At 38.8% G+C, this 57,671-nt stretch carries 49 protein-coding genes and 3 pseudogenes (1 of these 52 running past the window's edge); 28 read left to right on the forward strand and 24 right to left on the reverse strand.

What is annotated here, in order from left to right:
• The first annotated feature begins 100 nt into the window (after nucleotides 1-100).
• The 4 genes from VB733_RS17995 to VB733_RS18010 all read left to right on the forward strand — a co-directional run bounded on the left by VB733_RS17995 (nucleotide 101) and on the right by VB733_RS18010 (nucleotide 5,383).
• Entirely contained in the window at nucleotides 101-355 is a 255-nt protein-coding gene (locus VB733_RS17995; RefSeq protein ID WP_035152110.1) for a UPF0175 family protein, read from the forward strand.
• The gene (locus VB733_RS18000) at nucleotides 348-668 is read left to right on the forward strand and encodes a hypothetical protein (RefSeq protein WP_323341439.1); all 321 of its coding nucleotides are present in this window, start codon (nucleotides 348-350) and stop codon (nucleotides 666-668) included. Before VB733_RS17995 ends, VB733_RS18000 begins: the two co-directional genes overlap by 8 nt.
• A gap of 27 nt (nucleotides 669-695) precedes the next feature.
• Nucleotides 696-848: a DUF3368 domain-containing protein gene (locus tag VB733_RS18005; RefSeq protein WP_323341440.1), complete on the forward strand. Its 153-nt coding sequence runs from the start codon at nucleotides 696-698 to the stop codon at nucleotides 846-848.
• A gap of 446 nt (nucleotides 849-1,294) precedes the next feature.
• Nucleotides 1,295-5,383 carry an Eco57I restriction-modification methylase domain-containing protein gene (locus tag VB733_RS18010; RefSeq protein ID WP_323341441.1) on the forward strand — a complete coding sequence of 1,363 codons (4,089 nt, stop codon included), beginning with the start codon at nucleotides 1,295-1,297 and terminating at the stop codon, nucleotides 5,381-5,383.
• 107 nt (nucleotides 5,384-5,490) lie between these two features.
• Here the strand turns inward: VB733_RS18010 and VB733_RS18015 are convergent, their stop codons facing one another.
• Together VB733_RS18015 and nifH are read right to left on the reverse strand one after the other, a co-directional pair.
• Nucleotides 5,491-5,637: a hypothetical protein gene (locus tag VB733_RS18015; RefSeq protein WP_323341442.1), complete on the reverse strand. Its 147-nt coding sequence runs from the start codon at nucleotides 5,635-5,637 to the stop codon at nucleotides 5,491-5,493.
• A gap of 166 nt (nucleotides 5,638-5,803) precedes the next feature.
• A pseudogene (gene nifH / locus VB733_RS18020) lies at nucleotides 5,804-6,190 on the reverse strand (nitrogenase reductase); the annotation flags it as partial.
• Between the two features lie 360 nt (nucleotides 6,191-6,550).
• Between nifH and VB733_RS18025 the strand changes: the two are divergent.
• The gene (locus VB733_RS18025) at nucleotides 6,551-10,129 is read left to right on the forward strand and encodes a WD40 repeat domain-containing protein (protein ID WP_323341443.1); all 3,579 of its coding nucleotides are present in this window, start codon (nucleotides 6,551-6,553) and stop codon (nucleotides 10,127-10,129) included.
• Between the two features lie 82 nt (nucleotides 10,130-10,211).
• On the opposite strand, the gene VB733_RS18030 is transcribed toward VB733_RS18025, so the two are convergent.
• A complete protein-coding gene (locus VB733_RS18030; protein WP_323341444.1) occupies nucleotides 10,212-11,597 on the reverse strand; it encodes a pentapeptide repeat-containing protein in 1,386 nt (461 codons plus the stop codon).
• Between the two features lie 15 nt (nucleotides 11,598-11,612).
• A complete protein-coding gene (locus VB733_RS18035; RefSeq protein ID WP_323341445.1) occupies nucleotides 11,613-11,822 on the reverse strand; it encodes a hypothetical protein in 210 nt (69 codons plus the stop codon).
• 96 nt (nucleotides 11,823-11,918) lie between these two features.
• Between VB733_RS18035 and VB733_RS18040 the strand changes: the two genes are divergently transcribed.
• Nucleotides 11,919-12,065, forward strand: a complete 147-nt coding sequence (locus VB733_RS18040; RefSeq protein ID WP_323341446.1) for a hypothetical protein — start codon at nucleotides 11,919-11,921, stop codon at nucleotides 12,063-12,065.
• Here VB733_RS18040 and VB733_RS18045 read toward each other — a convergent pair.
• Nucleotides 12,058-12,438: a hypothetical protein gene (locus tag VB733_RS18045; RefSeq protein ID WP_323341447.1), complete on the reverse strand. Its 381-nt coding sequence runs from the start codon at nucleotides 12,436-12,438 to the stop codon at nucleotides 12,058-12,060. The two genes, VB733_RS18040 and VB733_RS18045, sit on opposite strands and share 8 nt — an antisense overlap.
• An 871-nt stretch (nucleotides 12,439-13,309) precedes the next feature.
• Between VB733_RS18045 and VB733_RS18050 the strand changes: the two genes are divergently transcribed.
• The gene (locus VB733_RS18050; RefSeq protein WP_323341448.1) at nucleotides 13,310-14,665 is read left to right on the forward strand and encodes an efflux RND transporter periplasmic adaptor subunit; all 1,356 of its coding nucleotides are present in this window, start codon (nucleotides 13,310-13,312) and stop codon (nucleotides 14,663-14,665) included.
• A gap of 229 nt (nucleotides 14,666-14,894) precedes the next feature.
• On the opposite strand, the gene VB733_RS18055 is transcribed toward VB733_RS18050, so the two are convergent.
• Both VB733_RS18055 and VB733_RS18060 read right to left on the reverse strand, forming a co-directional pair.
• Nucleotides 14,895-15,701 carry a pentapeptide repeat-containing protein gene (locus tag VB733_RS18055; protein ID WP_323341449.1) on the reverse strand — a complete coding sequence of 269 codons (807 nt, stop codon included), beginning with the start codon at nucleotides 15,699-15,701 and terminating at the stop codon, nucleotides 14,895-14,897.
• A gap of 185 nt (nucleotides 15,702-15,886) precedes the next feature.
• Nucleotides 15,887-16,375 (reverse strand): hypothetical protein, encoded by a 489-nt coding sequence (locus VB733_RS18060; RefSeq protein WP_096612982.1) that lies wholly within the window; start codon nucleotides 16,373-16,375, stop codon nucleotides 15,887-15,889.
• 683 nt (nucleotides 16,376-17,058) lie between these two features.
• On the opposite strand from VB733_RS18060, the gene aroF reads away from it, so the two are divergent.
• From aroF to VB733_RS18080, 4 genes are all read left to right on the forward strand, one after another.
• Nucleotides 17,059-17,946, forward strand: a complete 888-nt coding sequence (gene aroF / locus VB733_RS18065; RefSeq protein ID WP_323341450.1) for a 3-deoxy-7-phosphoheptulonate synthase — start codon at nucleotides 17,059-17,061, stop codon at nucleotides 17,944-17,946.
• A 493-nt stretch (nucleotides 17,947-18,439) separates the two neighbouring features.
• Nucleotides 18,440-20,674, forward strand: a complete 2,235-nt coding sequence (locus VB733_RS18070) for a hypothetical protein (RefSeq protein WP_323341451.1) — start codon at nucleotides 18,440-18,442, stop codon at nucleotides 20,672-20,674.
• Between the two features lie 321 nt (nucleotides 20,675-20,995).
• Nucleotides 20,996-22,258 carry a murein transglycosylase A gene (locus VB733_RS18075; protein WP_323341452.1) on the forward strand — a complete coding sequence of 421 codons (1,263 nt, stop codon included), beginning with the start codon at nucleotides 20,996-20,998 and terminating at the stop codon, nucleotides 22,256-22,258.
• Nucleotides 22,259-22,368: 110 nt separating this feature from the next.
• Nucleotides 22,369-22,935 carry an FKBP-type peptidyl-prolyl cis-trans isomerase gene (locus tag VB733_RS18080; protein ID WP_323341453.1) on the forward strand — a complete coding sequence of 189 codons (567 nt, stop codon included), beginning with the start codon at nucleotides 22,369-22,371 and terminating at the stop codon, nucleotides 22,933-22,935.
• A 1,512-nt stretch (nucleotides 22,936-24,447) separates the two neighbouring features.
• Here VB733_RS18080 and VB733_RS18085 read toward each other — a convergent pair.
• The 10 genes from VB733_RS18085 to VB733_RS18130 form a co-directional block, all read right to left on the reverse strand.
• Nucleotides 24,448-24,627: a hypothetical protein gene (locus tag VB733_RS18085; protein ID WP_323341454.1), complete on the reverse strand. Its 180-nt coding sequence runs from the start codon at nucleotides 24,625-24,627 to the stop codon at nucleotides 24,448-24,450.
• Between the two features lie 39 nt (nucleotides 24,628-24,666).
• Nucleotides 24,667-25,932, reverse strand: coding sequence for a nif11-class peptide radical SAM maturase 3 (locus VB733_RS18090; protein ID WP_323341455.1), 1,266 nt, complete (start codon nucleotides 25,930-25,932; stop codon nucleotides 24,667-24,669).
• A gap of 96 nt (nucleotides 25,933-26,028) precedes the next feature.
• Complete coding sequence (locus tag VB733_RS18095) at nucleotides 26,029-26,367, reverse strand: hypothetical protein (protein ID WP_323341456.1); 339 nt, start codon at nucleotides 26,365-26,367, stop codon at nucleotides 26,029-26,031.
• A 69-nt stretch (nucleotides 26,368-26,436) separates the two neighbouring features.
• Nucleotides 26,437-26,862, reverse strand: a complete 426-nt coding sequence (locus tag VB733_RS18100) for a Nif11-like leader peptide family RiPP precursor (RefSeq protein WP_323341457.1) — start codon at nucleotides 26,860-26,862, stop codon at nucleotides 26,437-26,439.
• Between the two features lie 455 nt (nucleotides 26,863-27,317).
• Nucleotides 27,318-27,638: a TonB-dependent receptor gene (locus VB733_RS18105; RefSeq protein ID WP_323341458.1), complete on the reverse strand. Its 321-nt coding sequence runs from the start codon at nucleotides 27,636-27,638 to the stop codon at nucleotides 27,318-27,320.
• A 148-nt stretch (nucleotides 27,639-27,786) separates the two neighbouring features.
• Nucleotides 27,787-28,005: a hypothetical protein gene (locus VB733_RS18110; protein WP_323341459.1), complete on the reverse strand. Its 219-nt coding sequence runs from the start codon at nucleotides 28,003-28,005 to the stop codon at nucleotides 27,787-27,789.
• A gap of 32 nt (nucleotides 28,006-28,037) precedes the next feature.
• On the reverse strand, nucleotides 28,038-28,346 hold the full coding sequence (locus VB733_RS18115) for a hypothetical protein (protein WP_323341460.1): 309 nt from the start codon (nucleotides 28,344-28,346) through the stop codon (nucleotides 28,038-28,040).
• A 149-nt stretch (nucleotides 28,347-28,495) separates the two neighbouring features.
• Nucleotides 28,496-28,810 (reverse strand): hypothetical protein, encoded by a 315-nt coding sequence (locus VB733_RS18120; protein ID WP_323341461.1) that lies wholly within the window; start codon nucleotides 28,808-28,810, stop codon nucleotides 28,496-28,498.
• Between the two features lie 324 nt (nucleotides 28,811-29,134).
• Nucleotides 29,135-29,917 carry a peptidylprolyl isomerase gene (locus tag VB733_RS18125; protein ID WP_323341462.1) on the reverse strand — a complete coding sequence of 261 codons (783 nt, stop codon included), beginning with the start codon at nucleotides 29,915-29,917 and terminating at the stop codon, nucleotides 29,135-29,137.
• Nucleotides 29,918-30,148: 231 nt separating this feature from the next.
• Nucleotides 30,149-30,412, reverse strand: a complete 264-nt coding sequence (locus tag VB733_RS18130; protein ID WP_323341463.1) for a hypothetical protein — start codon at nucleotides 30,410-30,412, stop codon at nucleotides 30,149-30,151.
• A 251-nt stretch (nucleotides 30,413-30,663) separates the two neighbouring features.
• Between VB733_RS18130 and VB733_RS18135 the strand changes: the two genes are divergently transcribed.
• Nucleotides 30,664-31,242, forward strand: coding sequence for a Uma2 family endonuclease (locus VB733_RS18135; protein WP_323341464.1), 579 nt, complete (start codon nucleotides 30,664-30,666; stop codon nucleotides 31,240-31,242).
• Between the two features lie 74 nt (nucleotides 31,243-31,316).
• On the opposite strand, the gene VB733_RS18140 is transcribed toward VB733_RS18135, so the two are convergent.
• From VB733_RS18140 to xisF, 5 genes are all read right to left on the reverse strand, one after another.
• The gene (locus VB733_RS18140; RefSeq protein ID WP_323341465.1) at nucleotides 31,317-31,514 is read right to left on the reverse strand and encodes a hypothetical protein; all 198 of its coding nucleotides are present in this window, start codon (nucleotides 31,512-31,514) and stop codon (nucleotides 31,317-31,319) included.
• Between the two features lie 66 nt (nucleotides 31,515-31,580).
• A complete protein-coding gene (locus tag VB733_RS18145; protein ID WP_323341466.1) occupies nucleotides 31,581-33,128 on the reverse strand; it encodes an HlyD family efflux transporter periplasmic adaptor subunit in 1,548 nt (515 codons plus the stop codon).
• Between the two features lie 71 nt (nucleotides 33,129-33,199).
• Complete coding sequence (locus VB733_RS18150; RefSeq protein ID WP_323341467.1) at nucleotides 33,200-36,277, reverse strand: peptidase domain-containing ABC transporter; 3,078 nt, start codon at nucleotides 36,275-36,277, stop codon at nucleotides 33,200-33,202.
• Between the two features lie 82 nt (nucleotides 36,278-36,359).
• Nucleotides 36,360-36,551, reverse strand: a complete 192-nt coding sequence (locus VB733_RS18155) for a hypothetical protein (RefSeq protein ID WP_323341468.1) — start codon at nucleotides 36,549-36,551, stop codon at nucleotides 36,360-36,362.
• Nucleotides 36,552-38,052: 1,501 nt separating this feature from the next.
• Nucleotides 38,053-39,462 carry a fdxN element excision recombinase XisF gene (gene xisF / locus VB733_RS18160; protein ID WP_323341469.1) on the reverse strand — a complete coding sequence of 470 codons (1,410 nt, stop codon included), beginning with the start codon at nucleotides 39,460-39,462 and terminating at the stop codon, nucleotides 38,053-38,055.
• Between the two features lie 43 nt (nucleotides 39,463-39,505).
• Between xisF and nifB the strand changes: the two are divergent.
• From nifB to VB733_RS18205, 9 genes and pseudogenes are all read left to right on the forward strand, one after another.
• Nucleotides 39,506-40,891, forward strand: a pseudogene (nifB, locus tag VB733_RS18165) (nitrogenase cofactor biosynthesis protein NifB); the annotation flags it as partial.
• Between the two features lie 298 nt (nucleotides 40,892-41,189).
• Entirely contained in the window at nucleotides 41,190-41,534 is a 345-nt protein-coding gene (locus VB733_RS18170; protein ID WP_323341470.1) for a DUF362 domain-containing protein, read from the forward strand.
• A 131-nt stretch (nucleotides 41,535-41,665) separates the two neighbouring features.
• The gene (gene nifS, locus VB733_RS18175; protein WP_323341471.1) at nucleotides 41,666-42,874 is read left to right on the forward strand and encodes a cysteine desulfurase NifS; all 1,209 of its coding nucleotides are present in this window, start codon (nucleotides 41,666-41,668) and stop codon (nucleotides 42,872-42,874) included.
• Nucleotides 42,875-43,003: 129 nt separating this feature from the next.
• On the forward strand, nucleotides 43,004-43,924 hold the full coding sequence (gene nifU / locus VB733_RS18180) for a Fe-S cluster assembly protein NifU (protein WP_323341472.1): 921 nt from the start codon (nucleotides 43,004-43,006) through the stop codon (nucleotides 43,922-43,924).
• Between the two features lie 262 nt (nucleotides 43,925-44,186).
• Nucleotides 44,187-44,336: pseudogene (locus tag VB733_RS18185) on the forward strand (ArsA-related P-loop ATPase); the annotation flags it as partial.
• Nucleotides 44,337-44,583: 247 nt separating this feature from the next.
• Entirely contained in the window at nucleotides 44,584-46,164 is a 1,581-nt protein-coding gene (locus VB733_RS18190; protein ID WP_323341473.1) for a sigma-70 family RNA polymerase sigma factor, read from the forward strand.
• Nucleotides 46,165-46,449: 285 nt separating this feature from the next.
• Entirely contained in the window at nucleotides 46,450-47,730 is a 1,281-nt protein-coding gene (locus VB733_RS18195) for a DUF1822 family protein (RefSeq protein WP_323341474.1), read from the forward strand.
• 11 nt (nucleotides 47,731-47,741) lie between these two features.
• Entirely contained in the window at nucleotides 47,742-50,132 is a 2,391-nt protein-coding gene (locus VB733_RS18200; protein WP_323341475.1) for a CHASE2 domain-containing protein, read from the forward strand.
• Nucleotides 50,133-50,156: 24 nt separating this feature from the next.
• Entirely contained in the window at nucleotides 50,157-50,876 is a 720-nt protein-coding gene (locus tag VB733_RS18205) for a DUF928 domain-containing protein (protein ID WP_323341476.1), read from the forward strand.
• A 5-nt stretch (nucleotides 50,877-50,881) separates the two neighbouring features.
• Here the strand turns inward: VB733_RS18205 and VB733_RS18210 are convergent, their stop codons facing one another.
• Together VB733_RS18210 and VB733_RS18215 are read right to left on the reverse strand one after the other, a co-directional pair.
• Nucleotides 50,882-51,271, reverse strand: coding sequence for a type II toxin-antitoxin system VapC family toxin (locus VB733_RS18210; RefSeq protein ID WP_323341477.1), 390 nt, complete (start codon nucleotides 51,269-51,271; stop codon nucleotides 50,882-50,884).
• 1 nt (nucleotide 51,272) lies between these two features.
• The gene (locus tag VB733_RS18215) at nucleotides 51,273-51,494 is read right to left on the reverse strand and encodes a DUF2281 domain-containing protein (RefSeq protein ID WP_323341478.1); all 222 of its coding nucleotides are present in this window, start codon (nucleotides 51,492-51,494) and stop codon (nucleotides 51,273-51,275) included.
• A gap of 108 nt (nucleotides 51,495-51,602) precedes the next feature.
• Between VB733_RS18215 and VB733_RS18220 the strand changes: the two genes are divergently transcribed.
• The 7 genes from VB733_RS18220 to VB733_RS18250 all read left to right on the forward strand — a co-directional run.
• Nucleotides 51,603-51,830, forward strand: coding sequence for a hypothetical protein (locus VB733_RS18220; protein WP_323341479.1), 228 nt, complete (start codon nucleotides 51,603-51,605; stop codon nucleotides 51,828-51,830).
• Nucleotides 51,831-52,079: 249 nt separating this feature from the next.
• Entirely contained in the window at nucleotides 52,080-52,784 is a 705-nt protein-coding gene (locus VB733_RS18225; RefSeq protein ID WP_323341480.1) for a hypothetical protein, read from the forward strand.
• A gap of 439 nt (nucleotides 52,785-53,223) precedes the next feature.
• Nucleotides 53,224-53,532 (forward strand): hypothetical protein, encoded by a 309-nt coding sequence (locus VB733_RS18230; protein ID WP_323341481.1) that lies wholly within the window; start codon nucleotides 53,224-53,226, stop codon nucleotides 53,530-53,532.
• A 26-nt stretch (nucleotides 53,533-53,558) separates the two neighbouring features.
• Nucleotides 53,559-54,584, forward strand: a complete 1,026-nt coding sequence (locus VB733_RS18235) for a ricin-type beta-trefoil lectin domain protein (protein WP_323341482.1) — start codon at nucleotides 53,559-53,561, stop codon at nucleotides 54,582-54,584.
• A gap of 136 nt (nucleotides 54,585-54,720) precedes the next feature.
• Nucleotides 54,721-56,406: a GspE/PulE family protein gene (locus VB733_RS18240; RefSeq protein WP_323341483.1), complete on the forward strand. Its 1,686-nt coding sequence runs from the start codon at nucleotides 54,721-54,723 to the stop codon at nucleotides 56,404-56,406.
• 252 nt (nucleotides 56,407-56,658) lie between these two features.
• The gene (locus VB733_RS18245; protein WP_323341484.1) at nucleotides 56,659-57,237 is read left to right on the forward strand and encodes a CAP domain-containing protein; all 579 of its coding nucleotides are present in this window, start codon (nucleotides 56,659-56,661) and stop codon (nucleotides 57,235-57,237) included.
• Between the two features lie 201 nt (nucleotides 57,238-57,438).
• Nucleotides 57,439-57,671: the beginning of a CAP domain-containing protein gene (locus tag VB733_RS18250; protein ID WP_323341485.1), read on the forward strand. It continues 538 nt past the right edge of the window; 233 of the gene's 771 nt are visible here — the first part of the coding sequence; its start codon is at nucleotides 57,439-57,441; its stop codon lies off the right edge, out of view.

Consider the following 57,671-nt stretch of genomic DNA (forward strand, 5'->3'; position numbering starts at 1 on the left):
ATAAGTGCAAAGCACAGACTATGCCAACAACACTGAAACATGATTCCTATATATCACATATTATTTAATTAAAGTGTTCCAAATAGGAGAAAGAAGAACGATGTCCTTACAACTAACAATTAACTACCCCGAAACATTACCTGATGCTGTTGGCAAAACCAGAGAAGAATTTGAGCAAGAATCAAAATGGGCAATGGCTGTTAAACTTTATGAAATGAAGCGTCTTTCCTCTGGTATGTGTGCCGCATTATTAGGAGTAGATCGAGTCACCTTTATCCTCAAACTAAGTGAGTATGGGGTTCCCTTAATTGACCTTAGTGAAGAGGAATTATTATCAGACCTAGAAAATGCCTAGTACCAATCAAATTATTATTAACACTTCTCCCTTAATTGCCCTTGTCGCTGCTATGGGTGATTTAAAAATTTTAGAGTCTCTTTATACAGATGTTCTTGTTCCTTTTGAAGTGTACCAAGAGATACTAATTGGTGGCACTACAGGCTTTGGCATCACTGAATTTCAATCAGCATCATGGCTACAAAAACAAAGTTCTCCTTTAACTATTTCTCCTCTTCTATTTAACTCTTTAGATTTGGGAGAAGCATCAGTTATTCAACTAGCGCTAGATAAGAAGATTTCAACTGTTTGTATTGATGAAGCCGTGGGATGAAGAATCGCTAGATTAAGTGGTCTTGCGGTGACAGGTTCAATTGGAATTTTATTACGTGCTAAACGTGAAGGTTATCCTCTGTCTATTAAAACAGCTATCGAAAAAATGCTCAATCACAATATTCGTTTAAGTCAAAGTGTGATTGATTTTGCCATTAAAGAAGCTGGAGAATGTTCATAATCTTAAATACTTCAACTATAAAGAATTATTTGTATTAATTTTATTTTTATTTTAAAAATACGTGAGATGTTTTTTTACAAAGCGTAGATTTACTTAAGTAATTACACCAAGTCCTTTAAACCTTTGCTGGATAGGACTTTGAGGGCTTTTGAGTATTCTATGCTGAAATCAAATTAGAAAAATATTTTTATCTAGTCAAATTTTAACCTGATACATACTACCACTGACAGTATATAGCTTTAGACATAACTACTGTATCTACGTATTTATTCTGCACTCTTTTTGTGATTTGGAAGCTATCAAAGTAACAGTATCATTGCGTATTTACTATTAAAACCCCGAATTTAACAGGGCTATTGCTCCATGACTGCGGTCTATGGGCAGATTTTTTATGTTCGTCAATTCTAGACAAAATTCTATTTATTATATCAACAGGGTAGTATATTATGGCACTCAATTTCCAACGCACGCGGGATTTATTACGTGACTTTAAATTCGAGGATTTGTTTATCGAGGAGCTAGGTTGGTCACAATCGACACGTAGAACATCTATCCCGTTGGAAATTGAGGAGGTTACTGAGCTATGTCGAAGTAAGAAAACTTACGAGTATAAATGCATCGCTGAGGTGTCGGGTGTAGCTGTATTTGAGGTTACAGGAACCGATGGGATGATTCCCCAAGCGAAAATTCGTGCTGCAATTCATCAAGAAATTGCGAAATTAAAAGCGGAAAATCTGCTGATTTTTATCGATGAAACCCGGACTCGTAGTTTATGGTATTGGGTAAAACGAGAAGGTAGAGATGCGAAATTGCGCGTCTTTACTCGCGATCATGTATATGTAAAAGGTCAACCGGGAGATTTATTTTTAAGTAAGTTAGCGTCTTTAGTAATTGATATTACTGAATATGAGGATGATAGTTTATCGGTAGTCCAAATTGCTCAAAGGTTGCAAAAATCTTTTGATGTTGAACGAGTTACCAAGCAATTTTATAAGGATTTTCAGGAAGAGCATAAGCGGTTTTTGGGTTATGTGAAAGGGATTAATCATGAAAGTGATAGACGTTGGTATACTTCGATTATTCTCAATCGCTTGATGTTTGTTTATTTTCTTCAGCGTAAGGGTTTTATTGATAAATCGAGCCATAAACCAAATGGAGATTTGGAGTATTTACAAAATAAATTAGAGGAAAGTCAGCAACGGGGAGAAAATTTATTTTATCGTCAGTTTCTCCAGGTGTTGTTTTTTGAGACTTTTGCAAAACCGGAAAATGATAGAGATGAATCTGTTAAACCATTGGTAGGAAATGTTAAATATCTGAATGGTGGTTTGTTTTTAAGACATCGAATTGAGCAGGAATATAATATTACTATTGCTGACGAAGCTTTTGAGCAGGTTTTAGAATTATTTGCGCGTTACACTTGGAATTTAGACGATACACCGGAAGGAAAAGACGACGAGATAAACCCGGATGTTTTAGGCTATATTTTCGAGAAATATATTAACCAAAAAGCCTTTGGTGCTTACTATACTCGTCCGCAAATTACCGAATATTTATGCGATCGCACAATTCATAAGTTAATTGTAGACCGGGTAAATGAGACTATCTCGGATAAGTTCAATCAATTTGAAGATATTAACCAACTGCTTTTAAGTAAAGAACAAAGTATTTATCGTTTATTATTCACAGAGATTTTACCAAAACTATCAATTCTTGACCCTGCTTGTGGTTCGGGAGCATTTTTGATTGCAGCGATGAAAACTTTGATTCAAGTTTATGGTGCTGCGATTGGTTCAATTAAGTTAATTGGGGATGCAAGAACCAGAGATGAGTTGCAAGAGTTGGAAAATGTTCACAAATCCATCGCTTACTATATTAAAAAGCGGATTGTGACCGACAATCTCTATGGTGTGGATATTATGGAGGAAGCGACGGAAATTGCTAAATTACGTCTTTTCCTCGCTTTAGTTGCTTCTACTCATGATGTGGATGAATTGGAACCACTACCTAATATTGATTTTAATATTATGGCTGGTAATTCCTTGATTGGATTGATTGGAGTTAATGCAGAAAATTTTGATAAAGTTAAATTAACCAAGAAAGCGAAAGCACGAGGATATCAACAAGAAAATCCCGATTTACAATTAAGTCTATTTCAATCGAGTTCCTATCATACATATCAAGGGATTTTAGAAGAAAAGAATAAGTCAATTGCCATGTATAAGGAACATGCTTTTATTCATGGGAAACAAAAATTTGCGAGTTTAGATGAAGGAACCCATCAAGACCAAAGATTATTAAATTTGCGTGCTTCGATTGATAATCTTAATAAAAAATCGCAAGAGAAATTAAATGTTTTGTTGTTGGAAGAATTTAGTCAGAAGCTGAAAATTAAGTATGAGCAAGTTCAGTTAACTGGTAAAGCAGTCAAACGTGATTTAACGATTGATGACATTGCTGCTTTAAAGCCTTTTCACTGGGGTTATCATTTCGATAAAATTCTGGGAAGGGGTGGTTTTGATATTATTATTACTAATCCACCTTGGGAGATATTTAAACCACAAGCAAGAGAGTTTTTTGCTGAATATAATGATTTGGTAAAAAAAAGCAAAATGGATATTAAAGCTTTTGAAAAAGAGCAGAAAAAACTTTTGCTAGAACCTAAAATTGCAGAAGCTTGGTTAGAGTATCAAAGTCAATTTCCTTATATCAGTGCTTATTATCGTTCCGCAGAACAATACAAAAACCAAATTTCTATCGTGAATGGGAAGAAAGCAGGGACAGATATTAATCTTTATAAAATATTTTTAGAACAGTGCTTTAATCTGTTACGAAATAGTGGACTTTGTGGAATTATCGTACCTTCTGGTATTTACACAGACCTTGGTTCAAAGCAGTTAAGGGAAATGCTTTTTTCTAAAACAAAAGTTGATGCTATTTTTGGATTATCAAATGAAAGATTTATTTTTGATAACGTAGACCACCGATTTAAATTTTCCTTACTGACTTTTGAGAAAGGTAGTGACACTAAATCTTTTAGAACAGTTTTTCGTATTGACCCACGAGAGGCAGTAAAAGTAGAAAATTTAAATACATTTTTTAGTAACAAAAATGAACAAGTAAATATTTCCGTCCCATTAATTCGTCGTTTATCACCCGATTCTCTCTCGGTGATGGAATTTAAAAATGAGGTAGATATTCGCATTGCTGAGAAAATGCTGAAGTTTCCATTATTGGGAGACAATATAGATGATAAATGGAATTTGCGTTTGACTCGTGAATTTGACATGACTAATGATAGTCATTTATTTAAACAACAATCAGGAAAAAATAGAATCCCCCTTTATGAAGGTAAGATGATTCATCAGTTTACCCATCAATTCGCTGAACCGAGATATTGGGTTGATGAGCAAGAAGGAAGAAAAGCTGTATTAGGAAGAAATGGGAAAGACGAAGGTCAAAAATTAGATTATCAATGTTATCGTTTTGCTTATCGCGCAATTGCTAGAAGTAGTGACACACGAACAATGATTGGAGCAGTATTACCTCCAATGTCTGTTTGTGGTCACTCTCTAAATATTACTTTACCAATTCAAGATAATAAGCATCTTCTATATATATGTACTGCGTTAAATAGCTTCTGTTTCGATTTTGCTTTACGTCAAAAGGTATCTGCTAATTTGACGATGTTCTTTATTTATCAAACACCAATCCCACGACTAACAGAAGGAGACAAATACTTCAACGAAATATGCGATCGCGCTGCTAAACTCATCTGTACCACCCCAGAATTCGACGAACTCGCTGCATCCGTCGGACTAGAATCCCACACTAACGGAGTCACCGACGAAACCGAACGTGCAAAACTCCGTGCAGAACTCGACGGAATCATCGCTCATCTCTACGGTTTAACCGAAGACGAATTTGCATATATCCTCACCACCTTCCCCATCGTCCCCGAACAAGTCAAACAAGATGCACTAGAAGCATACCGAGAATTTGCACCAATGACGGGAGACGCAGACATCATAAACATCCTCACCACCCAAGACGAAAGTTCCACATTAGAATTCAAATCAACCGCTTTCTGGGATGTGGATAAAAACCAAAAAAACCCGGAAATGCAGCAAGTCATCCTCAAAACCGTCGCATCCTTCCTGAATACTGAACAAGGTGGAACATTACTCATCGGAGTCACCGACGACAAACAAATCATCGGACTCGACTTAGACTATCAAACCTTCAGCAAACCCAACAAACGCGACGCATATCAACTATTCCTCATCAACGATTTATTACTACCGAAACTAGGAAAAGATTTAGCAACATTAATTGATGTCACCTTCCACCAAGTCGAACGCAAAGATGTATGTCGAATCATCGTGAAACCATCACCTCGTCCAGTATTCATCGAAGTAAAAGCGAAAGGTGAGAAAGCGATGCAGCGCTGTTTATTTGTACGGAGTGGAAACTTAACCAGCAGATTAAAAACAGAGGAAGAAATTGACAACTACTGCAAATCTCGCTGGAAATAAGAGCGATCGCGTAACGATTCCCTGGGAGTGTAATCGACTTGGCTCAAAGCTTTGTCAGTAAATGCTTGCAAATTTAAGAACAAGTCTATTAATAATCTCGCTTAAATTTATACCTTAACTAAAAATTCTCGCAATCGTTGTGGAACAGCATCGATATATTTATTTCGAGTGGTTTCATCCATATTTGCAAGCACGGGTAGCCATCTTAATATATCTGGAATTGGCGATATTTTTTGTGCTAATTCAAAAGCCATTTCTAATCTTTACTTTAGATTGATATTCTACCCATGAAGATAAATAGCAATCCTTGAGTTGCTGAAACCAAAATAAATCATTTAAAGAGACGGTTGATGCTGAAAGGCTTCCAGGACAGAAATTATATTCATAGTCATGATAGTTTTATGTACATCCCCTTGTAAAGTCTACTGGGGTGGGAATGGTAAGCTTTTCGTTGTTGATGATTTTCTTCGCCAATGCACGATATTCTTGAGATTGGTTACTGTCAGGAGCGTACTCGTTAACAGTCATACGGCGCAACTCAGCGTGTTGAACGATGTTGTCGCGAGGTACGAAGTGAATCATTTGAGTGTTGAGACGTTCAGCCAAGTTTTCGATCAATTCAGCTTCACGGTCAACTTTACGGCTGTTACAAATCAAACCACCTAGACGTACACCACCGGAGTGAGCATATTTCAAAATACCGCGAGCGATGTTGTTTGCTGCATACATCGCCATCATCTCACCAGAGGTAACGATGTAGATTTCTTGTGCTTTACCTTCACGAATAGGCATAGCGAAACCACCGCATTCTGCTAGTCACCACCAAAAAAAACTCAAAGCCTTTGTGGGGGAATGTTTGCAAGTGATAATAATGTTAAATTACCTTTGCCTGTGCTTCAAAATTCAATGCGATCGCCATACAAATAACAGGCAAATAGACTGGTAGTTACCTGAGACTACCAGCGATCGCTTTTGTGGGATTATGTGAGATGAATAGATGTATTTGACGTAGATGACTTATGCGATCGCAATTATTGTCAAGTTTATAACTGGTCAAAACATACTATTATTTTGAAATGAGGTTAATTTTTTTAAGGCTGTCTGTTTCTGTTTGTCCCAAAGCATTCCCTTCCTGAAGGAGCATCTACATAGTTTTAGGTAAAGCAAATGAAACAGCAAAAAACTCGACGCAATCGGGGTGTAATCCTCACCCTCAAAGGCTGGGATAAGCTCCAATCTGCAAAAGTTAGAGCCGAGTTGGCAGAGAATGCTGGTAATAATTTTACATTGGAAGATTTGAGCGATCGCACTCAACTAGCACTGCATACTATATCTAAAATACAGGGACGTACCGAACCTGTAGATAGGAGTTCGTTGCAAGCTGCCTTTGCTGCCTTTGGCTTAGAATTGTGTAAAAGCGATTACACCCAACCCAGCCCCCCTGACGACTCGGAAATCCGACGCACAAATCCTCAGTATGACTGGCAAGAAGCACCGGATGTATCTGTATTTTATGGTCGCAGTGAAGAACTATTACAACTACGGCAGTGGATATTAGAACAAAGGTGTCGTTTAGTTGGATTACTGGGAATTGGTGGCATTGGCAAAAGCTCTTTAGCAGTTAAGTTGGGGCTGCAAATTCAAAGCGAATTTGAGGTAGTGGTGTGGCGCAGCTTGCAAAATGCACCATCAGTAGAGGAGCAATTAACCAACATCCTGCAATTTTTGCTGTGGTCGTTGCGAAAAGACATGGTGATCCCCGAAAGTTTTGATAGGAAAATATCGCAACTGATAGCATGTTTGCAATCAAACCGATGTCTGCTGATTTTAGACAATGTTGAAACAATTTTAACTAGTGATGGTCAAGCAGGACAATGTCGTCCTGGTTACGAGGGATATGGGCAATTATTCAAGTGTGTAGGTGAAGTACCTCATCAAAGTTGTGTTTTGATTACTTCCAGGGAAAAACCCAGAGACATGATCCCGTTAGAGGGAGATAGAGCAGGGGTGAAGTCTCTACCATTAAAGGGATTAAATCCTAGTGAGGGACAAGAGTTATTTTTGCAAAGAGGAAAGTTTACAGGTACGGAACGAGAATGGCAATTACTGATTGAGCATTATGGAGGTAATCCCTTAGCCCTCAAGATGGTAGCCGCCGGAACCCAAGAACTTTTCGATGGTAGGATTAGTTCTGTTTTAGAGTATGCAGCACAGGGATCGCTAATTTTTGAAGACATCGGCGACTTGTTGGAATGTCAATTCCAGCGTTTGTCGGCAGTAGAAGAGGAAGTAATGTATTGGCTGGCAATTAATCGAGAGCCAGTATCCCTCGCCGATTTAGCTGTTGATATAGTGACATCTTCATCCCAGCGTTTCATACCACAAGTAATTAAATCTTTATTGCAACGGTCGTTAATTGAAAAAAATGGCGATCGCTTCTTCCTGCAACCTGTAGTGATGGAGTATACTACGCAGCGATTGGTTCAACAAGTTTGTCAAGAATTAGTAGGCGAAAAGTCTCTCCATTTAAGCTTATTTCAAACCCATGCTTTAATCAAAGCAACAGCTAAAGACTACATTCGGGAGACACAAAAGCAATTAATTATACAACCCTTGCTTGAACAATTGTTACTAGAGATAGGCAGTCAACAACAGTTGGTAATTTTGTTGCAGGATGTACTGGAGCAGCAAAGACATCAAACCGCAATATTAACTGGGTATGTGGCGGGCAATATCCTCAACTTGTTAGCGCATTTGCAAGTAAATTTACAAGGGTATGATTTCTCAAATTTGAACATTTGGCAAGCTGACTTACAGTGTATCAATTTAGCTGGAGTTAATTTCCAAAATACTGCTTTCAATCAGTCTATATTTGCTAAAAGCTTGAAGAATATTTATTCACTCGCCTTGAGTCCAGATGGAAAATTCTTAGCTACAGGTGATATGGATGGGCAGATTCATTTGTGGCAAATGGTAGATGGAAAAAACTTGTTGACATTTAAAGGACATGAAGGTGTGGTTTGGACGGTCGCCTTTAGTCCAGATGGGCAGACTCTGGCAAGTGGTGGTTATGATGGATTGATCAAATTGTGGGATACACAAACAGGAAATTGTCTAACAACTTTAGATAAACATAAGGGTATTGTTTGGTCTGTCAGCTTTAGTCCCGATGGTCGAACTTTAGCCAGTGGTAGCCTAGACACTTCAATTCGGTTGTGGGATATCTATTTAGGTAAATGTCTCAAAATATTGTATGGTCATACTAGTGCGGTATGTTCAGTCAGGTTTAATCCAGATGGTTCTATCCTGGCAAGTGGTAGTCAAGATTGCGACATCCGTTTGTGGAATGTCAGTACAGGTATTTGTATAAAAACTTTGTCAGGTCATGATGGTAGGGTTTGCTCGGTTCGTTTCAGTCCAGATGGTAAAACTCTTGCCAGTGGCAGTAGTGACCACTCTGTTCGGTTATGGGATGTGAGTAAAGGTGTGTGCGTAAGAACATTTCACGGTCATACAAATTGGGTATGGTCAGTTTGCTTTAGTTCAGATGGTCAAACCATAGCTACAGGTGGTCATGACTCCAGTGTGAGGTTGTGGAACGTTCAGAAAGGTTCGTGTGTGAAAATTTTCCACGGACATACCAGTGAAGTGTACTCAGCTATTTTTAGTCCTGATGATCAAATCTTAGCTAGTGCTAGTAGGGATTCCAGTGTCCGTTTATGGGATGTAAGCAAAGGTGTGTGTGTGAGAACTTTACAGGGTCATTCCAGTGGGGTACTTTTGGTCAGTTGTAACCCTGATGATTATATGTTGGCGACAGGTAGTTGTGATGGTTTAGTTCAGCTATGGGATGTTGCGTCTGGGTACTCTACTAGAATTTTACAAGGTCACACAAATTGGGTATGGTCAGTTAGCTTTAGTCCTAATGGTTCTATATTAGCGAGTGGCAGTGATGACACCAGCATTAAACTGTGGGATGTTATTTCTGGTGATTGTATTACAACCTTATATGGTCATAGCGGTGGAGTAACATCAGTTAGCTTTAGTCCAGATGGTCAAACCTTGGTTAGTGCTAGTAGGGACGCGAGCGTGAAGTTGTGGAATAATCACGAGCATAAATGTGTAAAAACATTAGAAGGTCACACAAATGCAATCTGGTCAGTTAACTTTAGTCCTGATGGTAATACTTTAGCTACAGCTAGTCAGGACTGCTTGGTTAAGTTGTGGGATGTGGGTGAAGGTAAATGTATAACAACTTTGTCAGGTAACACTGATGCAGTCTGGTCATTGAGTTTTAGTCCAGATGGTAAAATGCTCGCTAGTGGTAGTGTTGATGGCTCAATTCGATTATGGGATACCACTAACTTTACTTGCGTAAAAGTGTTGCCAGGACAAACTTCTACTGTATGGTCAGTTAGTTTTAGCCCTGATGGTTCCACTTTGGCATCCGCGAGTTCTGATCAAACAATTCGTCTATGGGATATCAATAACTTCACCTGTTTAAAAGTGTTGCATACTTATAGTAGTGGAGTATGTTCTGTTTGCTTTAATTCTGTTGGTAATATCTTGGTTCATGCTAGTCAAGATGAGGGAATTAAGCTTTGGGATGTGGGAACAGGTGAGTGCATGAAAACCCTGAAGGTTGATCGCCTTTATGAAGGGATGAATATCAGGGGGGTAACTGGGTTAACAGCAGCACAGCGATCTGCTCTTTTGGCTTTGGGGGCGGTGGAAGGTGTAAGGTAGGTTTGATGGTTTACAGTAATTTACCAGTGTGAATATCACTGCCTATCTACAAGTAAATGTTACTTGCTATGTTTTTCCCTACTTAGGGTTTGCACCCAAAATCTGATACTTCTCCATCTGGCATTTTTGCATTGCACAGACTTTTGGCAGCCTTTAATTGTTCTTCGCTCACCTTAGCATTCTCCAAGTTGGTATTTTCCAAGTTGGCTTCTTTTAATTGAGCTTTGGTTAAATCGGCATCAGTCAGTATAGCATTTGCTAAATTGGCTTTTGTTAGATTGACACCAACTAAGCTGGCGTTATTTAAGTTGACCCCACTTAAGTCTTTATTAATCAACTTAATACCATGCTTAATTAGATATGCGTTTTTTGGAGAATAACCGTCTGGAAACTTAGTTGTTTCCGTGTAAACACTGCGAGAGAGATTGGCATTTTGAAGATTTACTTCTCTCAAGTCAGCACCACTTAAATTAACACCTATTAATTCAGCATTGCTCAAGTCAGCACCACTTAAATTAACATCAGTTAAGTCTTTACTAATAAGTTTAATCCCAGGTTTTATCATATAGCCCTTATTTTCTAATTCTTGTTGAAAATTTGGAGTTCCTATTTTTAACGTGTCTAACGTTCGTTGATTGTAGACAGTGCCAGTTAAATCAGCATTTTTCAGATTAGCTCCTGTCAAATCAACACCTATAAGATTGGCACCAATCAATTTAGCTCCTGTCAAATCAGCATTTATCAGTTCAGTACATTGTGTTTTAATATCCTGTTTGTCTTGTTGTTGGTTATCTTTGTGAAAACAACTTAAATTAGCACCGCTTAAGTTGGCACCTTGCAGTTGAGCATATTTCAAATTAGCACCAGCCAGGATTGCTCTTTGAAAATTTACATTTTTTAAAATAGAATTTTCAAAATTAGCATTCCAAAATTGAGATTCTTGGAAATTTGCATAGTTGAGAATTGCTCTGTCCAATTTAATTCCACTAAGATTAGCATTACTAGCTTTTAGAGCTTCTAGCTTGATTTCACTACCAAAGATTAAGTCAGAAACAAAAGGAATATTCCATTTTTGTCGCTGCTTTTGCCAATTATTTAAGTCTTCTAAGGAAGAGGTTCTTCCACCATCACCTGACTGATCTGAAGCCGAGTTAATGATATCCCAAGCTCCAGAGCGAGATGTCTGGTGATGATTAGGAATTTCCATAGTAACTAACCAACTTAATCCAATAACAAAGGTTACTAATGTACTATTGACATTTACACCGATTTTCTGTAAAAAACCTAAAAAAGGGTTTAAAACCGATTTAATGAATTTTTCACCAGGCACATTTTCTAAAAAGTCTGGTTTTTCTTTTTCATCCTGCTGAGATTGAGGTTGATTTGATATTTGATTGCCATTATTCTGATCATTGTTTAATTGTTGATTAATTTCGTTGGGAGAATTTTTTGATGAATTGGTAGTCATTGATTTCTCCTAACTTTACTTAATTATGTTTTTTGTTTCTAAAATAAATTGGTTTTTGTCTTGAGATACTTCTTGAGATAATAAAAATAATGTCGTGACAAATACAACCACCCACACCAGAAATGAAAAAGAAATGATTACTAAAAATAATTGTGCTGCTTTTAAATTACTTTGAGCCAATGAACATGAACTTATTGAGGGAATGATTTGTTGTTTTATCTTCACAATAGCTATCCTTTCAATATGTATTTTTCCGTAATTGGAGTTTGCTTACTTTCACTTGCTTCCACAAGGTAACTTTAGCAAGTTAATATCAACATTATGGCTTTTGTAAAAAACGAGAGCGATCGCCCATATCAACCCCATTATCAGAAATGTGTAGGTGAGTTTTTTGTAGACATCGCCCACATCAATTGCATCATCAAAGGCGATCGCTCAATACCTCTACTCGCTGGGATGACTAACTAGGATTAACTGACAGAATATTTGTACACCAATCAGGGGAGCAATCGTAAACAAAGAGTTCTTTGCATTGATTAGCAGCAGCACTTTCAAATTTAATAGACCCGCTTTGCCTTGGTTTTAAAGAGTAGCTTGTATCAGAATAATTAGACCCTTGCTTTCCACAGGTGCTATTCCATTTAGCAATTTTAAAGGAAACTCTCTCGTCTCTACGGTTAGTAATTTTGATTTTGTCTGCTCTATAATTATCTTTTGCACAGCGCCATTCACTATTTTTATGTATTTGACACTGTGTAGCTACAGCAAAGGTTGGCGGTGAAAAAATATAGAATATAAGCACAACGGCTGCAAACATAAAAAGTAGACGAAATCTAATCATATGAGTCACTGCCTCTAATAAGTGTTAGCAAAAATGAAACCGAATTTATGAACAATTACAGTTTGCGTACTTTCCGCTACTTAAACCAGGCAACTTTAGCAAGTTAATTTCAACTTAAAGCCCCTAACAACAACAAACGCGATCGCCTACATCAACCTCATCATCAAAAGTGCGTGGGCGTAGCCCGTCGTAGACATCGCTCATAGGACACAGTTACTCAAAATGCGATCTGGCGTTTTACCATCGGCTGAAATACTTTAAGATTAAAGCAACATACTTTCAGGAGATTAGCTCGTTAAGCGTATTCATACTTTGCGGTGCGTAGAAGCTTTACTCAGACATTGCAGTTTGTTAATATTGGAGTCTGAGAAAATCACCTACATCAACTACTGTGAAGAGCGATAGATATAGAATCAGTTTGTTAATATTTAATTTTTGATGATTGAGCGTAAAAATACTGAATATAACAGTGCAACAGAAAGACAACGGAAAATTCAGAGACGAATTGATGCCACATTGAGAGCAAATTGAAAAGCAAAGTAATCTTTTTGACAATTTTATCTAAATATCTTAACTACTGAAAACAAACTATTGATTACACGCATATAACCGTGAAAGATATTACTACTATATAATTCCAAATTTTCCGCAAAAACTAATAGGACAAGAAGCTCAGTTCCTATGTAGACTTAAGCTTATTGTTTATTTTGCAATTGAGAAGCCAAAATACATGAAAACAGTATTGATGGATGCAATACCATATTCTCTTCCATTTAGTATTAGCTAAATAAGTAATTTTTACATTATTCAATTCCAGTTATTTAATTCTGGTTTACTTGCTTCTCATTCACATACAAGGTTTTTGTAAATTATGACTCCTTCTGAACCGCAAAACGATTTTGAAGAAAATTCTTCGCCAACAGTATTAGACCCACCGCATCACAAACCTCGGTGGATTTGGTCGTTGTTAATTATCCTTGCTGCAATAGGTGCTGGACTGGGTATTTGGCGCTTTCTGATTCCTAGAAATCAAACCCCTCAAACTGCCACAACTAGTACCACGAAAGAATTACGAGGTGTGGCAGTCAAGCTATTAACACTTGAACAGGGTATTGTTCAGGAAACATCAGAATTTGTTGCTAGTCTAGAGTCGCGTCGTTCCGCCACCTTACAGTCGCGCATTCAAGGTCAAGTGACACAAATATTGGCGAAATCAGGAGATGCTGTAAAACAAGGTACACCCCTTGTCCAGATTGATTTTCGCCAGTCACAAGCACTATTACCTGCGATAAACCCTCCAATAAATTCTCCAACTAATTCTCTGCCCTCAGTAGCAGAGTCTCAGTTAGAAATTGCTCGTTCTCGCTTGAGAACATTGGAAAGCGATCGCATTAGTCAGCAAACTGAGGTGAAATTAAATCAGCAGGAGTTTGACCGCTATAATGGTCTTGCCTCTCAAGGTGCTGTTCCTAGACAGACTAAAGATTTATATGCAACTCGTTTGGCTACAGCAAAAACAAATTTAAGTTCGACGGAAGCCAAAATTCAGGCGCAAAAATTAGTGATAGCGCAGGCAGAAAAAGCCATTCAACAGGCACAAACTAAGACACCAAGTACCAAAGAAGTACAAATACAGCCTCAGAACTACCGCATTACCGCTCCCTTCACTGGTACTGTTGGTGAAATTTCTATTAAGGTGGGCGATGTTGTCAATACTTCTACTCCTTTATTAACAATCACCCAAAATAATCCCTTAGAAGTACATATCTTTGTGCCGATTGAATTAGCACCTAAACTACAAAATGGGATGTTGGTGGAAATTCTGGATATTCAAGGACGAACTGTTGGTACTAGTAAAGTATTTTCCATTGCTCCCCAAGCCGCAAATAATACTCAATCTGTATTGGTAAAAGCACTCTACGATAACTCTAAGAACCAGTTGAAGGCAGATCAATTTCTCCGTGCTAGATTGATTTGGAAACAACGTCCAGGGGTGTCGATTCCAGCCTCCGCTATTTCACGTATTGCCGGAGAAACCTTTGTTTATGTTGCAGAAACGGAACCATCAAGTTCATCTTCTCAACTAGTGGCTAAACATAGACGTATCAAACTTGGTCATATTCAAGGTAATAACTACCAAGTCCTCGAAGGGTTACAACCGGGAGAGAAAATTATTACTTCCGGCTTGATTAATCTTCGGGATGGCGATCGCATTTCGCCTGAATAAATAATACCAACTCTCCAAAAGAAAATAACAGATGATGACGCGGGGAGGCACAGATGGAGAGACACGGATATTCATCTGTTGCCAGATTTTGGAGAAACGGTATGCCTGAGGTTGAATAAGCACCATAGAAACATTATCTGTAACTGTAATGTTTTTATGGTGCAAAATTGTATGTGTATTTTGCTATAAGTGTAGCAACAGGAGAATTTTCTAGAATTATAGTTAAAAGTTACTCGTGAATTGAGCCATCGGGCATAATTGCACCATTTAGCAAAGCACCAATAAGTTTAACTTGAACGCGATCGCCGATCATCACCCTGGCACCACGTAAATCTGCCCCGCGCAAGTCAGCACCGCTTAAATCGGCTCCAATCAGATTTGCAGACTGTAAATTTGCTTCGCGTAAGTCAGCTAACAGTAAATTTGCCCGAAATAAATTAGCTTCCGATAAATCCGCACCATGCAAATTGACTTTGTGCATAAATGTATCGCTCAGATTTGCACCCTTCAAATTTGCATAGCTCATATTCCGCCCCGAAAAATCGCGATTACTCAGATTTGCGCCACTATAATCCTTACCACTCAAATCGGGATGGGGTTTTGGTGGTTGGTAACTTGGTTCAGGTGGTTTTCGTGGTTGTGGGGAAGTCGATTGGGTTGAATAGGATGGGGATGGAGAGGATGGAGGTGGGGAAGAAGGGGGTGGGGGAGGCGCAGAGGCTTGTCTCGATGTCGTCTGAGTATGGGGCGCAGCTCTGTAGGTAGTGGTTGGTGATGACGTTGGTTTTGATACAGATTGCGAAGAAGTTCTCGTTGAAGATACGTGCAAACGAGCTTTGTGCGATCGCAATTTTTCGCGTGCTTCGTTAATTTGCTGTAATTTTAATAGAGCTTTTTCTTTCAGGCGATCGTTATCCTGCGGCATACGGTCTGGATGCCATACAAAAGCTAAATCCTTGTAAGCCTGATTGACTTCATCAAGAGAAGCTCCAGGCTCCAGTTCTAATACTCTGTAATACCGCTCCAGCTCTCTCATAAGACGTTTTATTTTTAACCAACTTAATTATGAGCGATGTCGCCCTCTATCTGTGTTTTTTTCGACAAATTTTTCTAATATTATGCGAATTACAATTATTGTCGAGTTTTTTTATGACTAATTGCATTCGCAAATTGGGCTGAGGAAATTGTGGTTATCCTTTCTATTTGTTTTCATCTCCCTTTTTATCTAAATAATAGACGTTCGCGTATTGCTCTTAAGTATGCCCGAATTGGAATTTGGTATACCTCTATAAATAGCCATAAAATAATCGTGAAGTGGGAGATAAATGTTAAAGCTGCCCACAAGTAAGGAACCCAGGTTAAGGGAGCCTGTGGGGAAGGAGGAAAATTATAAGCGACAATACTAATTAAACTTGTAGGTAAAATTACAAAAGCTAGGGCAGCAACAACATAACCCCAACCAAATTCAACACCTTCAAGTTGGGTTTCTGTCCAATGAAAACCATTCCAACGCCATACTAAAGGGGGTTGACGGGAAGGCATTTTCAATTGTTGTTGCTCAATATTGACGGTAAAAATCTGCTGGCAAAAATCACAGGACATTGCCTCCATCATTGGCATATGGGAAATTTTACCCACACGGCAAACAGGACAGGGATAATCGCCGTCATAATTAAACGATGTTGATAAAATTTTTGGACTTGACTTCATAATTGCTGTACACGTAGCGACTTCTCAAGTATTGACTAGTTAATAAGAGTTTACTAATAAGTGATTATCCGGAATAAATCATTAAATTCAAATTAAGAATATCAATCTCCCTAGCATCAATTAAGTATTATCCCAATCGTGAGACTTCAATCAAGGTAATCACATCAGTTCATATAGAGATGAGGGAGCGATCGCAACTTTCAAGCTCAGTATTTGGATAATAATTTCTGCAATTTATACTTGCATTTTTCTCTTTACTTAATATTGACATAGTTAGCCGACTCTGTTAGTTTTGGATTAAACATATAATTCTAGATTTCTTCAGCAATAAGTTCAATGAATCTCAGCAAAACTTACTACTTCTATTTTTGGTTTAGAGCGGTTCACCGGGAGTGAGTCAGGTTTTCCGCACGAAAACCGCCTGGTGAACCGCAGAGCGCAAACTCTGCGGTTTTTTGCTTTTTAGTCCCATTACCTATTATCCTCTGATTCCATTCATTATGATTTACCCCAATAGCTGGTTTTACGGTTTTTATTTTTGGTTCGGAAGTCCTCCGGGTCGAGCGAAAGTCGTGCAAACGAACTATCCCAGCCCGGAAACTTAGCGTTCCGGGCTTTTTTATTAGTTCCTATCAATCATTAACAGTCACAACCACAACTACAACAACTAACAAATAACCAAAATGAAAAACGCCAAACTAGCCCACAAATCCAACCCCCAACACCAAACCATCGTCAAACTTACCGATACTGTAGCCATAGGTGGCAAGGAATTAATCGTGATTGGGGGACCCTGCACAGTCGAAAGCCTGGAACAAATGGAAATTATCGCCAATACACTCCATCCATCGATTCAAGCTTTACGGGGTGGTGTTTACAAACCCCGCACTTCTCCCTACGCTTTCCAAGGAATGGGAGAAGCCGGATTAGAAATTTTAACAGCAGTGCGATCGCGTTACAATCTTCCTGTTGTCACTGAAGTCATGGCAATTTCCCAAATAGAAGCGATCGCGACCCATGCTGATATGCTGCAAGTAGGTAGCCGCAACATGCAAAATTTCGATTTACTCAAGGAATTAGGACAAGCTGGTAAACCTATCCTGCTCAAACGCGGGTTAGCAGCCACCATTGAGGAATTTGTGATGGCAGGTGAATATATCCTGAGCCACGGGAATCCTGATGTTGTCCTGTGTGAACGCGGTATTCGCAGTTTCGACAACTACACTCGCAATGTTCTTGACTTGGGTGCAGTTGCCGCACTCAAACAAATTACCCACTTACCAGTGATTGTAGACCCATCCCACGCCGTTGGTAGGCGCGAACTCGTTGCACCTGTCGCCCGTGCAGCAGTCGCATGTGGTGCAGATGGGTTAATTATTGAATGTCATCCCGTACCGGAAAAATCAGTTTCCGATGCTCAACAAGCACTGTCTTTAGAGGAAATGGTGGCATTAGTTGAAAGCATCAAACCTATTGCCGCAGCTGTTGGACGATGTGTACCAGAAAAAATAACGGAAAAAACGGGGGTGGATGTAAAATCTGCCCCTATTTATTTGCCAGTTGCTGGCTGAATGATGAATTCATCACGGCTATGTATAAAGTAAACCTTAAGACCAAAGAAACCAGGTTTCTTCGATTTAAGTATCAAGCATCATCTGACTTTTTGATGAGAAGCCGGGTTTTTCCTGCACGACTATCCTTAATATTTACTTTATAAATGGTCTCTGAGTGATGAATTCGTTACTGAAGTAGGAATGGGGATTAAATAAATTACAAAAGTAGGGTGCTGTATAGCCTTACGGCATTCAAGAAAAGCGGAGTTTAACGCACCATTCTCAATCAAATCGGAAGTTGTAGGTTATTAAATTCTCATTCCTTAATATTGCTGAAACTAAACCTTGTTAACAGTTAATAGCTAGCCGTTAGCAAAGATATTGAGTAATTGTTACATTTTTGACATCTTCTGCAACAATTAAGTATTTTTTTTGACATTTAAATCGTTGTTGATGATAGAATCGAGCGGTTTATCTAGCAAAAAAGAATACTATAAGAGGATACGTAAATATGGCAGAGCGAAAGAGACCTATAGCTAGAAAAAATCCATCTACCAGCAGAACAATAGCAGCAAAAAAAAAGCAAGCGACTGCAAAAAAAAATACATCTATAGCTGAATCAATCGAAGCAGAAACAACAGCTACTGCAACAAATCAAACAGAATCAGTGTCTGCAACTATAGCTAACACACAAGTAACAGCCGAAGAAATTCAACCGATCGCCACAAAAACTGCGAAAATTGGAAAAACTAAACAAACAGCAAGTAAAGCCACTGCAAGTAAAAAAACTGTTGATACACAAGCTCCTGAGACAACAATAGTTGTAGAGGAAGTGGTTCAGCCAGAAGTTTCCCAAAGTATCGCCGAGACAACACCCCCAGCATCGGCAAAAGTTAACAGTACCACTAAAAAAACAACTTCTACAACCAAAGCTGCTACTGCTAAAAAAGAGAAATCAACATCTCAAGATGTTGAACTTGATTGCAAATCGGATACTACATCAACTGTTTCTACCATTACTGTCGAAAAAGAAGATTCCACAGCTAAAAATCCCCTACCTCCAAGCAAAAAAATGGGGATGTTTTTACAAGACCCCAGTTTGGCAAAACTCCACGATAATTATTTATTTCCTCTCGAAAAAGATTATTTACTAGCAACTGGTTCCAGTCGGTTTACAATTCGTGACACTAATGAAAAAGGAGAAACCGTTTATAGTAGTTCAGATTGGTCAAAACAAGGAGATTTATCCTTTGAACATTTCCAAAAAAACGGTTTAATTGATAATCCAGAATTTCATCAAGTTAATGTATTTAGTGTCCTGAATCGCACATTAGATTTAGTTGAAGAAGAAATTGGTCATACTTTAGCTTGGAAAGATGGGAGTCCATTAATTGTTCGTCCCCATGCATTTGAAGGGATGAATGCATATTACGACCCGATGAATCCTTCTTTGAATTTTGGTTACTTTACTTCTCCTTTCCGGCGCACCCCAGTTTGGACTTGTTTGTCGCATGATATTGTCGCGCACGAACTAGGACATGCTATCCTCGATACCTTCCGTCCTTTATATCTCTACAGCACCGATATTGATACATCGGCTTTACACGAGTCCTTCAGCGATATTTTAGCGATGTTCTCGGCTTTACAATATCCCAGTGTCGTCGAGCATATTTATCGGCAAACAGGTGGCGATATGCGTCACCCCAGTTTACTTTCCCACCTGGCAGAGGAATTTGGTGTGGGTATCTTTGGAGCTTCCATACCTTACTTGCGTTCCGCTTTGGAAGGGGAAAAATATTCTCCCGCAAGTCCCAAAGAACCCCATGTGCGATCGACTGTTTGGACGGCGGCGATTTATGAAATTATGCAGAAACTTGTAGAAATCATTCGACCCTCAGGCTTCCCCGAATTTGCGATCGCCTTATCCCAAGTGACGCGCTGGATGAAGGGAATGCTGATTCGGGCATTACATTATACACCGCCCACATCATTATCTATGCCAATGCTGGCGAGGTTAATCTACGTAGCTGATGCACAAGTCTATCCCAACGACTCTAAATTTAGAGACATCGCCAAAGAAGTTTTTGTCTCACGCAACCTGTGGAATGAAAAACTCGACCTCACGGCACCTGAAGGGATTGGAGATGTGTTTAAAGAGTTACAAAACTCAGATTCGCGGGCATTAAACCGGGCAATCATTGAAAATGCGGAAGCATTACGCATTCCTCCCGGTGTTAGTCGTTTCCTCAAGCCTCGCTTAATTACCACCACCCGATGCATCGATAAAGTCAAGCAAGGCAAAACAACCACCATTCAAGAAATTACCGAACACTACCTCGAATACACTTATGAATATTCGCAAATGGTAGCTGATTTTCTCGGTGGTATGTCTGCATTTACTGTCTATGGAGGTGGTACATTAGTTATGGATGCCAACTGGAATGTAATTTCCTTAGCCGCATATCCCGAACCAATGGAAGAAGACCCCGCAGGCAAAGAAGGCGGAAAATTAGCCTGGAGACGAGTTCGTCAACAGTTTGATAATATACATGGTACTAGTATTCAGCGCACATTAGCTGCAAAAGACGAAAACCGCAGTCTCAAAGACCTTCCAGTGATTCCTGGTTGCCCGTTTGTGATTCAATCAGCATCCACTGGTGGGTATAGATTAATGTGTCGTTGTTGTAATTTACATGAACATATTAAGGGAGTTTCAGTTAACAAAAATGGGTTAGCTGATATGTAATGTCGTGTCTGGCTAAATACTTATCATTAGGGCTGACACAGAGACTTAGAGACGCGGGGACGCGGAGAAATTTTAATCGTCATTTTTGTGAGGCGGGAATTTTACCTGCTTCTTTTTGTATTTAGGAATTTATATTTATGTCCAGTTGAATACTTTTGATTAAGACTGACACAGAGAGAGGGAGACGCGGAGAAATTTGAGTTGTAAGTGATTAGCCGAACATGATATTACTTAAGAATTGCTTGACTTTCCAGACTATCACTACAAATATGACTTTATGACTTTTAGCAACTGTGCGATCGCAGAATTTCCACTAAGCCAATGAAAACTAGATTTTACCTGAATATACCTAAAAGAATCCTGACTGTATTTCTGTGTTTTTTACCCCTGTCAGCGTGTAATCAGCAACAACAAGTTCAACAACGCATCAGCCCAGAAAATCCCACACCAACACCAACAGAAACACAAAAAATCCCGACTCCACCACCTTTAGTATTAAAAACATCATTACCAGCAGATGAAAATTATTTCCTCGACAATCAACTATGGGGTAAAGCTGGAGAAAAGGGGGATAAAGAGAATTTACTCAAAGCAATTGATAATAGTTTAAGTTATTTGCAAACATCAACAGCAACAACAGCCTATCAAAGTTATATTATTCCCGAAATTACGCGATCGCGTGTTGAAAAAAGTCTCAAAAGATTTCGCGAATTAGTTGTGAGTTCCGCAAATGCAAAAGAATTACAAACGCAGGTGAACAAGGAATTTGTCTTTTATAAATCTATTGGCTCTGATAATCAAGGTACTGTTTTATTCACAGGTTACTATAAACCAATTTACGCCGCGAGCCGTAAACCAACCGCAGAATACAAATATCCGATTTACCGCTTACCAGATGATTTTTCCACTTGGAGTAAACCCCATCCCACACGTTTAGAATTGGAAGGTGCAGACGCTTTACAAGCAGGAAAAGGTAAATTAAAGGGCTTAGAATTATTTTGGTTAAAATCACGAATGGATGCTTTTATTGCACAAGTCCAAGGTTCTGCCGTCCTGCAATTTGCCGATGGCACCAGCACAACTATTAATTATGCCGGAAATACTGAGCATGATTATGTGAGTTTGGGTAAGGAATTAATCAAAGATGGCAAATTAGAACAAGAGGGAATTACCCTGGAAAAAGTAATCAATTATTTACAAAAAAATCCCGCCGAACAAAATAACTATTTACCTCGAAATCCTCGATTTATCTTCTTTAAAGATACCAAAGGCGCTCCCGCTAGCGGTAGTCTCAGTGTCGCAATTACCCCCGAAAGGTCGATCGCCACAGATAAATCATTAATGCCTCCCGGAGCATTAGCAATCATTCGTGCCCCTTTTCCCTTCATCAGTAAAGACAAAATTAATCAAAGTAAAATTGAACAGCGCCTTGTTAGTCGTTACGTACTCGATCAAGATACAGGAGGCGCAATCAAAAGTCCCGGTAGAGTTGATTACTACATTGGTGTTGGCAAAGAAGCCGGAGATAGAGCAGGTGCGATCGTTAATCAAGGTGAATTGTATTATCTATTGCTCAAGGAATAAAACAGCAATTAGCAAATCACTCATGAAATAACTTTGGGCAATTTTGAATATTCTCGTATACACTAGGAACTTGTAAAAATTTCGGCTGATACCCCAACAGAGAAGCATAGATGCTAAAAACTATTTTACGGTGTGTAGGACTAACAATCATCTGCTGTGCGATCGCAGCTTGTAACGAAACCAGCGATACTCAACAATCCGCTAACCCCGATACAACCGCCAGCCCATCATTAGCAGCATCAACCGAGACTGCAACACCAACAACATCCCCTGCAACTACTACGGCATCTCCTAACGCTACGCCCAGCACTACAGCATCCCCAAGTAGCTCCAACAAAACAGTAACCACTCCCTCCGGCTTAAAATATGTTGACCTCAAAGTCGGTACAGGCGCAACACCAAAAACAGGTCAAACCGTCACCGTTCACTACACAGGCACTTTAGAGAATGGTACTAAATTTGATAGCTCCCGCGATCGCAATGAACCTTTTGATTTTGCGATCGGTACTGGGCAAGTTATCAAAGGTTGGGATGAAGGTTTAAGTACAATGAAAGTAGGCGGTCGTCGTCAATTAATTATCCCCGCAAATTTAGGTTATGGCGCAGCCGGTGCTGGTAATGCCATCCCTCCCAATGCCACACTAATTTTTGATGTTGAATTATTAGGTGTCAAATAAGCAACCCAAGATCAATGATGATGGACTGTGGTGTATTCCTGTAGCCTGTTCAGAAAACAAACCCTTTAATCGCATATCTGTACTACTGACAGTGCTAGCTCCCTCTCCACTTTTTCGGAGGGGGATAACTTTGGGAGGGGTTTCTCGACTACTCACCTGAAATAAGCCACTTATCCCACTTGTCCGGGAAAAGATGGAAAGTTGAATCAGCGAAATCTCTGCTGCATCAGCCTTTCATCCCCATCGGCTTTCAGTTCAAAGTGAACAAAAAACAAGCTTGTTAATAATTAATATCAATAATGTCGATACTCGTTTTAACGCAAACCCTGATTAGGATTATGTCAGCGCAACAATAATACATATTCACAATTGAAAGATTAAAAAAAGATAAATTGGATTTTTTTGCAAAAAATAAATGATATGTTGATTACAGAATTGGATTTCGCAAATTTTTGGATTAATACTGCGCCAGCGAGTTCAGCCGTTCACTAGCACAATCGATTAAGTTTAAATGTATTGAACTTCGCGTAATTTCAAAAATGTCGAGCCACATATATATAATGAATTAGAGGCGATCGCATCTCAGGTACATAAACTCAAGTCAATAAGCTCAAGTAGATAAACCCAAGCATATAAACTTAAGTACATAAACCTAAGTCGAGTACAACAAATACGCTTAACGAAACTTAAAAATACACCTCAAAGCCTTATTTAGCAAGGATTCCAACTGAGTACAACAATACTTAACCCCAACACCATAAATACTCGTCGCTGCACCCAGAAATACTCGTACCCCCGCCCGAAAAAATTTTTTCCAAATCTTTTAACTATTCCCATATCTGCGTTTCGGGATTTGAGTACAAAACTTAATAAATTCAATAAATCTTATCCAGACGAATAGACTGCCCTCACCAACCCTGGCTGATATAAAACTTATATCGCCAATCACTAAAGCGCCCCTCAAGCAAACAAGCCTAATAAATAGATTTGATTGCCGAAGGACGTAAAAGTGAGTGGAGGGATGAGATAGCACCATGCCCCTGTGGAGAAATCGCGCTTTGACGAACCCACATAACTTTTCACCCGCATCTCAAGCGTTGACACACACCAGCCGAGAAATAAGGGTTTTACAGCCTGCCGTATACTTACCCACCTTTGGGTTAGTTCCAACAGGACAATGTGAGTCTCAGGCGCGATTTCCTTTCTTCACTCTAGGCATTTGGTATTAGATATGTTTTGGAAAATCCAAAATCCAAATCTGAAATCTCAAATTCTCCCACCGTGGCGCAGTATAAGTACCCGACATTCGCGAAATTAAATGACACCACAATCTACAGGGCTAGCAAATCCCTCGATTAAGGAACCCACACCAACCCAATCAAAAACAAGTGGTTGCGGATGCACAGGGTTCCGCTAGTTAGCTCTAATTAATAACATCACGGGGAAACAAGCTAGGTAATGAAATTGTGTAATTAATTCTGTCCGATTATTTATTTAATTTTGCCTAAGCACTTAATCGTACCTACCGACTTGATCTAAGATTTGCTTTGTTTTTAAAAGTATTTTTAAATAAGTTACTTGACTACGCCAAGCGGAGCGAGGAAGCAGAGGTGTTTTCTCTAATTCATCTGGCGAGAATTCCGAGATAGTCATTTCTTCTTGAACTTGAGGAGTTTCTGAATTTTCCGCCATAGTCTATTACTTATTCCATCAGTAAAAATATTTAAAATTCTAAACCAAATGCGTTTCTTTTAGTACAAAAGCTTCATTCCGCCAACTTTCTGACCATTGGATGCTGTCATCACTAAACTGTAATGGATCGTTTTCTGGCAAAGGAATATTTATCTGCTCCTCAATGAGTTCAAATTCCCCATTATCAAAGGGAAGTCCTTGCGCTCTGACTTTCGGAACTACCCGCTCCCTCACACCTTGCTCTGCATGAACAAGAGCGCGATGATGACAGTAAGGATTATTACCTCGCTTGTCAAAGAATACATGAGCCGTCCAACTGCAACCCCCACGACAAAGTTCTGCATATTCACAGGTTTTACAAAAACCCCACAGGTGTTTTGTCCCTTCGGATGTTCCGGCTCCCAAATTAAAACGTAACTCCTCCGCATTTTCAACTATATCCCTGAGGCTTTTGTCTCTGATATTACCACCTGTATAAGCTGTTGTCGGTAAAGAGGGACAACCTTTGATAGCTCCGTCAGCCTCGATTCCCAAAGTAGAAAGTCCAGCACCGCAGCCTTGCCAGAAAGAGAATTCATGCTCATTTCCCCTACCCCGTAATAGCCGCTCATAGGGACCGTAGTAACCAATATTATTCCCAGCCTGGAGTTGCACACCCTCTCGATAGGCACGACGGGCAACGCGGGCTAACATTGGGTAAATATCTAATAATTCATAGGGTTGTAAAAGTATGTCTGCGTTGTCAGCAGCATTCCCCATCGGAACCGTGAGTTGAATCTGCCAAGCACGAGCGCCAGCATCACGAATACACTCGTAGATATGGGGGAATTCTGGGGCTGAGAGGCGGTTAATTTGGGTGTTGCAACCAAAAGCAATACCCGCTTCCCGCAGGTGACTCATGGTTTTAAAAGCATATTTCCAAGAGCCTTTTCTCCCCCGCAAGCGATCGTGAGTTGATTCCAAGCCATCGATGGAAACAGAGACTGTACGAATTCCTGCGACTTTCATCCTCTGTGCTGTTTCTAGGGTAATGCCATAGCCACCAGTAGTCATACCGCACAGCATTCCGGCTTGGGTAATAGCTTGGGCAATTTCTAGCCAATCTGGACGCAGAAATGCCTCACCACCAATGAGGGTGACTTCTTTGATTCCGACTTCTACCATTTGTTGAACAAGGTTCAATGCTTCCTCTGTAGAGAGTTCTTTGGTGCGTGTATTACCTGCGCGGGAACCACAATGGCTACAAGCAAGATTGCATTTTAGGGTGATTTCCCAAACTGCGTAACTGGTGCGGCTATATGACATGGCTGATTTCTCTATTTCACTACCCAGAACCCTTGTAGAGAGACGAAATTACCCTGGTGACAAACTACGTGTCTCTACATTCTTTTTCGGAGATATCTATTTATTCGGCTTATCAATCGCTTTTATCCTCATAATCTCCAAATCATAGTTGGCTCCTTGTTTATCAAAAGTTTTGACTTTCACTTTATCAAAGCCTTCAAGACTATAATAGACATTAGTTTCAGGGTTTTCACCAATAGCAAGAGCAAATCCTGTGCCCTTGAGTTTAGAACCACCGTTCTTCTTTGTTTTGAGTGTTAAATCTGTATCAGTTAAAGCCAGAGAATTAGCTCCTCCAGCCGAAGCTTCAGCCCCTATAGTGCCACTAGCACCACCTATAAGTAATTTGTTTTCTGGAGCATTTTCTAAATAGGATAAGTCTGCAATCTTCATCATAATCAATCTTTTTTTTCAACTATTTGATTCTTTAATACTTGAACTCTCATCCAGCACTTTACTGCTTAACTACTTCGTAGGTAAGTCGTTTGGTACAACTACCCCATACAGTGCTTGTACAGGTGGATCAAGCACTATGCCATATAGAGGTTGTGGATGGATTGGCTTGGGAAAAGGTTTAGGGGATGGTTTTGGAAATGGTCTGGGGTAGGGAGGATGTTTCGGATATTCTGGAGGAGGATAAGCATATCTTAAACCACCGACAGCACCCACTAATTCTTCTTCTGTGAGGTCTTCAAACTCGCCTAATTCTTTTAATTCTAATATTCTGATAGTGGCTTTTTCAAATTCATCTGGAGAAAAATTATAGCCAGCATTATCTAAAGCATTTTTTACTTCTTCGACTTTCTCGCTCATTAATTGAGTGCGGAAAGATTCGTCTTTGACTAGTTTGATGAGGAAGTCTTTGACTTTCTCTAAAATTTCTAGAGACATAGTATTATTTGCTCCTTATTTAGAAAAGACTTTGACTAATTTCACTTTTAACATCGCTAGATTACTTGACAATGCTTTTCGCCTCAGATATGATTATTCCTCTGGGTGAAACTATCCGTTTAACCACAACTCGATAACGATCCATGATTGTCCTACCGATTCTTGTTTATTAGAGACATTAAGCAAGTTAGAGCCAGGGCAAAGATGAAGGGAATAAAAGTCATGTAACCCTTTTCCTTGTGGTCTTCTAGTTTTGGATGGTAAATGAGAGGTTGTCCCGGTAATTACTAAATTATTTTTGGGAATTTAAAGGTGAGGAATTATTTTGTAATTTCTCACATTTATTTATTTAGACTCAAGTTGTATTGGGCTTCTGCCAATTTTGGATACATAGAGATGGATTATTGATAGTGAGCGATCGCAGTTTTGATATTTACTACCCTGGGTAAAGCTATTTAAGGATTAGTCAAATACAGTGAAATTGAAGTATTTCTATCCCTAGATGAGGCAATTTTGTTTCCAGTTCTTGCATAAGCTAAGGCTGTTGCATCAGCTCTACTATAGTCAAGGCTACCACGATTTTTAACCGTTGCCTTAGTCTTAGTATAAGTATAAGTAGTCTCACCAATAGCAACTGCTCCAGCGCCAGCAGTGGCAAATCCCTGACTGGTTTTTGTAGTAGTAACAGCACCAGCGTAAGCACCACCTACTAACAGACTGCTGTTATTAATAGACTGTAAATAACTTAAGTCGGAGATGATTAAGAAATTTCTCACAGATTCCTCACTACAAAAAATTTGTCCACCAAGTAAATTCAGTAAGAGAATAAGAAAAAATAATTTAGCCCAATTAATGGGAGCTTTATGTAACTCAATATCACTTTTTGCTGCGTGATAAATTTGAGATATTTTTTAATTGCAAGCTCTACACTGAATAACTGCTAGAAGAACTAGATGCTGATGAACTGCTGCTAGAACTAGATGAAGAACTACTAGAGCTATTACTAGATGAAATGTTCACAGAAACATTTTGAACAGTCTTATCTTCACTATTACCAGATGTTGAGACTATACTTTTAGATTCAGCAATCACTTTCCCATCAGGTGAGACTATACGTTTGACAACAACTTTATGCTGACTCATAACTTTAACACCGATTTTTGTAAATTTAGGTATTAACTACTAACAGTCGTCAAAGATACGGCAGTCCTAACACCATCTCTGTTACTAATCAGTGAATAAATTCGTTTTCTCCCATCTTTACTTAATAGCCGACGACCGTAATAATTTCCACTTTCATCACGAAAAGTTTCATCCACAAAGTCATCTTTTTCCTCAGAAGATTCTTTTTGAAATGTCGGAATAATAGATTGTTTTAAGAAATCGAATAAATCAATCGTCGATTCAGAAAAAAATCCACCTTTAACTTCGGTAGTATTAGCTATTTCACAAAAGCTAAGATCGCCAATTTTTAATCTGCCCATAACTAAACCTTTTTAACTTAAGTAATTGCTGAAAGTTTTTTCAAACTTTCAGCAATTTATTTAGACTTTTGGACGATTTTGTCAAGCTCTCATCTCATTATTATTGAGGAGAAGATACTTGATAAATTATCTTACAAAGCAGACTTACGTTAGTAGTAGTATCTGAAGCCAACGGTAGCAGCAGTAGACTGGGATACGCTCTCAGACTTCTTACCTTCTTCTACTTGACCATAAGTGAAGGTTTCAGTGAAGGTGTTTTTACCATTAGCATCTGCACCGGCATTAGCAATAGCAGCGTTGCCAACAATTTTCACTATAGATTTGACTTCGCTATCGATTTTCGACTTAACATTTGTGTCAACATCCTTTTTGAATTTGGCTTTAGCATCGATATCAAAACCTTTGCCACCAACAACATTAGTAGCTTCAACAGTTTCCAAAAGGTTTAAATCTGAAATAATCATTGGGTTTCTCCTGAGAATTACTTAAATGATCTTTGGGAATTTGTTTGTGAGTTATTTGCTTTTACTCACATTTATACTTTAGCGAATTCAGATAAAAAGTCAATAGATTTGATGCCTTTTTTATAATAAAAATTACTCATAAAGATTGTCGTATTTTTAATTATCAAATCAGCCAATCTTATCAAAGATAAAAACACACAAAAACCTGAGCAACATCATGTAAATAATTGCTCAGATGAGGTCTGAAGATATTGTTTCTTGTGTTTATTAATTAAGTATTTTATTCATAAAATATTCCATGTAAAAAATAAAATAATAGCTCTATTAAACCTGCTTCACTAGTTGCTCTTGTGATTGCAAATTAGTATCTAAATCTAACTGAATATTCATTACCATTGCCTCCACTTGTTGCTTTAACCAATTCGCAAATAATTCAGAAATAATTTTTTCTCGTAAATTATCATCTAGTTCGGGTTGAATAATTTCTTCCACCCAAACTAAATACACCCCCTTTGGTGTAGTAATTGGCTTGAGAATTCCGGGTGGAGAACTCGCGAATATAGCCGCAGCAATCTCTGGGCGAAAGTCTTTCCGGTGTCGTATTCCTTGATAGCCATAAGTACGGCGCAGTTCTATATCTTGAATATACAAACGAGCGATTTCTGGAAAGGTAGTTTCCCCTTCTTCCAGAGCATAAAAAAGTTCTAATGCTAAATCTCTATTTTCAAAAATGACTTCGTAGGTGACAGCAGCATCATAATCTATTCGGTTGTCATAGAAGAACTTTTCGACTTGAGCCGAAAAAAGATAATTCGCCAACTTCTTAGAAATGAGGCTGTTATAGACTAATTCTTCAAAATCTCTTACAGATAAATGGTGTTTGTCTAACCAAGCCCAGGTGTCTTTAGCTGTAACGAGTTTTTTCTCTAAGCGCAGTTTATCCCCTTCTGCCTGCAATTCAGCTTCTGTCACCTCAATATTAGCTTCCTGGGCTGCTTCGGTAATAATTTTTTGAGACGTTATAGCTTTGACAACATCAGGGATTTGACAAGATAGTTTGAGCCTGTGAATGATATCTGAAATCGAAATATTCAGATGTTCGGGCATAATCTTAACCCTCCAATATTAGATTCGCTTAAATACTTACGATAAAACTGATGCGGGGATGGGAAGACAAGGAGATGCGGAGAAAAATTAATGATAACTGATTAGTCATAATTAAATCATAAGAATACAATATTATTAGAATGGAGATTGAAACATTAACCATTTCAATCTCTATTCTTTAGTCGATTGTGATAGTTTTAGCAGTTCATGAATTTACTGAATAACAATTAATCAATGATAGCTTAATGCTGGCTTTCCTGAGTTTGCAAAAGCATAAGCATCAACAATTACGGTAATGTAGTTGTTGTTGATAATCGTAATATCTCCATCTTTGTCTTTGCTTTTGCTTTTGCTTTTTTTATCATCTTTTTTGTCTTTGTCTTTACTCTTGCTACTGCCACCAGATACCATCATTGATTCATTCTCTGATACTAAATCCGTCAAAAAACTTTCGTTTAGGTCTAAAATTGCCAAACTACTTGTGTTGTGAAACATTGTAGATTCTCCAATATTAAATATTAGGCTTTCAGTCAATTGTTTATAACCAAAAATTAGAATTTGGTTACACTCATCTCATTAAAGCTCTATTTGCAAGTGGGGTCTAGGTCACTTTGGTAGTAACAATGGTGCTATTGTGAATTGAAGTATGAAATTAGACAATAATTATTACCAGAATTCAAGATAAAGAACCAGTATTGTATTCTGCCTGATTCGCTAAAATTAAAACAAACTGGAAAAATCTTGCTATGGTAGCCATCCCCCAACAACCGCAAAAAATGACCATCGAGGAATATCTCGAATGGGAACCCCAGCAAGACCTTCGTTATGAATATGTCAATGGCGAAGTCTTTGCAATGACAGGTGGTACAATACCCCATAATGATATTGCACTTAATTTTTACAGAGCTTTATACCCACATCTACGTGCTAAAGGTTGTCGAGTCAATGTGTCGGATGTAAAGGTGCAACTTAGTCCTCAAAGTCCTTACTATTATCCTGATGTGATCGTTAGCTGCGACCCTCTAGACCTGAATGCCCGTAAATTTATTCAGAACCCAAAAATAATTGCCGAAGTTCTTTCACCTGGTACAAGTGCGAAAGATCGGGGGGAAAAATTCACTAATTACCTGAAAATGCCCTCTTTACAAGAATATTTATTGATAGATTCCGAAACAATTTCCGTGGAACGTTACTCTCGGGGCGAGGGAAGAATGTGGCTTTATTATCCCTACACTGCTGGAGATATGATTACTTTATCAAGTATTGAATTTGAGTTTGCGATCGCACTCTTGTATGAAGGTGTTGTATTTGACACAGAAGAATAACTGAATTTCTTTGATGACGATGCATCTACCCCGAACTTATTGGAGAAGCCGGGGTTCTGAGTTTTTCAGTGATGCTATACAGATGCAAACATAGTTGATAATTCCTGATCAATTTTTTCTGCAAGTTTGTAAGCCATTAACGGCGGATTTCGGTAGTTGGTAGCAGTTTTTCTAAATCCCCATCGCCTCGCTTCAGCTTCTGACACTCCAAACTCTAAAGCAAGTTTGTGGTAAGACCAGCTATATTTTCTCATTAGCTCAATTGGATGCATTATCTTGCTCCTGTGGATTTGGTAGATGAGAATTGGAATGCAAAGAACCTCTCTCCATAACGCACCCTACATTTCTAAACCGCCTTTTTGCAATTTTTTAAATGGGTCTAAAACAAAGTCAATTATCCGACGCTGACGAATTATTACTTCGGCATTTGCAGTTTGTCCAGCGCTTAAGGGAATACGTTTTTCCCCATTCTCAACATACTGCCGCTCTAAGGTAATTTTTAATTCATAACTTTCAGTATTTCCCTGGGGTGTTTGCTCCACTTTTGAGTCGGGGGAAACCCAACTAACTTTCCCTTGGACAATGCCATACTCCTGGTAGGGATAGGCATCAAATTTGACTTTGACTGGCATTCCCACTTTGAGGAAACCACTATCTTGTATGGGCATATTGGCTTTGAGAATAACGTCGGCATTTTTGGGAGCAACTTGAGCAATTCGTTGTCCAGGTTGTACAACTGCTCCCGGCTTGCTGAATGGCAATTCAAAAATTACCCCATCAATGGGCGATCGCACTATTCTCTGCTGTAACTGTATCTTTAGGGATGTGATTTCGCTTTTAGTTTGGAGAATTTGGGATTGTAGTCCGGTGATTTGGGATTGTAAGTCTTTGAGTTGTTGCTGATTTTTTAAAATTGCTAGTTTACCTGTTTGGAGTAGGCTTTGATAACTGTTTTGTTCTTCTTGGAGTCGCAGTTTTGCTTGCTCAATATCAGCCTGTAATTGGCTCATGGTTGCTTGGTAGCGGCTTTGTTCTTCAGTTAGGCGCAATTTTGCTTGTTTAACGTCAGATTTCCCCTTTTCATAAAGTCGTTTGCTTTCTTGTTCTTGTTTAATCAGTTCGTCAATTTGGGTTGCAGAAACAGCACCATCTTTGAGGAGTTGACTAAAGCGTTGCACTTGTCTGGAATCTATCTGCAAACGACTTGCGGCTGACTTTTGGTCATTTCCAAAGGTGCTAATTTGTTGTTCGACTTGATTGACTAATGCTTGTTTTTCTAATTTTTGGAGATTATAAATGCTCTGTTTGGCATCTAGGTTTTGTTTTGCCTGGCTCACTTGGGAGAGTTTTTCTAAGGCTTGGGATTGGTTTTGCTGTTCCTGAGTGCTAAGGGTTAACTGTAGTTGGTTTTTCAAAACATCTAACTGTGCCCTTTGATTTAACAGCCCAGAAAGCTTTGCCTCGGCTTGCTGAAGTTCTGTCTGTAAAACATCAGACTCCAGTTCGAGTAAAACCTGTCCTGCTTTGACAGTGCCCCCTTCTTTTACCTTGACATTTTTGACACTCCCACCAACTTGAGAGTCTAATTTTTGGGTTGCACCTTGAGGTTCGATTCGTCCTCTGGCGCTTCCTGTCTCGTCTACTTTTGAGAAGGTTGCCCAGGGTAAGGCGAGGATAGCAAAGCCGAGTAGAGCATAAAAGACACCACGAGTCCAAATTCGAGGTAAGGCATCTAATAGTTCTTCGGTGGCGTAGTGTAAATCGTTGACGTTATCTGTGGTGGATGTATCAATTTCAGTAAAATCACTACTATCTTTGTATTTTGTGTATTTATTCTGCTCTTCTTTGGTCAGTGCAGATGAGGAATTGGTAGATGGATATGGCATGGTTCTATTCCTGAAAATGGTAGATACAGGTGTAGAGATACAACCTGTCGCATCTCTAGAGTTTTCCTGACTTAACCGACTTGAGCTAGCTGTTGTTGATTCAAATAGTAGTAATGACCTTGTTTGGCAATTAATTCGTCATGAGTACCGCTTTCCACCAAGACACCGCGATCTAAAACCAGGATTAAGTCAGCGTTGCGGACAGTGGAAAGACGATGGGCAATAATTATACTGGTGCGTCCTTTGAGAATGGTTTTGAGATTGTTCTGAATAATCCGTTCTGATTCTGTATCTAAATGGCTTGTAGCTTCATCAAACAGTAACAAACGGGGATTTCCTAGTAAAGCACGAGCGATCGCCAGACGTTGGCGTTGTCCCCCGGAGAGCATTCCCCCACCTTCACCGATTTGGGTTTCGTAACCTAAGGGTAATTGTTGGATAAATTCATCGGCTCCAGCTAATTTTGCGGCTTGGATAATTTCGTCGAGGGTTGCTTCTGGGTGGGCAATGGCAATATTTTCCCGGATGGTACTACCAAAGAGAAAGGTGTCTTGATCAACAACCCCAACTTGAGAACGGAGCGATCGCAAGGAAATTCCCGCCACATCATGATTATCAATTAAGACTTTGCCATCTGTCGCTGGGTATAATCCTAAAATTAATTTACTCAGGGTGGTTTTCCCGGAACCACTGCGTCCAACGACAGCCACCATTTGCTCTGGCTGAATCTCAAAATTGATATTTTCGAGGACGTTAGTTTTACTTTCTGGGTGATAGCGGAAGGTGACATGATCAAAACGGATGTTACCGCGCAATCGACCTAGAGTTTTGCGGGGTTTATGATGTAAATCCTCTTCTGGTTCTGCTTCGAGGACATCATTAATGCGTTCGGTGGAAATAATGATTTCTTGGAATTCATTCCAGAGTTGGGAAAACCTTTGGAAAGGTCCCAAAACATTACCCACCAACATATTGAAGGCAACTAATTGCCCAACGGTGAGTTCCCCTTGAATGACTTGCCATGCTCCAAACCACATTAATGCCGTACTGGTAAAGGTATTAATTGCACCACTGAGCATGGAGAGGCGAATGCCAATTACCTGAGCTTTAAAGGCTTTTTTGACTAAATTATTCAGTAGTTCTTCCCAATGCCAACGTACTGTTTGTTCAATTGCCAATGAGCGAACAGTGCGAATACCTGTGAGGGATTCAATAATATAGCTGTTTTCTTTGGCTCCAGCATTAAAAATCTCTCTGGAGATGCGGCGTAAAATCCCTGTGCTAGCCAGTGCGAGAATAAAAAATGGTGGTACGGTGACGAGGACAAATAATGCCATTTTCCAGCTATACCAGAACATTAGCGCCAGATAAACGACTAATGTCAGCATATCCAGGACGATGGATAGGGTTTGACCAGTTAGGAAGCTTTGAATTTTCTCATTTTCTTGGATGCGGGAGATGATATCCCCGACATAACGGGATTCAAAATAGGAAAGGGGTAAGCGAAAGGTATGTTTAATAAAACCTACCAATAGGGAAATGCTAATGCGGTTGGCTGTATGACTAAGGAGATATGTTCGCACTCCGTTCATGGCAATGCTAAATAACCCAAAAACAATCATGCCCACACCAACAGCATTCAGGGTGGCAATGCTGCGTTGCACCAGAACTCGGTCGAGTAATAACTGGGTGAATACTGGAGTGACTAATCCAAATATCTGAATTAGCACCGAAGCCATAAAAACTTCGATCAGGACTTTCGAGTGGGGTTTGACTAATTCAAAAAATTTCCACAAGCCTACATCCTGATTTTGAGCATCTTTGAGTAGGGATGTCGGTTGTAGAAGTAATGCATAGCCAGACCAACCTGCGATAAATTCCTTGAGAGTAAGTTTACGTTGACCAAGGGCAGGATCACAAACAATCACTTGCCTTTTGCTAATTTCATAGACAACGATAAAGTGATTACCTTCCCAGTGAGCGATCGCCGGTAAAGATTGTTCGGCGAATTTATCCAGAGTTGCTTTCACCGGACGAGTGGCAAAACCCAAGCTTTCGGCTGCTGTAGCGATCGCTGCTAAAGATGCACCACTACGACCGACGTTAGTCATATCCCGTAAGCGATTCACACTAAAATGCTTACCCCAATAACGACCAATCATCACTAAGCAAGCAGCACCACAGTCAGAGGCACTATGTTGAGCATAAAAGGGATATTGATGGGTAAAACGCACCCACCAATGCCCCATTTGCACCTTGGGACTGGGAAAATAAGGGCGGGCTTTCTTGGGTTGTGGTGGTAATGGTTGTTCTTGTCCGGGAAAGGGAATAATTTTTGGGGATGAGTCCAAACGCTCTATCCTGTTACGCTTTGGACGTGGTTTTGGCTCTGGGTTCAAGAGTGGACGTTGTTCGGGAGCGGCAAACTCAGCTAATTCTGGACAATGTTGGAGTGCGGTTTGCCAATCGGTATTCTTAAGAATGTATGCAGTTGTTGGTGACTGTATTTGGCAATTTTCCTGAGGAAAGTCTGCATAGATTTTCCCTGGTGTGTAGGAATTACCATCAGGTTGCAGCAACTTACCTTGGTACAGCAGCCATAGTTTGCAACCTTTCAGTACAGGTATTTCCTCTACACTGTTGAAATTATGCCGCTCAAATAGGGATAAAGCTGTGAGGAAGCCTTGTACTTGTGATGTGTGCTGGGGAAATTGGGTATTTTGACGACATAACAACAGTAAATCCCAAAGTTCTGCCTGACGGTAGAGGCGATCGCTTATTTGGGGATATTTCTCCAGCCATGGACGTAATATTTGCTGGGAAAGGTAGCAAAGTTTTAAGTTGTGAGAAGCTTTTGCCATATGGGGGATGAATTCTGCTTGCTGAAACAGAGTCACTTCTCCGAATGTCGCTCCTGCACCAAGGGTAGTAATTAAGTTTTCAAATTGGTCTAAAAGTCTAACTTTACCCTCAAGGACAATGTAAATACCTTTTTCAGCCTCTGGTAGCTGCCAGAATAATTTGGCGACTGGTGGTTCTAAAATTTGAGTCCTTTGTACACAATTTTGCAAATCCTTTTCTCCCAGGTTTTCACCTAAAACCTGGTTAATTTTTTGACACAATTCTTCCTGGGAAAATATTGATAGCATACTCTCGTCTCCATTGTTATTTACTAGTCACAGAACACAAGCACCCAAAAAATCCGGCTGTGTAGAAGTTCAACAAAGGAAACTAAGGTGATTTATTTGTATTAGCCAAGAACAAAATTTCCATCCACTGTCGATATTCTGACTGTAGATGCGGGTATAAATTATAAATACGTATACGAGGTCGAAAAATACTTAATCCGGTGTTCATCGAAGGGTAATACCCATCAAGTATCAAACCTCTATTTAATTGTTGTTGACGCTCAAAATGTGGCATAATAGTTATCCAATAGTTGTAGTCGTGGGCAATTTGAACATCTGTTTTGATCCCCGCCAAGGTGTAACAGATGTAACAGTTTTAGTTTTAACTACTAAAGAATTTGCTGACATTGATGTGCAACTATTACTGGGTGACTTCCCCTAGATTCTGGGAATACTAGGGGGATACCCCAGTGAATGATTGCGTCATGTGCAATATTTGCGATTTTCATGGCTCTTCCTCTTTACTTGTTATCTCTGGGAATTCATTTTAGAAGCAGGTAGATGTGCAAATAAATATGTCACTATGCAGTATTAATACCATCTTTTTAAGCTTTATCACTCAAATTTATTATTCTTCAAAAATCAATGTTGGATTACTAAGTAACCAAACAGAAATATTGGCGAGAGTTGCAATTGGGATATCTGTGTAATTAATTTGGCTTAATTACTTAACGGTTTCTGAACTCAGTAGGGTGTGTTTTAGAAGATACTGATTTTGCTAGCCAGAATCTGAGGTTTATGTACCTCATTTGTTGCGGAAACACTATATATGGTGGGGGATAAATGAAGACAATAGTGACAAATTTGGAATAATAGGAATAAAGATTTGTAAATTTGTCATCAAGTCAAACAGACTTTCCCCTTCATAAAACTTTGTCCTTTATAAAACTATGATATCCCAAACGACAAAAGTATCTATCCAAAGAGTGATTACAGATTAATTTTGTCTTCATTAAACGGAAAATCCGCACTTGATATCTAACTACAAAATTGACTTAAAAATATTAAAGTTAACACAAAGAAATCTTAAAGTTTTCATGAAGCTTTCCCTAGAATACTTATTCAGCAATAGTTAAGACGATTACATAGAATAAATTACAGAATCAATCGCGAATAGTATCAATTGTTGAGATAAGTATTCAAATCACAAGGATTTGATAAAGTACACAAGTAAAATAATATTGTCAATCTGTTGAAGAGTAGAAATACATTTGGCATTGCAGAATGATGAGATGATTGGGGCTGATGGGAAACGTGGTGATTATTTGTAGTCCCAAATCCGAAAATTATCCACAACTATGTAATGTCATACATCTATATAAAAATAAATCCATATAAGTATACGTGTAAAAATAAATTGAACAAGTATTGTGGAGAAGACTTTCCGGGGAGATGTTCTTCACGGAAAACTCCGGAGCCGAAAAGCCCACCTTTGGGAAATAGCAAGCGAGACGCTTGCACTACTTATTTTTACATGATTCCTTAATATCATCTGTGCCTATGGGGATATGAGGAGATAGGGGAAAGCAGAGAATTTTTAATCACAAATGTTGGCTTTGGAAATGATATCAAATTATCAAGTGCGATCGGTTATTCCATAACAGATTTTTTGGAGCCATAAACTAAATTAAAATTAGTGATCGACACAGAACAATGGTAATCAGCAAAAAAGTCTCAGATATTTTATGGGCAATGGCAGAGCGATATTTGGCTTCTTTACCAGAGGATGAAAGAAATCAGATTTTAAGCTGTGCAGAGAAAAACCGGACTCCATCAAGCTCCAAACAGGTTAAAGACTCAACCAACTCATGAAAAATAGCAGTCAGTTCAGATGGACTAGCTGCATCCCAAAACTCCTGATTCGATGCCAGCCCTCTTAAAACTCTACCTCGCATCTCATCGGCAACAACATTTAACTGAGATGATTTAATTAAGCTTTCTAATCGCTGCTCCTTATTTAAGATGACACTTTGCAAATCGGGATCATCTAACCGTTTCAAAGTTAAAATCTGCTGCTGCAACTCAATAATTTCAGGAGGTACATCTTGAATATCTTCCGATGGAATATTATTAGCGATCGCCTCTGCCCTCTCCCTTAACTTTTTTATACAAGCAGCAACGGCATCAGTTAACTTGAAATAGATTCGTGATTGACATGACTGTGTTTTTCTTGGTGGCGGATATGCAGCAGTACAGCGCAAATGCTCGTAACGCTTGCCCCCATAGGTATTGCTGACTTTCTCCATTTTCGCGCCACACACCCCACAAAAGGCAATACCCACTAGGGGATTATTTGGGTAACTTCGCCTTCCTCGTGGGTGCTTACTTAGTAAACTTTTGATTTGGTTGTGTTGTTCAACACTAATAATCCTCTCATGGTTGGATTCAAGTATCAGTGTTTTACTGGCATCATCAGGATAATATCGAACCATACCGCATAATTGGGGATGCTCTAGCCATTTGCGAAATTTTGAGATATCTCGCGGGAAATCTTCCCAACTCGAATTACCCAGACGCACAACTCCGTATTTATCGATCATCCGGCGGATAGTTCTCGCCAATTCCCCAGTCTCAATAAACATGGACACACATTCGATCGCCACATCAGCATAGGATTTACCACTGTTTCGATATTCGGCGCGATTGGGTTTGACAGTATCCCCTTCCTTGACAAAACCAAAGACAGCACGATAAATTTTACGCTTTTCTTGAAAGTATCTATGCCCCTGAATTGAGTTGTATCTATTTTTATCTCGAACTTGTGCAGACATCGCCGCTAATATTCGCGAAGTAAACAAACCTTCGGGAGTTTCCAGGTCTAATCCTCCCCCATCAAGGAAAAGCAACTCCACCCCAAATTCTTGTAATTCCTGGCGAGCGACTTCCCAGCCCAAAGCCGATCGCGTGAATCTGTCAAAACATGGCACAATGATTTGATCAATTTGATGCGATCGCACTAATTCCAGGACTCGATTATATCCCTTACGCTTCTCGCTAGCACCCGATTCGATATCCCAATGAATCTGTTCATCAGTCAAGCCATATTGTTTTAAGCGATCGATATAGCGCTCCAACCCATGTCCCTCTGTGTTTTGTCGTTGGGTGGAAACGCGACAATACCCTAAAGCCCTTGATAAATCCCGCATAGTTACAGTTTTTCATGGCAAGCCACAAGCATTATACCTAACTTGCGGATGCACAGGCAACAGCGCCACCGTGGAAATGGAAGAAAAAATCAAGGAACGCATCGCCAAGCATCCTTGTTATAGTGAAGAAGCACACCATCATTACGCAAGAATGCACGTCGCTGTTGCCCCAGCGTGTAATATCCAATGCAACTACTGCAACCGTAAATATGATTGTGCCAACGAAAGCCGTCCCGGTGTAGTTAGCGAATTGTTAACACCCGAAGAAGCAGCACAAAAAGTCTTAGTTGTTGCGAGTAAAATTCCCCAAATGACCGTATTGGGAATTGCTGGACCTGGCGACCCATTAGCCAATCCTGAAAAGACTTTCCGTACCTTTGAATTAATTGCCGACAAAGCACCAGACATTAAACTCTGTTTATCAACAAACGGTTTAATGCTGCCCGAATATATAGATAGAATCAAACAACTAAATATTGACCACGTTACGATTACTCTTAATACAATTGACCCTGAAATTGGCGCACAAATTTATTCCTGGGTTCACTACAAACGTAAGCGTTATCGAGGTGTTGAAGGTGCCAAAATTCTGTTAGAAAAACAGATGGAAGGTTTGCAAGCACTTAGAGAAGCAGACATTCTCTGTAAAGTTAACTCAGTAATGATTCCGGGAATCAACGACCAACATCTTGTTGAAGTTAACAAGATGATTCGCGAAAACGGTGCATTTTTGCACAATATTATGCCCCTGATTTCCGCACCTGAACATGGCACTCACTTTGGTTTAACTGGACAGCGTGGTCCCACATCTTCGGAATTGAAATCAGTACAAGATAGCTGTTCTGGTAACATGAAAATGATGCGCCACTGTCGCCAGTGTCGTGCAGATGCGGTAGGTTTATTGGGAGAAGACCGCAGCCAAGAATTTACGAAAGATAAATTCATGGACATGGCTCCCGAATATGACTTAGAAACCCGTCAAGAAGTGCAAGAAGGGATCGAGAAATTTAGAGCCGAACTCAAAGCCGCTAAAGAACAAATTGCTCTGGCTAACGGTGCAAATTCTAATGGAACGACTGTCAAAGAAAGAACTAAAATCCTTGTTGCAGTTGCAACTAAAGGTGGTGGTTTAGTTAATCAACACTTTGGACATGCCAAAGAATTTCAAGTTTACGAAGTCGATGGTAGCGAAGTTAAATATGTAGCTCATCGTCGAGTAGACCATTTTTGTCAGGGTGGATATGGCGAAAAAGCAACTTTGGACAATATCATTAATGCCATCTCCGATTGCAAAGCGGTATTAATTTCCAAAATTGGCGAATCACCCAAAGAAAAACTCAATAATGCGGGGATTGCAGTAGTTGAATCCTACGATGTCATTGAGAAGGTTGCTTTAGATTATTACCAAGAATTCACAGCCAAAAACTAGTAGTTAGTCGTTAATAGTGAATAGTGAATAACTAAAAACTAATTGACGATTGACGATGTTAACGGTTGACTGTTGGTGGTTACTGAAAAGCAATTACCAACACCCAGCCAGTAACATATACAACTCAAAGACTCAACTGCTAGTAATCAGGAACCGATCGCTCTATGGGTAGTTAAATAAAAATGATGATTTTATCCCAGGTAGTAAATGCCCATAAAGCGATCGCTCATTACCCATTACTTGATACCCATTACCACTCCTGCGGAGTATCGCACTGAAATTAGGAGGAGCATCTCAAATGACTTATAAGATTACCAATAAGTGTATTGCTTGTGATTTGTGCGTCCCTGTCTGTCCCACGGGTGCAATTACAATCATCGATGGGCAGCGTTCTATTGACTCCAAGCTGTGTAATGGGTGTAATGATACAATCTACACTGTTCCTCAATGTATAGCTGGATGTCCTACCTGTGATGGTTGTGTCAAAGCTCATAAAGATTACTGGGAATGTTGGTTTGATACTTATAAAAAATGTGTTGCAAAATTGACTAATAAAGATAATTATTGGGAAAAATGGTTTGCATGTTATTCCCAAAAGTATTCACAAGAACTAGAAAAAAAACGTTCATCAAAAGTCGCATAATTTGCGAATAGTTAATAGGTAATAGTTAATCTCAATGTTAATTTTAGATCGCCTCATTCATTCCCAAATCACAATTAACTAATACCAAATATTAACAATTATCTAACCCTCACTCACAAATTTTCAACACAATGAAGAAAGATTGTATTTACCTCGATAATAACGCAACTACAAAGGTAGACCCTTTAGTTGTCGAGGCAATGTTGCCCTATTTTTCCGAATTTTACGGCAATCCCTCTAGTATGCACGCATTCGGTGGGCAAGTCGGAAAAGCAGTTAATCAAGCCCGCGCACAAGTGGCAGCATTGCTTGGTGCTGATGAATCAGAAATCATCTTTACAAGCGGTGGAACAGAGGGTGATAACGCAGCTATTCGCGCCGCACTGCTGGCACAACCAGAAAAACGCCACATTATTACATCCCAAGTAGAACACCCAGCAGTGTTGGCACAGTGCAAGCAACTGGAAAGCAAAGGTTACACAGTAACTTACTTGTCAGTTAATCGCCAGGGACAAATCGATTTAGACGAACTCGAAGCTGCACTTACTGGTGACACCGCCCTCGTCTCGATTATGTATGCAAACAACGAGACTGGTGTAGTCTTCCCCATCGAACAAATTGGACTGCGCGTTAAAGAAAAGGGCGCATTGTTCCATGTTGATGCGGTGCAAGCAGTCGGTAAAATCCCGATGAATATGAAAACCAGCACCATTGATATGTTAACCATATCTGGTCACAAAATTCACGCACCCAAAGGTATCGGTGCATTATATGTCAGACGTGGGACTCGCTTCCGTCCAATGTTGATTGGTGGAGGACAAGAAAGGGGTAGACGCTCAGGAACACCGAATGTACCGGGAATCATCGCTCTGGGAAAAGCTGCTGAGTTGGAATTGATACATCTTGAAACAGCGACCAAACGCGAACGGAAAATGCGCGATCGCCTGGAACAAACTTTGATATCTAAGATTAGTGACTGCGAAATCAACGGTTACGGCTCGGAGCGCTTGCCGAATACCACTAACATTGGTTTCAAATATATCGAAGGTGAAGCAATTCTCTTCGGATTGAATCAATATGGCATCTGTGCATCTTCTGGTTCGGCTTGTAGTTCTGGTTCTTTGGAACCATCCCATGTCCTCCGGGCAATGGGATTACCCTACACAATCTTACATGGTTCGATTCGTTTCAGCTTGTGTCGCTATACCACGGAAGACGAGATAGATGCAGTGATTGCAGTCATGCCCGGTATTATCGATCGCTTGCGTGCCCTGTCGCCATTCACCGACGACAAAGCCGCTTGGTTGCAAGAACATGAGCAAACTTTAGCAATTAAGTAAGTAGACAGTCATAAGTGCTGAGTATTTGGATTTATTAAACAAATCTCACACTTATTTCTGGAAATTTACCAAATTCAACTCAACCTCTTTTTTACTCCTAACTCATCACTCCTAACTGTACAAGGGCATATGTGGGAATATACAGATAAAGTATTAGATTTGTTCTATAACCCTAAAAATCAGGGTACTCTCGAAGATACAGGCGAAGCAGGCGTGAAAATTGCCACTGGTGAAGTCGGTAGTATTGCCTGTGGTGATGCCTTAAGATTGCACCTAAAAATAGAAGTTGAACAAGATAAAATTCTTGATGCACGCTTCCAAACCTTTGGCTGTACTAGTGCGATCGCATCTTCTGAAGCCTTAGTCGAATTGGTTAAAGGTTTAACTCTCGATGACGCTCTCAAAGTAACTAATAAAGAAATTGCTGATTACTTGGGCGGTTTACCGGAAGCAAAAATGCACTGCTCAGTCATGGGACAGGAAGCACTCGAAGCCGCTATCTATAACTATCGTGGCATCGAATTGGATGCTCATGAAGATGACGATGAAGGTGCATTGATTTGTAGTTGCTTCGGTATCACCGAAAACAAAATTCGCCGTGTCGTTTTAGAAAATCAACTAACTACTGCTGAAGATGTAACAAATTATGTCAAAGCTGGTGGCGGATGCGGTTCCTGTTTAGCAACAATTGATGATATTATTGAATCAGTTCAGAAAGAAGCCGCAACGGCAAAGACGGTAAATAATACGAGTAATTCCATCAATACGACGGGTGAGTCAATAGCTCCACGCCCCCTCACCAACGTTCAAAAAATTGCACTTATTCAAAAAGTCCTTGATGAAGAAGTTCGCCCCGTACTCATCGCTGACGGGGGGGATGTCGAACTCTACGATGTAGACGGTGACATTATCAAAGTTATCCTCCAAGGTGCCTGTGGTTCCTGCTCCAGCAGCACAGCCACACTCAAAATAGCCATTGAAGCTCGATTGCGCGAACGAGTTAGCCCCAACATTGTAGTTGAATCAGTCGGCTCTCCAGTTCGGAAATAATTAAAAATTAATTACTCAGCACATTCTCGAAGCAGGCGCAACGCCTACAAAAATTATTAGTTAGCACTCCTCTAAAACAATGCAAAACACAACTAATTTGATTGCGGTTGAGCGTCCGCCACCGTAAAAGGCAACGTTCATCGTGCGAAGACGCATCCGAAGCGTCCGTAAAATGCGATTGTACTCATCACCTACAGATGCGATCGCAATCTTTAAACAAACAGACCCACCAAATCAACCAATTGCAGGAGAATAGGTCATCATGTCCGACGAAAGAATTAGACAGATAGCATTTTACGGAAAAGGCGGTATCGGTAAATCTACAACCTCGCAAAACACCCTAGCTGCAATGGCTGAGATGGGTCAACGCATTATGATTGTAGGTTGTGACCCTAAAGCAGACTCAATCCGTTTTTATTAAGTAAACACACATAAAAGACCAAACTTGACCTAATATCTTCAATAAATTAATAAAAATTAATAATACTTCATTATTCTGAGGCTATCAGGACAGCAAAGTCATGATGTGAAAATTTATTACTCAATTTTATGTAAATTGACAGTGTCCTAGATCATAGCAGCAAACTTATCTTTTTTATACTTTCAAGTAAGTATAATTCCATAATATATTTATTGAAAGTAATCGCTTATCAGTCAAAATGCTAAATCAGATACCGACACTACCAAATCCTGATTACTTCGTTCAGAGATTTTATCTGTACATGGTTGTAGATCAAAAAGTTAGTCGTGCAGTAATCCAATGGAAGCCAGAATTGCATTTACAACGTAATATTAAACTGTATCAAATTAAACATGATTATTTTTCAAGATTATTGAATCAAGGCAGCGATGCTCGGAAGGAGTCACTTTGTGAACACGAGATGGTGCAGTTTTGGATAGATATGGCACTAAATGATTTTCCTGCCAAGCAAGCTTGGGAGCCTGAAAACCGAGTTAAAAAAGCATGGGAACATTTGACCTTGTATTGTGAGGAAAGCTGTTATCGTGCCGCTTCGCAAGTGTGGAAGGATAGTAAATATCACTGTTGGGAAGAATATATTTTTCTTGCCCGATGTCTAATTTACAATACTGAAAAATTTCAGAAGATTTTGGCTAAGTATGATACTAGGGCTTCGTCACTTCATACTTACATGACTGAAGTTTTACGCAAAACGATTAAAGATGAAGGTGTTGTTGCCAAGTTCTCGAAATGGCGGTTATTGTCTAAAAAGAGCAGCAAGGAACTTAGCGAAGCTCTAATTAGATATGGAATATTTGAGCCGGAGATTTCCAGATTTTTGTTTGCCCGCAAGTATTTTAAGCAGGTTTATCAAATTAATAAAATCCAAAATCCGGCAAATAGAAGTGGACAACGTTGGGTTGAACCAGATAGCAATGACTTTCAAGAAGCTGCACGGTGTTATAATGGGGAAAAGAATTTGGCGATCGCACCTCACCAAGTTGCTGCTGGGAAAAAGGTGACAGGGGAAGAATTACAAGCTTGGATGGAAATCTGCATTGCGGCTTTGCAAAAGTATCCTAACTCGATTAATCCCAGTATTTCCCTAGAAGTATTGAGTGCTAGTGGACGTGAAATTGAATTTGTTGGTGTTTCTCATCCAAGTCGCCATCTGGAATTTGAAGATTCGTCACTGGAACCAGGAAATATATGCAAGCAGACCGAAACTGTATTAATAACTGAGCTACTCGCACTTAATCCCGATCAACAAGAATTATTGTACCTTTATTATGGGTTGGGGTGGAATCAAAAAGAAATTGCTGCTAAATTTGCAGTTACTCAAAGTGCGATCGCACGACGTTTGCAAACTATTGAAAAAAGATTAGTCAATACTTTATATACTTTAAAAAGTCCGCCCCAATGGGTGACATCATACGTTAAAACATGGCTGGAGTCTAGTTACGAAACTCCTAAGTATACTGATTTAATCCATGTTGTTTTGGTTGCAACCATTAAAAAGTTAGATGTAAAAGTCAAAGACTTGTTACATATGTACTATGGTCAAAAATTGGATGTAAATATAATTTGCGATCGCTTGGGTATTACTCTTGATGAAGTCACTGAATATTTACAGAAAACTCAATACCAGTTAGAAACTGCATTAATTCAGGAAATTGATGTAATGCTGAAAAAGTATCTCAATATATGGTTACGTAAAATGTGTAAGCATCATATTTCCAAGCCCAACCAAAAGCAAAACATATTAGAAACAATTTGTTAAATAAGATTTTGGATATCCGGAAATACATTTACTATATGATAGTAAGTAATTTCATCAAGTCAGAGGTTTCTATTGGTAGCATAATTGCATGACATACTTCCCAACTATAACTTTACCTACCAAAGCAGTAATCGTATGAGCAATAGCATAACTGACTATTTTCAGGGTTTTCGTAAGACAAAGTTGTCTATGGAAGCAAAGTCAGCCGCAAGGACTATTAACACCCTCAAAGCTTATTAGTTGAAATTATCTATTTGAAAAACATCAAAAAAGGAGGTGATTTCGATGTGCAACCCGAATAAATTGGAGTTAAATTTTAGGAATGAATCGAAATTATATATTTCCACACTAAAACAGCAACAACTTTGGGAAAAGTCACAGGCATATTCTAATGGTATTGCTCGTTATAATGCATACCTAAATTATATTTCGCTTCACGCTTTTTCTGACTGGCTAACCGATTACTTAGGGGAAGAATTTTCACTCTCTATTGATTTTTTTATCAGTGAAGATGACTTGCTTAGTATTTGGGAATTAGTGAATGGTAGTGCAATTAAAATTGGGAATCAGCGACTAGTAATTATCCCTATAGAAAGGGGAGATTTAGAAACAAGAGAAACAATATCTGTACCCCAAGAATGGGTTGACATACCCAACTGGACAGGAGATTATTACATCGCTGTAAAAGTAGATTTGGATGTAGATACAGATGTTTGTGCTTTAAGTTTGTGTGGTTTCACGACACATCAACAACTGAAGAGCTTGGCACACTATAATCAATGCGATCGCACTTACGTATTACCAGCAGAGCAATTAAGTGAAAATATGAGGTTAATGCAGGTAATATTAGGTTCAAAAATACATAAAGAAGTTTCTGAATTGCCAGTCTTAACACACCAAGAAGCAAACAAATTATTAGAATTATTAAGTAACAATTCAATTTATTCACCTCGATTGCAAATTGATATCCCATTTGCCCAATGGGCTGCATTAATCAGTAATCATGAATGGCGACAAAGACTTTATCAGCAACGAAATTTTGGCATTATTGATATTAATAAATTAGAAAAAATCGATAGTATTGAGAATACTAACAAATTAAATAAATGGTTTGATAATATTTGCGATCGCGGCTGGCAATCTCTTGAATCAATCCTCAACGCGAGTTCAGAAAGTCTTGCATTTAACTTTCGACATCATCAACTTGCGGTGAGTAATGAATTATCAATTGCCGGAATTAAATTAATTGATTTAGGTATGGAATTGAGTAATCAAACCCTGGCATTACTTGTTGGTTTAACACCGGAAACAGACACAGAAATTGCTATCCGTGTCCAATTACATCCCGCTAGTGGAAACACATATCTTCCAGAAAATGCCAAACTTGCACTACTCTCAACAACAGGCGTAACACTTCAAGAATTCACATCACGCACGCAAGATAACTTTATTCAACTTAAGAGATTTACTTGTAAAAGAGGTAAATCATTTAAAATTCGGGTTATTTTCCAGGAATTTAGTTTGACTGAAGCATTCACAATCGAACCCATTGAGAATATCAACTAAAATATAAACTTATGAGTAAGCTAGTTATCTTAAATTTGGGCAAAGGTGACTTGAATTCTGGGTTTCCTTTTGTGACGCTGCAAATTCAAGATAAACTCTGTCAAAGATGGTGGCAATTCCAAGGTAGTTTACCTGCAAATTCGAGCATTTCTGAACTTTACTATCGTTGGCAATTACTATATCAATTATTTTATGAAGCACGCACAATTAATATTGGCTTGCGTCACTCATCATCAGATGAAATTGGCATCAAAATTGATGATGCTGATGTCACACATTTTTCAGATGTAGAATTCTCAGAGATTAGTAGTCAACTACAAAAGCAGATTAACATTTGGCTTGATGCTGAGGGGTTTCGTAATATTGAGCGACAACTAAGAATGGAATTAGTTGCTGATGAATCAATTCAATTTATTCTCCAAGCTGAAGATAAGCAAATAAGGAAGTTACCCTGGCATGTTTGGAGCTTTTTTCAAGATTATTCTCAGGCAGAATTAGCTTTAAGTGCGATTGAATTTAAACCCCTTAAAAAGACTTATAATTACCAAAATACAATTAAAATTTTAGCCATATTAGGTGATAGTACAGGAATTGATATTAATACTGATAGGAAAATATTAGAAAACCTACCAAATAGTAGGACAGTCTTTCTAGTTGAACCAACCCGTCAGCAATTAGATGAACTTCTTTGGGATGAACGGGGATGGGATATTCTTTTCTTCGCTGGGCATAGTAATAGTAAAATTGAAAGTGATACTGAAACTGCTTATATTTGCATAAATAAAAATTTTAGCCTCACTATACCTCAGTTAAAAAATTCCCTCAAAAAAGCTGTAGACAATGGCTTGCAAATAGCAATTTTCAATTCATGTAATGGCTTAGGTTTAGCACAAAAACTAGATGATATACATATCCCTCAAGTAATTGTGATGCGAGAACCCGTGCCAGATAAAGTCGCTCAAGAATTTTTAAAAAACTTCCTCAAAAACTTTGCATTTGGTCAATCATTTTATTTATCAGTGCGACAGGCACGAGAAAAATTACAAGGGTTAGAAAGTGAATTTCCGGGAGCTAGTTGGTTGCCAGTAATCTATCAAAACCCAGGTGCAATATCACCCACATGGGAAAACTTATCTGGTAAAGATAAAGAGAAAAATCAATCTTTTCTATTTCCCAAACGTAAATTAAAACTAAATTTAAAATCAGTCTTTGCTCTCAGCATCACACTTACCACTCTATTAATAGGAACTCGCAGTTTCGGCATATTTCAGAAATGGGAATTGCAGGTATTTGATCATTTTATGCAAATGTATCCTTTAGAAGAACCAGACAAACGTTTGTTAATTGTTGGTATAGATGAAAAAGATATTCGTACCTATGGCTATCCCTTACCTGATGCAGTATTATCAAAACTTTTAGATAAATTAAAAAAGTATCATTCCTCTGCGATCGGCTTAAATATTGTCCGTGATTTACCTGTTCCCAATCATGATATCATCGGACATCAATCTCTGGTAAATAATTTCCAGACTAATTCCCAATTAACTACTATTTGTGCATTTAATAATAGTAGCGAACAAAGTATTGCACCCCCACCAAAAAGCAAAGAAAATCAAGTTGGATTTGTCGATTTATATGATGATAGTCTGCAAACTCACAGCCAAGATAAAACAATCAGACGCTATTTACTATCTCGTAGTGAAAATCCTATATCTCAACCATCTTCCTGTAATACTCAATATTCTTTAGCATGGCAGTTAACATATAATTACTTTAAATATAGAAAAATTCCCGTCTCCGTTATCAAAAACGACTGGAAATTTGGTTCTTTAATTACCAAACGATTGCAAAATCAGAGCGGAAGTTATCAAAACTTAGATGCTGCGGGGAATCAAATCCTGATTAAATATCGTCACATTCGACAGCCAGAAAAAATAGCTCAACAAGTCACTCTCAGAGATATTTTGAACGAAAATAAAGAGACTTTTGACCCTAATTGGATTAAAGACAGGGTAATTCTCATCGGCGTTGTTGCTTCCAGTATAAAAGATACTCAGCAAACACCTTACGGCGAAATGCGATCGCTCCATATCCATGCTCATGTCACCAGCCAAATCCTCAGCGCCGTCGAAGATAACCGCGTGATGTTGTGGTGGTTGCCAGAATGGGGGGAAATTCTGTGGATATTTTCCTGGGGTTTTAGCGCAACTACAATAATTTGGCTCATCAAAAACCCACTACATCAGAGCTTGGCACTTTGTATCTGCGGTACTATTTTATACGGAAGCTGCTGGATTATATTTAGTTTTGGTGGATGGATACCAATTTTTCCTGCAATCCTCATAATAGTTGCTGCTTGGGGTGTTAATTATTTAGCGTTAGCAATTCGCAAAACTTCATAATCATCTCTAAATCTAAAATCAAGCATGAAAACTCAAAGATTCTTCAAGTTTATCTGCCCTGCTGTATTAATATTGACAGCGCAGTTGCTTGGACAAGCAGCATCACCACCATCAAAACCAGCATCAAAACCACCACCAGCACCCTCCACAGGTACACCAAAGGGGAATTCCACACCCGGAACCACCCGTCCAGAAATGACTTGCAAACAAACTGCCCAGCCCCTCACAGCCCTCAATGCCAACAATGGTAGTGACTTTACCATATCTGCGAATCCTAGTTTTTGGTTTTACGTACCATATACCCAAGAGGATATCAAACACGCAGAATTTTTATTACTTGATGGACGAGAAAGTACGACAATTTACCAAACAGAAATTAAATTAGCAGCAAAACCAGGACTAATTCAACTTAGCTTACCAGCAAATTCCCTCCAACCCAATCAAACTTATCGCTGGTACTTGATGGTGAATTGTCGTGCTAGTCGTAGCAATGAACCGGATGCCGTTGTCGATGGTTGGATACATCGCAAAATGCTTGATGATTATCCCCAGAAACACAAATCACAAAAGCTAGATTTTTATACAAAACATCATCTTTGGTATGATGCGATCGCACTTTTAGCGCAACAGCGTTTTCAGTACCCAGATAACCCGGAAATTCAAGCAGCTTGGAACAACTTACTGAAGGTTTTGGGTAAAGAGTCGGTTGCACAAGAGGAATTTGTCGGGAGTGCAGTACCTTGAAAACCTCAATCCCATAACCTTTGAATGGGATAATCATCAAACTTCACATCTTTGCTAATCACAACAAGGGAAAGATTTATGGCTTGAACAATTAACATTCTATCAAAGGGATCACGATGATTTGAAGGAAAATTGAGTGTTGAAGATAACTCAATATCTTGAGTAAGAATAGGTAAAATTTGAATATTGCTATATTGTAGTTCTTTAAATAAATCTTCAATCGGTCGATAAATTTGTAACTTACCTATATTAATTTTAATGGCAATTTCCCAAAGACTAACGATACTAAAATACAGGTTTTCTCTAGTATCAATAATACCCTTGGATTTGAGCGATAGATTGCGATCGCCTAATAAATACCAAAGAAAAGCATGGGTATCTAACAAAAACTTCATACTACATATATTCCGCAAAATCTTCTAATGGTTCATCAAAATCATCTGAAATAATTATTTTACCTGCCCAACTACCATAACCCCTCTCAGATTCGATCTTTTCTTGAGATTGTTGATTATTTGGATATTTTTCTCGTAAATATTCTGCATAATGTAATAGTTCTCTCTTGAGGGATTCAGGCAAATTAACAACCACTTGGAATAAAGCTAGCTCGGTATTCATAACTTGTATTTTCCAACTCAATAATACAGGAAGCTGTAGGAAGTTAAGGGTATAGGAACTTGCTCAGATAATGGCGAGCTATGTTCTATTATATAACTAGGTGCAGGTATGGGAAGATTTGTTCGCGCAAGCGTATCCAAAGGACAGAAAGAATCCATCAATTTATTTTTAGATCGCAAAGTTGCAAAGCTATCCGCAGGAATCGCACTTTCAGCACAACAACGTTTTCAGTACCCAGATAACCCGGAAATTCAAGCAGCTTGGAATAACTTGCTGAAGGTTTTGGGAAAAGAGTCGGTTGCACAAGAGGAATTTGTAGGGAATGCAGTACCTTGAAAAGTAAGTGAAATAAAAATACAGGTTGAATACACTAACCCTCATATTTAGACTAAATGGTTCCCAATTAATTACTAGAAGGTACTACAACCTGTGAAAGCAGGCAATCAATACCGCTTCGACATGAAGATGCGCTTGATTTTCAATCGTGAGACTTTAGATGTAATTTCTCTACGAGATTATTTTTGTGCGTCTATACACAGAATTTGATATAAAAAACCTCTAGTTTAACCATCTACCTGTTTAAATATGTGCGAGAAACATCTAAATATTTTGCTTTTGGCAGCGATGCAAGCACCACCTGACAGTTTAGAAAGGAGGAAAGCTTTACATCGTTTGTTAGTTAATCTTCAAAAATTACCTGGTATTGCTAAATCTTCTCATCCAGATTATCCAATTGCCTTGAGCAATACTTGGCAATGGGTTTGTCGGAATATTGATAATTTCGATGTAGGTAAATCATCGATTCAAGACATTATACTTGAAGATGCTTTGGTTAATTGGATAAATGGTTATCTGCGGCGAAGAATTCAAGATTTGTATTTGGATAAAGATACAAAAATTCTTAGTTTAGATGCTTTCAATCAAGATGATTCTGGGAATCAATTGAGCAACACATTGGAGTCGAAATTAGTGGCTCCTACTCTTAGCGGGTTGGATGCAGAAATTGAAAAAGAAAGACAAAAATATTATAAGAAAATAGCTGATGAAATCAGATTATATATTGAAAGAGACCCTGATAATATCTTACAGAATAGCCATATTAAAGGAAATACTCAATGCAACTGTCAGTATTTGAGTAAAAGATTACTGTTAAAAAATAATCCTGATAGTTTAAAAACAATATCTCAAGAATTAAATACTCCTTATCAGACTATTGTTACGCGCTGGTCGCGTCGTTGTTTACCTTTGTTAAGAGAAACTTTTGAAAAAATTGGATATCAATTAATTTAAAAATAGTAATATATTGCATTTTTAAATCATTAGATATAATCTTTGACTTTAGGGATATGTGTATCATGTCCCTATATTTTTATTCTTTGTATTAAAATCAATAAAAAACTAAAGATAGCGTGATATTACGTATAAGCATCTTTATATTAAATTCAAATTTTATTATGGCTAAAACACTATATATATTAGTCTTAAATCGATATATATACAGGATTTTGGAGAATTCCATAAACAAATCAAATAATTCATCTCAACTTTAAATAATTAGTTTTTTGCTAGTGATATATAAATAAGATTAAGCACAAAGTAAATCTTCAAATTGAAGAGAGGCTTTGGAGTGCATAATTTGAAACCATGAACCTTAAGAAAGTTGATTTATAGCCGGTAATTAGCAACTATGAAACCAAATCAGCTACTGATTAAACTTACTAAGTTGATTATGGCATCGAGTTTGATCATGTTACCTAATATATTTATCGTCACAGATAAAGTATATGCTGGTGGCTATGATACCCCTGAAGAACGGAATTTAAAATTGCTAAATAATTCTCCATTCTTGAGTTGGAAAACATGGGAAAAGCCTTATATGTCAGGAAATAACTTATGTAGAAATAAACATGGCAATGTAATTTGTTTGTCCATCAAAAATGCAAAAAAAGTTGGGGCACACGTTTATTCACCCCAAAAACCTTCTACTTCTCTAAAGCCTCAATACCAATATAGCGATCGCAGCTTAAATCACCCATAGTACAACTTTTTCATAATTCAAATATCATGTCTAACAACAATCATCAAACTACCTCTGCTAAAACTAAATTTGTCAAAAGTATTGAACATAAAAACCCAAGAAATTACCAAAACATGTTGAATAAAATCTGCACATTTATCGGTTTAATGGCTGCTGCATCTACTTCTATTTTTGTTTCTGCATTACCAGCATCAGCCCAAAATTGGCAAACTTTCTCTGTTCGTGAAGGAATGGGGTTAAATACAAATAACCAATTTCGACGTATTGATGGTCAACCCAGAATGTCAATTTATCGGCTGAATAACAACGATTCTGATCAGCAGTTTCAGATATTACCTGGTAGTCGTGGTGGAGTTATGCTAAAGCATCGTTCTACTGGTAATTGTTTAAATGCTTATCGTACTGGCAATGGTTCAGAGATAAATGTATGGCCCTGTAATCCTGCTGATTTAGATCAAAATTGGAATCTGATTTCTGTTGGTGATGGCTTTAGCTTAATTCAACGAGTAGGTACAAATCGATGTGTAGATACTCCCACAAGGGATAATCAAGGAAGAGTGCATCTGTGGGATTGCGATCGCAATAATGCCAACCAGCGTTGGAAGAGTAGTTCTATTATTCCCTCATCAGCTTGGAGACTACCTTGGCTTGCAGGACGCACAGGCACTACTACTCAAGGCTGGCATCGCGATGGTTATGGAATGAGTTCAATTGACATCGGACTTCCTCCTGGTACTCCTGTCGTTGCTCCAATCGATTCTACTGTTGTACGTCAGTGTAACGCAGGCAATAATCATCGTGCGATTTTGCTACAAGCTTCTAATGGTCAACGTTATAGTATGATTCATGTCACTACAGCCAATATTTGGAATGGTAGAACCTACCGTAAAGGTGAGCAGATGGGGGTTGTGGCTGGTGACAAACCTCGGAATAGTTGTGCTAAATCTTATGGTCCACATTTGCATTTTGGACTTCCCAGTCAGAACTTAAATATTGGTGGCTATACTATCTCTCCTACTTTTATACCTCGCTCTATGACAGCACAAAATTAAAATTGACAATTGTCTAAATTTCTCACTGGAGAATGACTCTCAGGACTCAGATGACATTATTCAGTCAATCTGAGTTTATTTTTGATAATTTTGAACAACTACAATACCGTTTTTTATTCTTTTTAAAAACTAACTTATGCCCGCATCAATCATCGAAAAACTTAAACAAAAAGAACTTAATATCGAATCAGCACTACAAACATTAATAGATATAAAATCAGGAACTATTAATCTAGAATTACTCGATGCTGATGTTTCCTCACGTTTTTTTCGCTCCCTTAAAAACCCCTCTTCTTTTCCTCCGATTATCCCTCTTCTACTGTGGCAAAATTGCTATTACTTGGGATGTCCGGTAAAAATCACCAAAGAAACTTACCAAATATTGTGTCAACGTCTTGGCACTAACATTAAAATTGTCCCCATCAGTGAAAAAAGCTATAGCGATTGGTACAGATTACAAAATTTAGATCGCAACTGCATTAATGGCGACAATAATATAAATCCCCTGACTGGAGAAGTTGAACAAGAAAACATCACAGAAATTGCTGAACTTTATCTTTCCCGAACTGACGACCAAATTGAGCGGATAAAAACGATTATTTCATCTGCTTTACGCAATCGCGCTAGCGATATTCACCTCGAACCAACAACCGAAGGGTTGCGAATTCGCTATCGTATTGATGGAATATTGCGTCATGTAACTACCCTACCATTAGATGTCAGCCGTAAAGTCATTGTCTCGCTGAAAGTTATGTGCGAAATGGATATTGGTGATAGTAGACGACCCCAAGATGGTAGAATCGGTGAGAAATATACAACTCAACAGCAGCAGGAACAGGCTTTAGACCTACGTGTCAGCACTTTACCTTGTGTCAGCGACAAAAAAGGTGAACCCGCAGAAAAAGCTGTATTGCGATTGCTAAGACAGCAAAATACTTTTCAAACTATTGATGATTTAGGATTTACTACCCATACTCGTCCAATCTACGAAAGCTGGTTACACCAACCTCAAGGGATGATTATTCTAACAGGTCCCACAGGCTCGGGAAAAACTAGCACTTTATACACAAGCTTGCAAGCGATCGCTACCGATTCTGTTAATATCGTGACGGTGGAAGACCCAGTTGAATATGTTCTTCCTGGTATTACCCAAACTCAAGTCTGCGATGCAGCGGGAATGACTTTTGCGGCAGGTTTACGTGCTATCTTACGACAAGACCCAGACGTGATCATGTTGGGAGAAATTCGGGATGCGGAAACGGCAGAAACAGCAGTCCGTGCTGCACTTACAGGTCATTTGGTACTAACGACGCTACATACTAACGATGCGGTGGGTGCAATTCCTCGTCTGAAAGATATTGGTCCCGATCCTGGTTTAGTTAGTGATGCTCTGTTGGGTGTGGTTGCACAACGCTTAGTGCGTCGAGTTTGTCCCCACTGTGCGGAACCTTATACACCCACAGAAGCTGATTTAAAAGTGCTGGGTTTAGATTGGGATGAAGCACAACCACAGCAATGGAGACGAGGTAAGGGTTGTCCAAAGTGCTTTAATTCTGGATATTTAGGACGGGAAGCAGTAATTGAGTTGCTGAATGTTGATGAGACAGTACGGCAAATTATTTACGAAGGTACGATGACACAACTACATCATCATCTCAACGAGAATCGTTTTGAATCTTTCCGTGTTGCTGCAATTAATAAAGTCATTGCAGGTTTAACAACTATCGAAGAAGTTCGTCGGGTGTTACCACAGAGTGCATTGTATAAAAAGCCAGTCTCTGGACAACGTATGGGACAAGTTGCATTTTTGAATGCTTCTTAATTTCGGGAAAATCAATATCAATATTTTAGCAATCCTGGGTTAGATGCGATCGCGCCTAACCCAAACACCTTAATTCATCAATTAAGTTATAAAAAAAACAGATAATTCCAATATATAAATTATAAATAACATCCTCCTACAACTAAAATAATTAATCTTAACTTTAAATATTTTGATGATTTAACAATGATAAATAAATATGCATAAAAATTCTCACCTCGAAAAAATTGTTAGCACATAAAAATTGAAAATATGAACTCAAAAAAAATTGTTTCCGTACTGACTACTGTAATTATAATCTCGTCTGTCGGTACTGCTATTCATGCGATTAGCTTTTTTAGTCCTCTGACTCAAGATGCTCAAGCATTCTTTTTTCGCAGAAGACGTAAACCAAAACCTCCATCTATTCAACAGAAACAACCTACTACCCAAAACCAAAGTGAATATAATTCCGCACTACTCGAACTAACAAATGCCGAACGACAGAAAGCAGGATTACCTCCTTTGAGATTCTCTTCTACATTAGGTCAAGCAGCACAAGATCATGCAGAAGATATGGTTAGAAACAATTTTTTCGACCACGCAGGTTCTAACGGTTCTCAACCAGCACAAAGAGCAAAAAAACGTGGTTATTCCTCTAGCTATATAGGAGAAAATATTGCAGCAGGAAACACTACACCGGAGGAAACTATCCGTCAATGGATGAATAGCTCTGGACATCGAGAAAATATTCTCAGTGCTAATTATACGGAAATAGGCTTCGGTTACGTTAAAAATTCATCGTATAAATACGGGCATGTTTGGGTACAAGTTTTTGGCAGTCCAAGATAATAATTTGCTATTTGCTCATTGCCAAATTTATGGGAGATGTGCGATCGCTATTTATTGATCGAGCCAATAATTTAACCTACCTGTAATCTCCAAAAATCAAATAGCTCGAACTCCGTGGAGATGCATATATTGTATCTCCACCCAGACTCTTGACCAGATTTACTGTCGAAAATAATTTAAAACCTTTTTACTTTTTATAAGATGCATAAATTTAATTTTTTTCCTGTTGCTTTAGCATCCATCATCACGATCTCTTTCTGTAATCATCTACAATTAAAATACGCAAATGCTCAGTCTCTAGCTGAACCGAATGCTGAAGTTAATCCAGTTGCAACAACAGATAATAACTCCGAATTATTAGCTTTGTCCCATGCCAATTACCTATCCCAATTGGAAAAAGAGGTAATTGTAGAAATGAATAAAGTGAGAAGAAA

Origin of the sequence: Calothrix sp. UHCC 0171 (assembly GCF_034931845.1) — a bacterium.
Lineage (GTDB): Bacteria > Cyanobacteriota > Cyanobacteriia > Cyanobacteriales > Nostocaceae > Brunnivagina.

Bases quoted from the DNA above. Each gene is read 5' to 3' on its own strand.
- VB733_RS17995 (WP_035152110.1), top strand. From the start codon at position 101: ATGTCCTTACAACTAACAATTAACTACCCCGAAACATTACCTGATGCT.
- VB733_RS18000 (WP_323341439.1), top strand. From the start codon at position 348: ATGCCTAGTACCAATCAAATTATTATTAACACTTCTCCCTTAATTGCC.
- VB733_RS18010 (WP_323341441.1), top strand. From the start codon at position 1,295: ATGGCACTCAATTTCCAACGCACGCGGGATTTATTACGTGACTTTAAA.
- VB733_RS18015 (WP_323341442.1), bottom strand. From the start codon at position 5,637: ATGGCTTTTGAATTAGCACAAAAAATATCGCCAATTCCAGATATATTA.
- VB733_RS18025 (WP_323341443.1), top strand. From the start codon at position 6,551: ATGAAACAGCAAAAAACTCGACGCAATCGGGGTGTAATCCTCACCCTC.
- VB733_RS18030 (WP_323341444.1), bottom strand. From the start codon at position 11,597: ATGACTACCAATTCATCAAAAAATTCTCCCAACGAAATTAATCAACAA.
- VB733_RS18040 (WP_323341446.1), top strand. From the start codon at position 11,919: ATGGCTTTTGTAAAAAACGAGAGCGATCGCCCATATCAACCCCATTAT.
- VB733_RS18045 (WP_323341447.1), bottom strand. From the start codon at position 12,438: ATGATTAGATTTCGTCTACTTTTTATGTTTGCAGCCGTTGTGCTTATA.
- VB733_RS18050 (WP_323341448.1), top strand. From the start codon at position 13,310: ATGACTCCTTCTGAACCGCAAAACGATTTTGAAGAAAATTCTTCGCCA.
- VB733_RS18055 (WP_323341449.1), bottom strand. From the start codon at position 15,701: ATGAGAGAGCTGGAGCGGTATTACAGAGTATTAGAACTGGAGCCTGGA.
- VB733_RS18060 (WP_096612982.1), bottom strand. From the start codon at position 16,375: ATGAAGTCAAGTCCAAAAATTTTATCAACATCGTTTAATTATGACGGC.
- aroF (WP_323341450.1), top strand. From the start codon at position 17,059: ATGAAAAACGCCAAACTAGCCCACAAATCCAACCCCCAACACCAAACC.
- VB733_RS18070 (WP_323341451.1), top strand. From the start codon at position 18,440: ATGGCAGAGCGAAAGAGACCTATAGCTAGAAAAAATCCATCTACCAGC.
- VB733_RS18075 (WP_323341452.1), top strand. From the start codon at position 20,996: ATGAAAACTAGATTTTACCTGAATATACCTAAAAGAATCCTGACTGTA.
- VB733_RS18080 (WP_323341453.1), top strand. From the start codon at position 22,369: ATGCTAAAAACTATTTTACGGTGTGTAGGACTAACAATCATCTGCTGT.
- VB733_RS18085 (WP_323341454.1), bottom strand. From the start codon at position 24,627: ATGGCGGAAAATTCAGAAACTCCTCAAGTTCAAGAAGAAATGACTATC.
- VB733_RS18090 (WP_323341455.1), bottom strand. From the start codon at position 25,932: ATGTCATATAGCCGCACCAGTTACGCAGTTTGGGAAATCACCCTAAAA.
- VB733_RS18095 (WP_323341456.1), bottom strand. From the start codon at position 26,367: ATGATGAAGATTGCAGACTTATCCTATTTAGAAAATGCTCCAGAAAAC.
- VB733_RS18100 (WP_323341457.1), bottom strand. From the start codon at position 26,862: ATGTCTCTAGAAATTTTAGAGAAAGTCAAAGACTTCCTCATCAAACTA.
- VB733_RS18110 (WP_323341459.1), bottom strand. From the start codon at position 28,005: ATGAGTCAGCATAAAGTTGTTGTCAAACGTATAGTCTCACCTGATGGG.
- VB733_RS18115 (WP_323341460.1), bottom strand. From the start codon at position 28,346: ATGGGCAGATTAAAAATTGGCGATCTTAGCTTTTGTGAAATAGCTAAT.
- VB733_RS18120 (WP_323341461.1), bottom strand. From the start codon at position 28,810: ATGATTATTTCAGATTTAAACCTTTTGGAAACTGTTGAAGCTACTAAT.
- VB733_RS18125 (WP_323341462.1), bottom strand. From the start codon at position 29,917: ATGCCCGAACATCTGAATATTTCGATTTCAGATATCATTCACAGGCTC.
- VB733_RS18130 (WP_323341463.1), bottom strand. From the start codon at position 30,412: ATGTTTCACAACACAAGTAGTTTGGCAATTTTAGACCTAAACGAAAGT.
- VB733_RS18135 (WP_323341464.1), top strand. From the start codon at position 30,664: ATGGTAGCCATCCCCCAACAACCGCAAAAAATGACCATCGAGGAATAT.
- VB733_RS18140 (WP_323341465.1), bottom strand. From the start codon at position 31,514: ATGCATCCAATTGAGCTAATGAGAAAATATAGCTGGTCTTACCACAAA.
- VB733_RS18145 (WP_323341466.1), bottom strand. From the start codon at position 33,128: ATGCCATATCCATCTACCAATTCCTCATCTGCACTGACCAAAGAAGAG.
- VB733_RS18150 (WP_323341467.1), bottom strand. From the start codon at position 36,277: ATGCTATCAATATTTTCCCAGGAAGAATTGTGTCAAAAAATTAACCAG.
- VB733_RS18155 (WP_323341468.1), bottom strand. From the start codon at position 36,551: ATGCCACATTTTGAGCGTCAACAACAATTAAATAGAGGTTTGATACTT.
- xisF (WP_323341469.1), bottom strand. From the start codon at position 39,462: ATGCGGGATTTATCAAGGGCTTTAGGGTATTGTCGCGTTTCCACCCAA.
- VB733_RS18170 (WP_323341470.1), top strand. From the start codon at position 41,190: ATGACTTATAAGATTACCAATAAGTGTATTGCTTGTGATTTGTGCGTC.
- nifS (WP_323341471.1), top strand. From the start codon at position 41,666: ATGAAGAAAGATTGTATTTACCTCGATAATAACGCAACTACAAAGGTA.
- nifU (WP_323341472.1), top strand. From the start codon at position 43,004: ATGTGGGAATATACAGATAAAGTATTAGATTTGTTCTATAACCCTAAA.
- VB733_RS18190 (WP_323341473.1), top strand. From the start codon at position 44,584: ATGCTAAATCAGATACCGACACTACCAAATCCTGATTACTTCGTTCAG.
- VB733_RS18195 (WP_323341474.1), top strand. From the start codon at position 46,450: ATGTGCAACCCGAATAAATTGGAGTTAAATTTTAGGAATGAATCGAAA.
- VB733_RS18200 (WP_323341475.1), top strand. From the start codon at position 47,742: ATGAGTAAGCTAGTTATCTTAAATTTGGGCAAAGGTGACTTGAATTCT.
- VB733_RS18205 (WP_323341476.1), top strand. From the start codon at position 50,157: ATGAAAACTCAAAGATTCTTCAAGTTTATCTGCCCTGCTGTATTAATA.
- VB733_RS18210 (WP_323341477.1), bottom strand. From the start codon at position 51,271: ATGAAGTTTTTGTTAGATACCCATGCTTTTCTTTGGTATTTATTAGGC.
- VB733_RS18215 (WP_323341478.1), bottom strand. From the start codon at position 51,494: ATGAATACCGAGCTAGCTTTATTCCAAGTGGTTGTTAATTTGCCTGAA.
- VB733_RS18220 (WP_323341479.1), top strand. From the start codon at position 51,603: ATGGGAAGATTTGTTCGCGCAAGCGTATCCAAAGGACAGAAAGAATCC.
- VB733_RS18225 (WP_323341480.1), top strand. From the start codon at position 52,080: ATGTGCGAGAAACATCTAAATATTTTGCTTTTGGCAGCGATGCAAGCA.
- VB733_RS18230 (WP_323341481.1), top strand. From the start codon at position 53,224: ATGGCATCGAGTTTGATCATGTTACCTAATATATTTATCGTCACAGAT.
- VB733_RS18235 (WP_323341482.1), top strand. From the start codon at position 53,559: ATGTCTAACAACAATCATCAAACTACCTCTGCTAAAACTAAATTTGTC.
- VB733_RS18240 (WP_323341483.1), top strand. From the start codon at position 54,721: ATGCCCGCATCAATCATCGAAAAACTTAAACAAAAAGAACTTAATATC.
- VB733_RS18245 (WP_323341484.1), top strand. From the start codon at position 56,659: ATGAACTCAAAAAAAATTGTTTCCGTACTGACTACTGTAATTATAATC.